Origin of the sequence: Nocardia sp. NPDC049526, from assembly GCF_044465765.1 — a bacterium.
In the GTDB taxonomy this organism is placed as follows: domain Bacteria; phylum Actinomycetota; class Actinomycetes; order Mycobacteriales; family Mycobacteriaceae; genus Nocardia.
Window position 1 is genome coordinate 81,665 of sequence record NZ_JBITMA010000012.1, and the last position, 57,671, is coordinate 139,335.

General features: G+C 66.7%; 46 protein-coding genes and 1 tRNA gene (1 of these 47 cut by a window edge). 21 read left to right on the plus strand and 26 right to left on the minus strand.

Features of this window, described 5'->3' with window-relative positions; all coding sequences use genetic code 11:
* Positions 1-446: 446 nt before the first annotated feature.
* From ACIBW7_RS32360 to ACIBW7_RS32370, 3 genes are all read left to right on the plus strand, one after another.
* Positions 447-1,151 carry an enoyl-CoA hydratase-related protein gene (locus ACIBW7_RS32360; RefSeq protein WP_397052992.1) on the plus strand — a complete coding sequence of 235 codons (705 nt, stop codon included), beginning with the start codon at positions 447-449 and terminating at the stop codon, positions 1,149-1,151.
* 93 nt (positions 1,152-1,244) lie between these two features.
* Positions 1,245-2,474 carry a M20 family metallopeptidase gene (locus ACIBW7_RS32365; protein WP_397052994.1) on the plus strand — a complete coding sequence of 410 codons (1,230 nt, stop codon included), beginning with the start codon at positions 1,245-1,247 and terminating at the stop codon, positions 2,472-2,474.
* Between the two features lie 92 nt (positions 2,475-2,566).
* Positions 2,567-3,733: a M20 family metallopeptidase gene (locus tag ACIBW7_RS32370; protein ID WP_397053225.1), complete on the plus strand. Its 1,167-nt coding sequence runs from the start codon at positions 2,567-2,569 to the stop codon at positions 3,731-3,733.
* A 55-nt stretch (positions 3,734-3,788) separates the two neighbouring features.
* On the opposite strand, the gene ACIBW7_RS32375 is transcribed toward ACIBW7_RS32370, so the two are convergent.
* Positions 3,789-4,268 carry a gamma-glutamylcyclotransferase gene (locus ACIBW7_RS32375; protein ID WP_364507981.1) on the minus strand — a complete coding sequence of 160 codons (480 nt, stop codon included), beginning with the start codon at positions 4,266-4,268 and terminating at the stop codon, positions 3,789-3,791.
* Positions 4,269-4,393: 125 nt separating this feature from the next.
* Between ACIBW7_RS32375 and ACIBW7_RS32380 the strand changes: the two genes are divergently transcribed.
* The 4 genes from ACIBW7_RS32380 to ACIBW7_RS32395 all read left to right on the plus strand — a co-directional run bounded on the left by ACIBW7_RS32380 (position 4,394) and on the right by ACIBW7_RS32395 (position 9,481).
* The gene (locus ACIBW7_RS32380) at positions 4,394-5,797 is read left to right on the plus strand and encodes an NAD(P)H-quinone dehydrogenase (protein ID WP_397052997.1); all 1,404 of its coding nucleotides are present in this window, start codon (positions 4,394-4,396) and stop codon (positions 5,795-5,797) included.
* Between the two features lie 302 nt (positions 5,798-6,099).
* Positions 6,100-7,086, plus strand: a complete 987-nt coding sequence (locus tag ACIBW7_RS32385; protein WP_397052999.1) for a hypothetical protein — start codon at positions 6,100-6,102, stop codon at positions 7,084-7,086.
* Positions 7,087-7,159: 73 nt separating this feature from the next.
* Positions 7,160-8,224, plus strand: coding sequence for a hypothetical protein (locus ACIBW7_RS32390; protein ID WP_397053001.1), 1,065 nt, complete (start codon positions 7,160-7,162; stop codon positions 8,222-8,224).
* An 81-nt stretch (positions 8,225-8,305) separates the two neighbouring features.
* Positions 8,306-9,481: a PLP-dependent aminotransferase family protein gene (locus tag ACIBW7_RS32395; RefSeq protein WP_397053003.1), complete on the plus strand. Its 1,176-nt coding sequence runs from the start codon at positions 8,306-8,308 to the stop codon at positions 9,479-9,481.
* Positions 9,482-9,484: 3 nt separating this feature from the next.
* On the opposite strand, the gene glpK is transcribed toward ACIBW7_RS32395, so the two are convergent.
* A complete protein-coding gene (glpK, locus tag ACIBW7_RS32400) occupies positions 9,485-10,984 on the minus strand; it encodes a glycerol kinase GlpK (protein ID WP_397053005.1) in 1,500 nt (499 codons plus the stop codon).
* A gap of 289 nt (positions 10,985-11,273) precedes the next feature.
* Between glpK and ACIBW7_RS32405 the strand changes: the two genes are divergently transcribed.
* Positions 11,274-13,007, plus strand: coding sequence for a glycerol-3-phosphate dehydrogenase/oxidase (locus tag ACIBW7_RS32405; protein ID WP_397053007.1), 1,734 nt, complete (start codon positions 11,274-11,276; stop codon positions 13,005-13,007).
* 3 nt (positions 13,008-13,010) lie between these two features.
* Here ACIBW7_RS32405 and ACIBW7_RS32410 read toward each other — a convergent pair whose 3' ends face one another.
* The 9 genes from ACIBW7_RS32410 to ACIBW7_RS32450 all read right to left on the minus strand — a co-directional run bounded on the left by ACIBW7_RS32410 (position 13,011) and on the right by ACIBW7_RS32450 (position 25,070).
* The gene (locus ACIBW7_RS32410) at positions 13,011-14,279 is read right to left on the minus strand and encodes a sensor histidine kinase (protein ID WP_397053009.1); all 1,269 of its coding nucleotides are present in this window, start codon (positions 14,277-14,279) and stop codon (positions 13,011-13,013) included.
* Positions 14,276-14,950, minus strand: a complete 675-nt coding sequence (locus tag ACIBW7_RS32415) for a response regulator transcription factor (protein WP_327095657.1) — start codon at positions 14,948-14,950, stop codon at positions 14,276-14,278. The genes ACIBW7_RS32410 and ACIBW7_RS32415 overlap by 4 nt, the downstream gene beginning before the upstream one ends.
* A gap of 54 nt (positions 14,951-15,004) precedes the next feature.
* Positions 15,005-15,223: a hypothetical protein gene (locus ACIBW7_RS32420; RefSeq protein ID WP_327095658.1), complete on the minus strand. Its 219-nt coding sequence runs from the start codon at positions 15,221-15,223 to the stop codon at positions 15,005-15,007.
* Positions 15,224-15,315: 92 nt separating this feature from the next.
* A complete protein-coding gene (locus tag ACIBW7_RS32425) occupies positions 15,316-15,897 on the minus strand; it encodes a TetR/AcrR family transcriptional regulator (RefSeq protein WP_397053226.1) in 582 nt (193 codons plus the stop codon).
* A 62-nt stretch (positions 15,898-15,959) separates the two neighbouring features.
* Positions 15,960-17,321: an FAD-dependent oxidoreductase gene (locus ACIBW7_RS32430; RefSeq protein ID WP_397053012.1), complete on the minus strand. Its 1,362-nt coding sequence runs from the start codon at positions 17,319-17,321 to the stop codon at positions 15,960-15,962.
* Positions 17,322-17,377: 56 nt separating this feature from the next.
* Positions 17,378-18,223 carry an MBL fold metallo-hydrolase gene (locus ACIBW7_RS32435; RefSeq protein ID WP_397053014.1) on the minus strand — a complete coding sequence of 282 codons (846 nt, stop codon included), beginning with the start codon at positions 18,221-18,223 and terminating at the stop codon, positions 17,378-17,380.
* Entirely contained in the window at positions 18,223-18,789 is a 567-nt protein-coding gene (locus ACIBW7_RS32440; protein WP_397053016.1) for a TetR/AcrR family transcriptional regulator, read from the minus strand. The genes ACIBW7_RS32435 and ACIBW7_RS32440 overlap by 1 nt, the downstream gene beginning before the upstream one ends.
* A gap of 320 nt (positions 18,790-19,109) precedes the next feature.
* Positions 19,110-19,916 carry a DNA-formamidopyrimidine glycosylase family protein gene (locus tag ACIBW7_RS32445; RefSeq protein ID WP_397053018.1) on the minus strand — a complete coding sequence of 269 codons (807 nt, stop codon included), beginning with the start codon at positions 19,914-19,916 and terminating at the stop codon, positions 19,110-19,112.
* A 306-nt stretch (positions 19,917-20,222) separates the two neighbouring features.
* Positions 20,223-25,070, minus strand: coding sequence for an ATP-dependent helicase (locus ACIBW7_RS32450; RefSeq protein WP_397053020.1), 4,848 nt, complete (start codon positions 25,068-25,070; stop codon positions 20,223-20,225).
* A gap of 137 nt (positions 25,071-25,207) precedes the next feature.
* Between ACIBW7_RS32450 and ACIBW7_RS32455 the strand changes: the two genes are divergently transcribed.
* Positions 25,208-25,753, plus strand: coding sequence for a histidine phosphatase family protein (locus ACIBW7_RS32455; RefSeq protein WP_397053022.1), 546 nt, complete (start codon positions 25,208-25,210; stop codon positions 25,751-25,753).
* Here ACIBW7_RS32455 and ACIBW7_RS32460 read toward each other — a convergent pair.
* Positions 25,743-26,372 (minus strand): TetR/AcrR family transcriptional regulator, encoded by a 630-nt coding sequence (locus tag ACIBW7_RS32460; RefSeq protein ID WP_397053024.1) that lies wholly within the window; start codon positions 26,370-26,372, stop codon positions 25,743-25,745. The two genes, ACIBW7_RS32455 and ACIBW7_RS32460, sit on opposite strands and share 11 nt — an antisense overlap.
* Before the next feature lie 69 nt (positions 26,373-26,441).
* Here ACIBW7_RS32460 and ACIBW7_RS32465 point away from each other — a divergent pair, with 69 nt between their 5' ends.
* Positions 26,442-27,389, plus strand: a complete 948-nt coding sequence (locus ACIBW7_RS32465) for a patatin-like phospholipase family protein (RefSeq protein WP_397053026.1) — start codon at positions 26,442-26,444, stop codon at positions 27,387-27,389.
* Entirely contained in the window at positions 27,386-28,225 is an 840-nt protein-coding gene (locus tag ACIBW7_RS32470; protein ID WP_397053028.1) for an SDR family oxidoreductase, read from the plus strand. The genes ACIBW7_RS32465 and ACIBW7_RS32470 overlap by 4 nt, the downstream gene beginning before the upstream one ends.
* Before the next feature lie 191 nt (positions 28,226-28,416).
* On the opposite strand, the gene ACIBW7_RS32475 is transcribed toward ACIBW7_RS32470, so the two are convergent.
* Together ACIBW7_RS32475 and ACIBW7_RS32480 are read right to left on the minus strand one after the other, a co-directional pair.
* Entirely contained in the window at positions 28,417-31,884 is a 3,468-nt protein-coding gene (locus ACIBW7_RS32475) for an indolepyruvate ferredoxin oxidoreductase family protein (protein ID WP_397053030.1), read from the minus strand.
* 354 nt (positions 31,885-32,238) lie between these two features.
* Entirely contained in the window at positions 32,239-32,481 is a 243-nt protein-coding gene (locus ACIBW7_RS32480; RefSeq protein ID WP_397053227.1) for a DUF3761 domain-containing protein, read from the minus strand.
* Between ACIBW7_RS32480 and ACIBW7_RS32485 the strand changes: the two genes are divergently transcribed.
* On the plus strand, positions 32,378-32,755 hold the full coding sequence (locus ACIBW7_RS32485; protein WP_397053239.1) for a hypothetical protein: 378 nt from the start codon (positions 32,378-32,380) through the stop codon (positions 32,753-32,755). The two genes, ACIBW7_RS32480 and ACIBW7_RS32485, sit on opposite strands and share 104 nt — an antisense overlap.
* A gap of 163 nt (positions 32,756-32,918) precedes the next feature.
* On the opposite strand, the gene ACIBW7_RS32490 is transcribed toward ACIBW7_RS32485, so the two are convergent.
* From ACIBW7_RS32490 to ACIBW7_RS32500, 3 genes are all read right to left on the minus strand, one after another.
* Positions 32,919-32,989: transfer RNA gene (locus ACIBW7_RS32490), tRNA-Met, on the minus strand.
* A gap of 229 nt (positions 32,990-33,218) precedes the next feature.
* Complete coding sequence (locus ACIBW7_RS32495; RefSeq protein ID WP_397053032.1) at positions 33,219-36,449, minus strand: protein kinase; 3,231 nt, start codon at positions 36,447-36,449, stop codon at positions 33,219-33,221.
* A gap of 451 nt (positions 36,450-36,900) precedes the next feature.
* Entirely contained in the window at positions 36,901-38,430 is a 1,530-nt protein-coding gene (locus ACIBW7_RS32500; RefSeq protein WP_397053034.1) for an aldehyde dehydrogenase family protein, read from the minus strand.
* Between the two features lie 109 nt (positions 38,431-38,539).
* Between ACIBW7_RS32500 and ACIBW7_RS32505 the strand changes: the two genes are divergently transcribed.
* The 3 genes from ACIBW7_RS32505 to ACIBW7_RS32515 all read left to right on the plus strand — a co-directional run bounded on the left by ACIBW7_RS32505 (position 38,540) and on the right by ACIBW7_RS32515 (position 41,782).
* Complete coding sequence (locus tag ACIBW7_RS32505; RefSeq protein WP_040686931.1) at positions 38,540-38,992, plus strand: Lrp/AsnC family transcriptional regulator; 453 nt, start codon at positions 38,540-38,542, stop codon at positions 38,990-38,992.
* A gap of 64 nt (positions 38,993-39,056) precedes the next feature.
* Positions 39,057-40,406 carry an L-lysine 6-transaminase gene (lat, locus tag ACIBW7_RS32510; RefSeq protein ID WP_397053036.1) on the plus strand — a complete coding sequence of 450 codons (1,350 nt, stop codon included), beginning with the start codon at positions 39,057-39,059 and terminating at the stop codon, positions 40,404-40,406.
* A 164-nt stretch (positions 40,407-40,570) separates the two neighbouring features.
* Positions 40,571-41,782, plus strand: coding sequence for a hypothetical protein (locus ACIBW7_RS32515; RefSeq protein WP_397053038.1), 1,212 nt, complete (start codon positions 40,571-40,573; stop codon positions 41,780-41,782).
* A 13-nt stretch (positions 41,783-41,795) separates the two neighbouring features.
* Here ACIBW7_RS32515 and ACIBW7_RS32520 read toward each other — a convergent pair whose 3' ends face one another.
* The gene (locus tag ACIBW7_RS32520; RefSeq protein WP_397053040.1) at positions 41,796-42,134 is read right to left on the minus strand and encodes a hypothetical protein; all 339 of its coding nucleotides are present in this window, start codon (positions 42,132-42,134) and stop codon (positions 41,796-41,798) included.
* Positions 42,134-42,547: a DUF1707 domain-containing protein gene (locus ACIBW7_RS32525; protein WP_397053042.1), complete on the minus strand. Its 414-nt coding sequence runs from the start codon at positions 42,545-42,547 to the stop codon at positions 42,134-42,136. The genes ACIBW7_RS32520 and ACIBW7_RS32525 overlap by 1 nt, the downstream gene beginning before the upstream one ends.
* A 195-nt stretch (positions 42,548-42,742) precedes the next feature.
* On the opposite strand from ACIBW7_RS32525, the gene ACIBW7_RS32530 reads away from it, so the two are divergent.
* Together ACIBW7_RS32530 and ACIBW7_RS32535 are read left to right on the plus strand one after the other, a co-directional pair.
* A complete protein-coding gene (locus ACIBW7_RS32530) occupies positions 42,743-44,821 on the plus strand; it encodes a protein kinase (RefSeq protein ID WP_397053044.1) in 2,079 nt (692 codons plus the stop codon).
* Between the two features lie 188 nt (positions 44,822-45,009).
* Positions 45,010-47,163, plus strand: coding sequence for a protein kinase (locus ACIBW7_RS32535; protein WP_397053046.1), 2,154 nt, complete (start codon positions 45,010-45,012; stop codon positions 47,161-47,163).
* On the opposite strand, the gene ACIBW7_RS32540 is transcribed toward ACIBW7_RS32535, so the two are convergent.
* The 3 genes from ACIBW7_RS32540 to ACIBW7_RS32550 all read right to left on the minus strand — a co-directional run bounded on the left by ACIBW7_RS32540 (position 47,116) and on the right by ACIBW7_RS32550 (position 51,042).
* Positions 47,116-48,084, minus strand: coding sequence for a patatin family protein (locus tag ACIBW7_RS32540; RefSeq protein ID WP_397053048.1), 969 nt, complete (start codon positions 48,082-48,084; stop codon positions 47,116-47,118). The genes ACIBW7_RS32535 and ACIBW7_RS32540 overlap by 48 nt on opposite strands.
* Positions 48,085-48,158: 74 nt before the next feature.
* Positions 48,159-49,964 (minus strand): acetyl/propionyl/methylcrotonyl-CoA carboxylase subunit alpha, encoded by a 1,806-nt coding sequence (locus ACIBW7_RS32545; protein ID WP_397053050.1) that lies wholly within the window; start codon positions 49,962-49,964, stop codon positions 48,159-48,161.
* Between the two features lie 163 nt (positions 49,965-50,127).
* Positions 50,128-51,042 carry a sulfurtransferase gene (locus tag ACIBW7_RS32550; RefSeq protein WP_397053052.1) on the minus strand — a complete coding sequence of 305 codons (915 nt, stop codon included), beginning with the start codon at positions 51,040-51,042 and terminating at the stop codon, positions 50,128-50,130.
* A 167-nt stretch (positions 51,043-51,209) separates the two neighbouring features.
* Between ACIBW7_RS32550 and ACIBW7_RS32555 the strand changes: the two genes are divergently transcribed.
* The gene (locus ACIBW7_RS32555; protein ID WP_397053054.1) at positions 51,210-51,995 is read left to right on the plus strand and encodes a helix-turn-helix transcriptional regulator; all 786 of its coding nucleotides are present in this window, start codon (positions 51,210-51,212) and stop codon (positions 51,993-51,995) included.
* Here the strand turns inward: ACIBW7_RS32555 and ACIBW7_RS32560 are convergent.
* From ACIBW7_RS32560 to ACIBW7_RS32570, 3 genes are all read right to left on the minus strand, one after another.
* Positions 51,921-52,556 carry a Maf family protein gene (locus ACIBW7_RS32560; RefSeq protein ID WP_397053056.1) on the minus strand — a complete coding sequence of 212 codons (636 nt, stop codon included), beginning with the start codon at positions 52,554-52,556 and terminating at the stop codon, positions 51,921-51,923. The two genes, ACIBW7_RS32555 and ACIBW7_RS32560, sit on opposite strands and share 75 nt — an antisense overlap.
* A gap of 4 nt (positions 52,557-52,560) precedes the next feature.
* The gene (locus tag ACIBW7_RS32565; RefSeq protein WP_397053058.1) at positions 52,561-52,881 is read right to left on the minus strand and encodes an acyl-CoA carboxylase subunit epsilon; all 321 of its coding nucleotides are present in this window, start codon (positions 52,879-52,881) and stop codon (positions 52,561-52,563) included.
* A 146-nt stretch (positions 52,882-53,027) separates the two neighbouring features.
* On the minus strand, positions 53,028-54,668 hold the full coding sequence (locus ACIBW7_RS32570) for an acyl-CoA carboxylase subunit beta (RefSeq protein ID WP_040686987.1): 1,641 nt from the start codon (positions 54,666-54,668) through the stop codon (positions 53,028-53,030).
* A gap of 271 nt (positions 54,669-54,939) precedes the next feature.
* Here ACIBW7_RS32570 and ACIBW7_RS32575 point away from each other — a divergent pair, with 271 nt between their 5' ends.
* Together ACIBW7_RS32575 and ACIBW7_RS32580 are read left to right on the plus strand one after the other, a co-directional pair.
* Positions 54,940-55,119, plus strand: coding sequence for a hypothetical protein (locus tag ACIBW7_RS32575; RefSeq protein WP_397053060.1), 180 nt, complete (start codon positions 54,940-54,942; stop codon positions 55,117-55,119).
* Positions 55,120-55,128: 9 nt separating this feature from the next.
* Positions 55,129-55,929 (plus strand): biotin--[acetyl-CoA-carboxylase] ligase, encoded by an 801-nt coding sequence (locus ACIBW7_RS32580; protein ID WP_397053062.1) that lies wholly within the window; start codon positions 55,129-55,131, stop codon positions 55,927-55,929.
* 50 nt (positions 55,930-55,979) lie between these two features.
* Here the strand turns inward: ACIBW7_RS32580 and ACIBW7_RS32585 are convergent, their stop codons facing one another.
* A complete protein-coding gene (locus ACIBW7_RS32585) occupies positions 55,980-56,933 on the minus strand; it encodes an acyl-ACP desaturase (protein ID WP_397053064.1) in 954 nt (317 codons plus the stop codon).
* Positions 56,934-57,205: 272 nt separating this feature from the next.
* On the opposite strand from ACIBW7_RS32585, the gene ACIBW7_RS32590 reads away from it, so the two are divergent.
* On the plus strand, positions 57,206-57,671 hold the 5' portion of the coding sequence (locus tag ACIBW7_RS32590) for a PH domain-containing protein (protein WP_397053066.1). 47 nt of this gene lie beyond the right edge of the window; the window shows 466 of its 513 coding nt (coding positions 1-466); its start codon is at positions 57,206-57,208; its stop codon lies beyond the right edge, outside the window.

Here is a 57,671-nt window from a genome sequence, read left to right on the forward strand (position 1 = left end):
GGCGCATGCGCTTGGACGGCTCGGACGCGAGACGGGCCGCGAATGGTTGCTCGTAAGACTCGCTTCGTGGTGGTCGCTGATGGTGGATCGCTTGGCGCCTGATGGGTACGTGCCGGGTGGGCGGGGCCCGTGCCTGTTGCATGCACTTCGACGGTTTGAACGCGAGACGAGGAGCGGCCTCCTCGCTCATGGGACTCGCTCCGTTGTGAACGTATGAGCGGGTCGTTCGGCCTCGTATGTTCGCGCGCTCAGCGGTGGGGGCGCGCTGTGGGACGACTTGGCCGCGTCGAGGGCCGCCCCCTGCGCGGACGCGAGACGGGCCGCGAACGTCGCTTGTGCGGCTCGTTTCGTCGTGTGGTGGAGCGGCGACGCTCACGGCTGCTGACCTGCCGATAATTTGCTACCCGCGAGTAGGTATTCCGGCGTGCGCCCGTTACGCTGCACGCATGCCGTATCTCGAACGTGAAGGGGATGTGTTCGTCGTCTACCTCGGGAGCGAGGGGCAGACGGACAGCGAGAACCGTTTCCATCCGGATTGGATCGATGCGTTCCACGGGCTGTTGGACCAGGTCGAGGCGTCCGAGGGACCGGCGGCGCTGGTGACCACGGCGAGTGGGAAGTTCTACAGCAACGGGCTCGATACCGATTGGCTGTTCGGCAACCTGGACAAGATGCACGGCTACCTCGATCGCGTGCACAGTATCTACACCCGGCTGCTGACCTTCCCGCTGCCCACGGTCGCAGCCGTCAACGGTCATGCCTTCGGCGCCGGCGCCATGCTCGCCACCTCGCACGATTTCCGGGTGATGCGCGCCGACCGCGGCTTCTGGTGTCTGCCCGAGGTGCACCTCGGCATGCCGTTCACGGTCGGCATGAACGCGCTGCTCACCGAGCGTCTCGCCAATCAGGTCTGCGTACAGGCCATGACCGCCGGGCACCGCTTCGCCGCCGACGAGGCCATTACCGCGGGAATTGTCGACACGAAGGCGGATGCTGATGTGTTGCTGAAGTCCGCGATCGAGCGCGCGGGCGCCCTCGCGGCAAATCGCAAGCCCAATCTGCCGGTGATCAAGCGGTCGCTGCACGCCAAGGCGCTGGCCGGGCTCGCGACCCCCACCACCCCGGAGAATCTGGCGTTCGCCCCGGGATAACCGCAAGCTGATCACAAACCTTGCGCCACGCGGCGGCATCGCCCCGTGACGCAGGGTGCGCCCGATCGTCGGCGCAGTGCCAGACTGTGTGCCATGCCACCACCGCGCAGCGGGCACCCCGAATCACGCACGGACCACCACGCGCACCCGGGTGCGGCGGCGGATGCCGCGATCCTGGCCGCCGCGCCCGAACTGATCGCGTTATCGCATTCGATCCACGACGAACCGGAGTTGGCGTTCGAGGAAACCCGCAGCGTCGCCAAGACCATCGCGCCCCTGGCTGAGCGGGGTTTCGCGATCGAGAGCGGCATCGCCGACCTGCCCACCGCATTCCGTGCGACCTACGGATCCGGCGAGCTCACGGTGGGTATCTGCGCCGAATACGACGCGCTGCCCGAGATCGGGCACGCCTGCGGGCACAACATCATCGCGGCTTCCGCGGTCGGCGCCGGGCTCGGCCTCGCCGAGGTGGCCGACGCGCTCGGCATCACCGTCGTCGTCTTCGGAACGCCCGCCGAGGAGAGCGGCGGCGGCAAGGTGCTGATGGTCGAGCGCGGTGTCTTCGACGGTGTCGCGATGGCGATGATGGTGCACCCCGGACCCATCGATATCGTCGACGCGCGCTCGCTGGCGCTGGCGGATTTGTCGGTGGTCTTCCACGGCCGCGAGGCGCATGCCAGCGCCGCCCCGGAATTGGGCCGAAATGCGGGCGACGCGGTGACCGTCACGCAGGTTGCTCTGGGATTGCTGCGGCAACATCTCCGACCCGGACAGCAACTGCACGGTATAGTCAGCGACGGTGGCGTAGCCCCCAACATCGTTCCCGGACGTGCGGAACTGCTGTATTACCTACGCGCAGTCGACTCCGCATCCCTCGACGATCTGATGCGACGAGCGTCGGCTTGTTTCGAGGCGGGTGCGCTGGCGACCGGCTGCACTCACGAAATCCGGACGGTTGCGCCGACATATACCGAGCTGACGCCCGATTCAGGATTACTGTTTGCCTATCGCGAGCAGATCGTGGACTTGGGCCGGGTGCCGATCGCACCGGAACTCGAGGCGCAGCGACCGCTCGGGAGTACGGATATGGGCAACGTCACCAACGTCGTACCGGGCATACATCCGGTCATCGGCATAGATGCCGGTGGGGCGGTGACGCATCAGCCCGGCTTCGCCGCGGCGAGTGTCAACGCCTCGGCCGATCGTGCGGTAACCGACGGTGCGATCGCGCTCGCGCGTACCGCTATCGCCGTAGCCCGCGATCAAACACATAGGGACAGGTTGTTGCAACGGCTCGTTCAACGACAGGAGGACATTCGGTGAGCACTACCGGCCGCTCCGCGGCGCGCGCGACACACACGAGTAGGACGGTGCGCGTGACCACGGGGGGCCCAGGGGGCATCGCTGCATCGGATATCGCGGAAACCGGACCGGATGCGGTCGATTCCTGGCTGGCAGAGCACACGGTCGATCTCGTCCAGTGGCGTCGGCACATCCACGCGAACCCGGAGCTCTCCCGCACCGAATTCGCCACCACCGAGTTCGTCTCGGCCTGGCTGACCAAGGCGGGGATGACGCCGCAGAAGATGCCCAACGGCACCGGAGTGCTCTGTGACATCGGTCCGGTGGACGCACCGCGCATCGGACTGCGCGCCGATATGGACGCGCTCCCACTGCAGGAATTCACCGGACTCAGCTTCGCCTCGACCGTGCCCGGCGTATCGCATGCCTGTGGGCACGACGCGCACACCACGATCCTGCTCGGCACCGCGCTCGCGCTGGCCGATCAGGAACTGCCGGTCGGCGTGCGATTCGTCTTCCAGCCCGCCGAAGAGGTGATGCCGGGCGGTGCCATCGATATGGTCGCCGCCGGGGCGATGGAGGGCGTCGACCGGATCTTCGCACTGCATTGCGATCCGCGCCTCGAGGTCGGTCGGGTCGGCATCCGGGTCGGTGCGATCACCTCGGCGGCCGACACCATCGAATTGGTCCTCGATTCGCCGGGCGGGCACACCTCGCGTCCGCATCTGACCAGCGACCTGGTCTACGCCATCGGCACCGTGATCACCGGCCTGCCCGGTCTGCTCAGCCGCCGCATCGACCCGCGCACCAGCACGGTGATGGTCTGGGGCGCGGTCAGCGCGGGGAAGGCGCCCAATGCGATACCGCAGACCGGCATGCTCACCGGCACCGTCCGCACCGGCGATCACGCGACCTGGTCGCTGCTGGAGCCGATGGTGCGCGAGATCGTGGACGGCCTGCTCGCACCGACCGGGGTGCGCTACCAGTTGAACTACCGCCGCGGCGTACCGCCGGTGGTCAATGACGAGCACTCGACCAGGATGTTCGAGGACGCGATCCGCATGCTCGGCCCGGACGCGCTCGCCGACACCTTGCAGTCCGGTGGCGGTGAGGACTTCTCCTGGTACCAGGAGGAAGTGCCGGGCGCGATGGCCCGCCTCGGCGTTTGGTCCGGGCACGGCGAACAGCTGGATCTGCACCAGCCGACCTTCGATCTCGATGAGCGCGCGCTCGCCGTCGGTGTCCGGGTGCTCAGCAACATCGTGTTGAACGCGAGCTGACGAAGCCAAGGAAGCGGCCGACCTCGAAAAGGGGGTCGGCCGCTTCCGCGTTTGTTCAGCTACCGAAGAATCCGGGACCGACGTTCTTGCTGTTGCGAGTGCGCAGCGCGTGCACGTATTCCGCCGGCGCGCCGGCCTTTTCGGCCGCGTCGGCCATCACGCCGATATAGCGCGCCGACGGTAGCCCGCCCTCGTACGCATCGAGTACGTACAGCCACGCCAGGATGGGTTCGGAACCGCTGCCCGCGCTCGGCGTCACGCGCAGCCGGATCTTGCGGTGGATACCGAAATCGGAACCCTCCCAGCGGTCGAGGCGCTGCTCGTCCTCGGGGGATACGTCGTAGAGCACCACGAATACCCGCGAGCCCGGCTCCTCGACGACGGTGGCCAGCGGGCCCTCCCAGCCGATGTCGTCACCGCTGAAGGTGAGGCGCCAGCCCTCCAACCAGCCCGTCCCGTACATGGGGGAGTGCGGACAGCGCTCGAGCATCTGGGACGAGTCCATGTTGGACCCGTAGGCGGCGTAGATCGGCACGACGCAAGGGTATCCAATAACCTGCGCGCATCGTCTCTATCCCGGCGAGATGACCGTGTGTTCGCCAGCTAACGTTGTTTACCGGCACCGGAGATCCCGGTCGAACAGCTCCAGCGGAGGTATCCATGACCCGCATAGCGATCATCGGTGGCGGACCGGCCGGTTATGAAGCGGCACTGGTGGCGGCCCAACACGGGGCCACGGTCACCCTGATCGATAGCGACGGCATCGGCGGGGCGTGCGTCCTGTGGGACTGCGTGCCGTCGAAGACTTTTATTGCCTCGACGGGCGTGCGCACCGATCTGCGTCGCGCCCGTGACCTGGGCATTACCCTCGATCCGAGCCAGGCCCAGATCGAATTGGGCGAAGTGAACGCGCGTGTGAAGGCGCTGGCGCTGGCGCAGTCCTCCGATATCCGATCCAAGGTGCAGGCCGCGGGCGTGACGGTGCTCGCCGGACGCGGACAGCTCAGCGATCCGGCCACCGGGATGGCCGCGCACCGGGTGCGCGCGCTGTTGGCCGATGGCACCGAGGAGGCCGTCGAGGCCGAAGTGGTGTTGATCGCCACGGGTGCGAGCCCGCGCGTGTTGCCCGGCGCCGAGCCCGACGGCGAACGCATCCTGAACTGGCGTCAGCTCTACGACCTGGAGGAACTCCCGGAGACCCTGGTCGTGGTCGGCTCCGGTGTGACCGGCGCCGAATTCGTCTCCGCGTATACCGAAATGGGTGTGCGGGTGAAGTTGGTCTCGAGCCGCGACCGGGTGCTGCCGGGTGAGGATGCCGATGCCGCGCTCGTGCTCGAGGACGCGCTCGCCGAACGCGGTGTCGAACTGGTCAAGCACGCGCGCGCCGATGCGGTGGAGCGCACCGCCGCGGGAATCGTGGTCAAGCTCTCGGACGGCCGCACCGTCACGGGTACGCATGCGCTGATGACCGTCGGCTCGACCCCCAATACCGACGACCTCGGCCTGGAGCGGGTCGGCATCGAACTCGACCGAGGTGGCTACCTGCGGGTGGACCGGGTGTCGCGCACCTCGGCGCCCGGTATCTACGCGGCGGGCGATTGCACCGGTCTGCTGCCGCTGGCCTCGGTGGCCGCCATGCAGGGCCGCATCGCGATGTACCACGCGCTGGGTGAGGGCGTCATCCCGATCCGGCTGAAGACGGTCGCGTCGGCCATTTTCACCCGTCCGGAAATCGCGACCGTCGGCGTGAGCCAGACCGCCATCGATAACGGCGAGGTGCCCGCGCGCACGGTGATGCTGCCGCTGAATACCAACCCGCGCGCCAAGATGTCGGGTCTGCGCAGGGGTTTCGTCAAGATCTTCTGTCGGCCCGCGACCGGTGTGGTCATCGGCGGTGTGGTCGTTGCCCCGATCGCCTCGGAGCTCATCCTGCCGATCGCGCTCGCGGTCCAGAACAATCTGACCGTCAACGATCTCGCCCAGACCTTCTCGGTGTACCCGTCGCTCACCGGCTCGGTCACCGAGGCCGCCCGGCTGCTGATGCGTCACGACGACCTGGATTAACCGCCACTGAACCCAGCGCCCCGAGACTTACTGTCTTGTGGCGATTTTCATCGCGTTGCCAGTAAGGCGCGCATGTGGTTCACTTCCCGCAGAGATGCGATCGGCGGGCGATCGCGAGGGTTCTGTGTGGGGGGATCGATCCTTTCCAGCGGGAACGGCGAACGGCCGCTTGGTCGTTCGGCGGTCCTCATTCGTGGACCAAGCGTCTCACCAGGGATAACTGGGTGCGACCCACTCGGTCGCACACGGGAAAGGGATTGCGAAAAGTGAAACATCGTAAGCCGAGTCGGGCGCAGCGAGCGATGGCGAGCACATCGTTGCCACTGGCTACTGCGGCGGCCGTGGCCACGCTCTTCGCGGCGCCGGCGGGGGCAGTTCCGGATCAGCCGAGTACACCGACCACGCCGGCGCCGGCGCCCGCCGATCCGGGCAGCACCGCACCGACGGATCAGGGCCAGCCGGAGACCACCAAGCCGGATCCGGGTAAGCCGGACACCAAGCCGTCGCCGACGCCGAGCCAGCCGGGTGTCACCACGCCGGATCCGAACCAGGTCATGCCGAATCAGCCCAGGGATCCGAAGCTGTCGACGCCGACCCAGCCGGGTGTCACCACCCCGCGCGTCGCGCCGCTGCCGGTTCCGGGGCAGACCGGACCCGCGATCCCGGCCGTGGTGCCGGAGACGGCCCCCGGCGCGGAGGCTCCGAAGCCCGCGCAGCCCGGTACCACCGCGCCGGGTGCGAACACCCCGAGCGGTCCGAACGCCCGGACCCCGCAGCAGCCGGATACCGACACGCTGGTGCAGCAGCCGCGCTGGGAGGCTCCACGCTTCCAGCAGGCGCCGGCCGCGCCGGTCGTCGAGATGGACGGGCCGCACCAGGAGATCGGCGCCAATATCGACGGTGGCTCGCTGGCGCCCGGCTACGTGGCCAACACCCACCACTTCAACAATGCCGCGGGCTACGTCGGCACCATCGGGTACCGCACCCCGACCGGTCAGGGCGAGGCCGGTGTGTCGGTCGAATACATCGGCGCCAACACCGTCAAGGTCACCTCCTACACCGGTGGTGAGGGTCTGGCCGACAACAAGACCGAGGTCATCCTCGACACCACCCAGGCCAACATGGCCAAGGCCGCTGTCGAGCACTGGATTCGGGAACAGCCGGGCGGCGCGGCTGCCCTCGAGGCCGCCGCGCAAGTTAAACTTCCGGTGCCGCCAGGCGAACTGGCTCCGCAGACGGTCAACGTTGCCGGGGTCACCACCCAATGGGGTGGGTCACTCCAGTACTGACACGAGCTGATTCGACGGGTGGGGCGGTCGTTCTCGACCGCCCCACACGTGTGTCCTGGGGAAAGGATTTGGTGTGGGCTCCGAGGGTGATGGCAGGGACAACGAATCCGACCGGACCCGGTCGGAATTCGGACCCCCGTTGGACGATTTCGGCCCGCCGGTCTCCGAATTCGGACCGCCGGTCGGCGAATTCGGGCCGCCGACGGGTGAGCAGGTTCGACCACAGTGGTCGGTGCCCGAGCCCGGCACCGATCATCCCGAGCTGATCTGGCGTCCCGCCGACGAACCGCCGACGGTGCCGCCGCCACCCCCGCAGTACCGCGCGCCGGATACGACGGTGTTCGGCGACGCGCCGCCACCGCCGCCCCGGCGACCGGAGCCGCCTACGCGCCGACCCGAGCCTCCGGTCGAACCGGACCCCAACGAGGCCACCGTCCGGCATGCGACCCCCGCGACAGGCCAGCGCGATACCTGGTGGAACAGCCCCACCGAATCCGGCGGGATACCGACGCCGCCGTCCGAGCCGCCGGGCCTGTCCTGGGTTGACGATCCGATCGCCAAACGCCTTGCGCCGAAGCTGATCTCGGACACCATCACCGCGACCCCGACCCGGCACAGTTCGCGCGGTCGATGGATAGCGCTCGGTGTGCTCGCCGCGATCGTGGTGGTCTTGGCGCTGGTTGTGACCTTCGTCGCGGTCCGCCGCGACGACAACGGCAGTCCGAAGGCGGCGCCACCAGCACCGCCGAGCACTTCGGCCGCGCTGAGCTGCCCCGCGAGTAAAGACGGCAAGGTGACCCGCGGCAACGGGCAGGGCGACACCTCGACCGGCCCCGGTGCGATCCTCGGCTTCCAGTACGAGTTCTACGTCGACCGCAATGGTGAGCGGGCGCGCAGATTCGTCGCGCCGGATGCCGAGAATGTGTCGACGGCCGAGGTCATCCAGCAGGCCATCAATGAACAGATTCCGGTCGGCACCACGCATTGCCTGCGGATTGCCGAGTCGGCGGCCGACACGTTCGAGGTGGACCTGACCGAACATCGCCCCGACGGCACGACCAATGTCTACCGGCAGACCATCATCACGGTGGTCCGGGACGGCAAGACCGTGATCTTCGCCATCCGGGAGCGCGCCTGAGCTCTCAGATCATGGGATGAATATTTCACAATTTGGTAGCGATATGGGACAGTGGGGTTTCGCGTCCCCTCGGAGGTTTCCATGTCGCCGATCAATCCACCGCTCGCAACCAAACTGGGCGGACTGAAGAGTTCGGCGATTCGTGACCTGCTCGAGCTGACCACGCGCGAAGAGGTGATCAGCCTCGCGGGCGGTTTGCCGGATTCGGAGTTGATGCCCCGGGAGCGGCTCGTCGCAGCGGCCGATGCGGCGCTGAGCGGTTCCGCGGTATTGCAGTACACCGGGTCGCGCGGGTGGCCTCCGCTGCGCGATGTGCTGCGCCAACGGGAGTCGGCAAAGCTCGGCCGCACGGTCGGGCTCGACGAGGTGTTCGTGACTCATGGTTCGCAGCAGGCGCTTTCGCTGCTCGCCGAGGTGCTGCTGGATCCGGGTGCGCTGGTGGTCGTCGAGGATCCGGCGTATGTCGGTGCGCTGCAAGTGTTCCGGGCCGCCGGTGCGCGAATTGTGGCGGTGCCCTTGGATTCCGAAGGCATGCGGCTCGATGTGCTGAAGGAACTGCTGGCACGCGGTGAGCGTCCGACGGTCGTGCACACGGTGAGCAATTTCCATAATCCGGGTGGCGTCACGATGAGTCCGCCGCGTCGTCGTGAGTTGGCCGAACTCGCCGATACCTACGGCTTCTGGGTGATCGAGGACGATCCGTACGGTGAGCTCTGGTTCGACCGGCCCTCGCCCGATCCCGTGGCAACGTACTCCCGCAACGTGATTCGGCTGTCCAGTGCCTCGAAGATCCTCGCGCCCGCGCTGCGGGTCGGCTGGATGGTGGCGCAGGAGCGGATCTGTCGCGCGGTCGAATTGCTGAAACAGGGCGCGGACCTCTGCGGTTCGGCGCTGACCCACCAGATCGCCGCCGACCTGCTCACCGACGAAACCTGGCTGACCGGCCATGTCGACACCGTCCGCAGCGCCTACGGCGACCGCGCCAAAGCGCTCGTGCACGCCGTGCGAACTCGCTTCGGCGACCGCGTCACCTGCACCGATGCCGCCGGTGGCATGTTCGTGTGGGCCGATTTCACCGACGGGACCGATACTGATCGGCTGCTGCCCCGAGCCCTGGAGCGCGGCGTCGCCTTCGTCCCCGGCTCGGCCTTCGCCGTCGACACCGACTACCGCCACTCCATGCGCATGTGCTTCACCACTTCGGACGCGGCGACATTGGCGGAAGCGATCGACCGGCTGGCTCGCGCGGCCGAATAGTCGTCAATCCGCCCAGTTGTAGGTGCGCTCCACGGCCTTGTTCCACGCGGCGAGGTGGGTTTCGCGGTCCCTCGCCGACATCGCGGGCTGCCAGGTCTTGTCCGCGGTCCAGTTGGCGCGGATGTCATCGGTGCTCTTCCATAGCCCGACGGCGAGCCCGGCCGCATAAGCCGCACCCAGCGCGGTGGTTTCATTGACGACCGGGCGGACCACCGGCACATCGAGGATGTCGGACTGGAACTGCATGAGCAGATCGTTGCCGACCATGCCGCCGTCGACCTTGAGGGTGGTCAGTTCCAGTCGCAGCTGCTGGGATTCGGCGTCGGCGCGCATCGCGTCCATGACCTCGCGCGTCTGAAATGCGGTGGACTCCAATACCGCTCGCGCCAGATGCGCCTTGTTGACGAAGCGGGTCAGGCCCGCGATCACGCCGCGCGCATCCGGGCGCCAGCGCGGCGCGAAGAGACCGGAGAACGCGGGGACGATGTAAGCGCCGCCATTGTCCGCGACGCTGCGCGCCAGCGGTTCGATCTCGTCGGCGGCGGAAATGATGCCGAGATTGTCCCGGAACCATTGCACCAGTGAGCCGGTCACCGCGATGGAGCCCTCCAGCGCGTAGACCGGCGCCTCGCCGCCGAGTTGGTAGCAGACCGTGGTGAGCAGACCGTGTTTGCTGAATACCGGTGTGGTTCCGGTATTGAGCAGCATGAAATTGCCTGTGCCATAGGTGTTCTTGGCCTCGCCAGGGGACAGACAGGCCTGGCCGAAGGTCGCCGCCTGCTGGTCGCCGAGAATGCCCGCTACGGGTATGCCCGCCAACGGACCGGAGCCGATCTCCGCGTAGATCTCCGAGGAGCTGCGGATCTCGGGCAGCATCGACTGCGGTACCCCGAATTCCGCGCAGATCCGCGAATCCCATTGCAGCGTACGCAGATCCATCAGCATGGTGCGCGACGCATTGGTCACATCGGTGATGTGCTGACCGGTGAGCTTCCACAGCACCCAGCTGTCGATGGTGCCGAAACACAGCTCACCGGCCTCGGCCCTGGCTCGCGCGCCCTCGACATTGTCCAGAATCCAGCGCAGTTTCGGACCGGCGAAGTAGGTGGACAGCGGCAGACCGGTGCGGTCCTGATAGCGCGTCGCGCCGAATTCCCCGCTCAGTTCGGTGACCAGACGGTCGGTGCGGGTGTCCTGCCAGACGATCGCGTTATGAATCGGCTGGCCGCTGGCGCGATCCCACACCACGGTCGTCTCGCGCTGATTGGTGACGCCGACCGCGTTGATCTCCTCGGCGGCGATACCGGTGTTCCGCAGCACCTCGCCGAGGACGAATTCGGTATCGCGCCAAATGGTTTCCGGATCGTGCTCGACCCAGCCCGGCCGCGGGAACATCTGCTCGTGCTCGCGCTGCGCGACACCGACGACGCGGCCCTGCCGGTCGAAGATGATGCACCGACTCGAGGTCGTGCCCTGATCAATGGCGGCCACATAGCGACGCATTTGTGCAGGCTACTAAAACCGACGTGGCCGGCGGGGAAAACGACGGAGTGCGCCGCGCACAACATCGCGACCAGCAGGTTATCGGACTAGTGTTGGGTTCGGTTACCGGCGAGTAGTGCTGATTATCGGCCGCGGGCGACACGGCTTCGGCCCCGACACGGGATCGTCGCCGATTCCCTTAGCCTGTACAACAGAAGACCGCCCCCCGACTGAGCAGCTCGATCGTGTGCCCGAAAGACCACAAACGTCGTCTGAACCCCGACGCCGGGGTCGGCTGGAGGAGTCGAGCATGACCAAGCAACCGCAATCGCAGTTCCTCGGACCAGAGCAGCGCGCGACGGCATGGGAGCGCTTCGGCAAGGACCACTTCGACGTGGTCGTCGTCGGGGGCGGTGTGGTCGGCTCGGGCATCGCCCTCGACGCGGCCACGCGCGGTCTGAAGGTTGCGCTGGTCGAGGCGCGCGATCTCGCCTCCGGCACCTCCAGCCGGTCCTCGAAGATGTTCCACGGCGGACTGCGCTACCTGGAGCAACTGGAATTCGGGCTGGTGCGCGAGGCGCTGCGGGAACGCGAACTCGCACTCGCCAGGCTCGCACCGCATCTGGTGAAGCCGCTGCGCTTCCTCTACCCGCTGACCCGCCGCGGCTGGGAACGCCCGTATGTCGCCGCCGGACTGGTGCTCTACGACACCATGGGCGGCGCGAAATCCGTTCCCGGCCAACATCATCTATCCCGGGCCGGCGCACTGCGACTGGCTCCGGGTTTGCGCCCCGACTCGCTGATCGGCGGCGTCAGCTACTACGACACGGTCGTCGACGATGCCCGTCACACCATGACCGTCGCCCGTACCGCCGCGCACTACGGCGCGGTGATCCGCACCTCCACGCAGGTCGTCGGCTTTCTGCGCGAGGCGGACCGGGTCGTCGGGGTGAAGGTGCGCGACAGCGAGGACGGTCGCACCGGCGAAATCCGCGCTCACGTGGTGATCAATGCGACAGGCGTGTGGACCGACGAGGTCCAGGCGCTTTCGCATAATCGCGGCCGCTTCCACGTGCGTGCGTCCAAGGGCGTGCACATCGTGGTGCCGCGCGACCGCGTAGTCAGCGATGCCGCGATCATCCTGCGCACCGCGAGCTCGGTGCTGTTCGTCGTCCCGTGGGGCGCACACTGGATCATCGGCACCACCGATACCGATTGGAATCTGGATCTCGCTCATCCGGCGGCGACCAAGGCCGATATCGATTATCTGTTGGATCGGGTCAACCAGGTGCTGGTCACCCCGCTCACGCCCGCCGATATCGACGGTGTCTACGCGGGTCTGCGGCCTTTGCTTGCGGGAGAAAGCGATTCGACGTCCAAGCTTTCGCGAGAACACGCCGTCGCCCGGGTTGCGCCGGGGTTGGTCGGCATCGCGGGTGGCAAATACACCACCTACCGGGTGATGGCCTATGACGCGGTCGACGAAGCGGCACAGGATATTCCGGCGCGCGTCTCACCGTCCATCACCGAGAAGGTTCCGCTGCTCGGCGCCGACGGGTACTTCGCGCTGATCAATCAGACGGTGCAACTCGCCGAGGCCTATGGCGTGCATCCGTACCGGATCAAGCACCTGCTCGATCGCTACGGTTCGCTCATCGACGAGGTCATGGCCATGGCCGACGGCAAACCCGAACTGCTGCAACCGATTATGGACGCGCCGTCGTATCTGCAGGTGGAGGCCGTCTACGCGGCCGCCGCGGAGGGCGCGCTGCATCTGGACGACATTCTGGCCCGCCGGACCAGGATCTCCATCGAATACTCGCACCGCGGCACGAACTGCGCCGAACAGGTGGCCCACCTGGTCGCACCGATACTCGGTTGGGACGACGACGAAATCGACCGGGAGGTAAGCACTTACCAGGCCCGCGTCGAGGCGGAGATCCGCTCCCAGACCCAGCCGGACGATCCCTCCGCCGATGCTCTGCGCATCGCGGCCCCGGAACCGCGGCCGGAGATCCTGGAACCGGTCCCGTCGGACACCTGAGAACTAGACAGCCGGCGGCGGCAGCACGATCGAGGTGATGGTGCCGCCACCCGCAGCCGGTTCCATTGTCGCAGTGCCGCCATGCAATTCGGCGATCCAAGCCACCAAGGCCAGCCCGATTCCGCTGCCACGCCCACCGCTCACCCCGCGCGCGAACGGACTGCTCGACAATTGCGGAGTCAAACCCGCACCATGGTCACGCACACTGACCCGGCCATCGGCCACATGCACCTCCACGGGCGCACCGCGATTGACCGCCCCGTGCGTGATCGCATTCTCGATGAGATTGCGTACTGCAAGGCTCAGCAGGTTCGGATCACCGATCACCACACTGGGATTCGCCTGCAGCACGATATTGCCCTGCGGGAATTCCTCGACCACCGATTCGGTGAGCTGATCAAGCAAAAGCTGCACCTTCTCCATGGTGGTGACGCCCGCCTGCATCCGGGCACGCGCCAACAATCCCGAGACGATCCGCTCCATCCGACCGCCCAATGCCCTGGCATCGATCAATGCCCGCTCGACCTCGTGCGGATTGCGGCGGCGCGGCGCGGTGACCAAACCGAGAGTCGTGAGCGGCGTGCGCAATTCGTGTGCGGCGTCGCCGAGAAAACGTTCCTGCTCTTCGAGCAGCACAATGGCCTGCCGCATGCTCCGGCCCGAGAGCAGATGTCCGGCCACCGCGGACAGCGCGACCAACGTGAGCCCGCCGACGACGAGTCCCCAGATCAGCAGCGCCCGATCACGGTCGAACGCACCGGGATTCGTGCCCGCGATGACCACCGCTTTGGTCTCGGAGTCCTCCCAGGTGATCGGTGTCGCCGCGATGCGGACCGGGCGGCCCGCACCGTCGTATCCGTCGCGGAAGACGGTCTCCCCGGCCAGATCGGCGTCATCGGCGAGTCCCGCGACGCCGTCGTCCTTGGGCAGCCAGGAGCGCAGGTGCGCGAAATTCTCCTGCCACCTGCCATTCCCGGGCGCGCTGAGCACCACCACTGCGACTTCGCCGTTGGCCAGGGCGTCGTTCTCGAGCTGGCTCACGTCGATGGTTTCCTCGCCCTCGGGCAGGTCGACGGTGCGGAACAACCCGCTCACCACTCGATCGAGGGAATCGTCGAGGGCCGCCTCCCGCGAGCGGGTATCGATGGTCGCCGCGACGATGCCGAGAACGATCAGACAGGTCGCGGTGATGGCGGTGATCAGTGCGGTGAGCAGCCAGCGGGTGCGGCGCAGACGGGCCACGGCGGGGCGGGCATCCGCCGTGGAAATCAAGGTGCGAATGAGTCACTTCCGATCATGAAACCGGTGCCGCGCACAGTCTCGATCACCGGCGGTGCGCCGAGTTTGCGCCGCAGCTGCGCTATGACGGCGTCGACGACATTCGATGCGGGTTCGGCCATTTCGTCCCAGCAGCATTCGATGAGTTCCGAACGCGACACGACGCTGCCCGCGCGAGTGGCGAGCAGTTCGAGTACGGCGAATTCCTTCGGAGTCAGCGAGCGCAGAATGCCCGCGCGCTGCACCCGGCGACGCGGTAGGTCGATATCGATATCGCCGAGCACGATCCGGGCCGGCGCCGGATGTTCGCGCCGCCGCGACAGCGCGCGCACGCGCGCGGCGAGTTCCGGTAGTGCGAACGGTTTGACCAGGTAGTCGTCGGCGCCGTGCTCGAATCCGGCTATGCGATCGGCCAATGCGTCGCGGGCGGTGAGCATCAGGACCGGCACCCGCTGACCCCGCGCGCGGTGCGCCGCGACCAACTGCAGACCGTCGCCGTCGGGCAGGCCGCGATCCACGACGAGCACGTCGTAGCCATTGACGGAGATCTTGAAATCGGCATCCGCGAGGTTGGGGGCAAGGTCAACCGCGAAACCGGCCGAGCGCAGTCCCGCGGCGACTTCCATGCCGAGACCTTCGTCGTCCTCGATCACCAGCACTCGCACGAGGTCAGAGAATAAGGCATTTCACACCTGGTGCGCAGACTGGTGTCCGAGTGCTCAGTAGGTGTACAGATCCCAGCCGTCGGCGACCTCGCGGCACTCCCACTGCGTGCCACCGGTCTTCGGGGAGTTGCCGTCGGCGGCGCAGGCGTCGTAGGTCGCGTAGTTGCCGATGAAGGGGGTGTGCATCGGGGTGGGCGCGGCCGAGGCGGCACCGGCTGCGGCGACGGCGCCGAGGGTGAATATTCCGGCGGCGATCGCGGAGCGGATCTTCATGGTTTTCCTCTCTTTCGCGCGGGTTGTTCCCGCGTCGGGACAAGAAAACCAATGCGTCCGTGAGAATTTCGTGATGACGCTGAAACCGCTGTTCAGTGCTCCTTTTTCGGGGTTTCGACATGGGTGGCCCAGGCCAGGATCGACCGAATGTAGCGCAGTACCAGCTCATCCGGGTACCGCTGTGGGTCGCCTAGATGCAGTCGGGCCAATTCCTCCAATGCCGCGAGCATGATTCGCTCGGTCGCGCCATCCGGATCGACGGTGACTCCGGCATGGCGCGACAGATGTCGCGCGCCGATCGCCCGCGCGTAGGCCCGGCCGAGTTCGAGCCGGTCGCGTAGATCCGGCGGTCCGCCGTCGGGTGGGCTGAGGATGATCCGCCAACTGGTCGGCGCGGCATGCAGATAGGCGAGGATGCCGCGGCCGATCCGATCCGCATCGTCATCGGTGTCGGACCAGTCGAGGGTGCCGATGCCGGCCAGTGCGATGGCCGATTCGCGATCCACCAGCGCGGTCATCAGTCCGGACAGATCGGTGAACTGCTGATACACCAGTGCCCGTGCGACCTCGCCCTCGCGTGCGACCCGGTCGATGCTCACCGCGCCGAAGCCGTCGACGGCGACGATGTCGCGCGCCACATCGAGTAGTTGTGTGCGCCGCTCGGCCGCGGACATGCGGCGCTTGGGCGTGGGACAGGGCTTCGCGGTGGGGTGCTCGGACGTCGAGCGCTCCGTGGTCACGGCAACGACGGTAGCGCAAGTAACAGCTCCACCGCCTTGGCAGCGCTCTGCACCGCGCTCTCCATGGTGGCCGACCAGTCGGTCGCGGTCCAATCGCCGGCCAGCACCAGCGTCGGCACCGAGGTGCGCTGATCCGGGCGCAGGCCGTGCGTGCCGAGCACCTGGGAGAAGGTCGCCTTCGGCATCCGAACCACGTGTCCCTGAACGACTTTCGCGTTTTCGGCGGCTGGATAGTAGCGGCGCAGCAGGTGCATCTGCTCGTCGATGATCTGCTCGTTGGTCTTGTGGATCTGCTCGTACGCGCCGCTGGTGGTCAGGCAGTACAGCCAGGCTTGATCGGTGCTCCGCCCGGTCATCCGCTGCCGGTCGAAGACCTCGTCGATGACGCCGGTGCCGCCGATCAGCGCCTCGAACTCGGCCTCGGTGCCGAGTGGGCGGTCCAGGTACAGGTTGGTGCTGACGATCGGTGTAACGCCCAATTTATCTGCGGCGGCGTAGATTTCGGAATGTTCGGGCAGGTCGTCGAGCAGTCCGCCGATGTTCGAATTCGGTACCGCGCAGACGACGGCATCGGCCGGGACGACCGAACCGTCGGCGAGCACCACCTCGGTCACCGCGCCGTTCTCGATATTGATCCGGCGAGCCACCGCGCGGTGCCGGACCTCGACACCGTATTTCTCGAAAACCTTTTGGGCCCCGGTGATGTAGAGCGTATCGAGGTCGGTGGTCGGATAGCCGATGGTGACCGCCCGACGGTGTTTGATCCCGAGTCGAATGCCGGTGGCCAGCAAATCGGCGAGGATCTTGGCCGATTCCTGCTGCACCGGCTCGGCCGCGAGTCCGAGAGCGAGCCAGTCCCACAACGCTTCTCGCGCCGGAGCGGGCATGCCGACCCGGTTGAACCACTGTTCGGTGGTGAGGTCGGCGAGGTCGGCGGGCTGGTGCAGGCTCTGCCAGCCGAGGCGCACCGTGGCGCGGGCCGCGCGCAGCCGATCGAGCAGGCTCGCGTCGGGATGTGCGCCGAACAGGGTGCGCCGAGCACCCCAGCCCTTCGTCACTATGGGGGTGCTGCTTCCGCCCGGCCAGCGCAATGTGCCGCCCTGTGGAAAGGCGACGTACTGGCGAGTGCCGACGCTGGTCAGGTAGCGGAACAGGTGGTCGTAACCGCTGGCGATCACATGCTGGCCGTTATCGGGAAGGTCGTCGGCCGCTTCGACTTTCATCGCATGCGTCCGGCCGCCGAGTCGGCCGCGGCGTTCCAGCAGGGTCACCCGCTTACCCGCCTCGGCCAACCAGACCGCGGACGCGAGCCCGGCCAGTCCGCCCCCGATGACCACGTACCGCCGCGGATCGTTCACGTTGCACTCCCTATGTTAACTTACATTCTGCAAGTTAATCGGAAGTGCCTGAGCCGTCAAGGGTTTGGTCGAACGCCGATCTGCTTCATGGCATGGAATTCGATCGAACTGTGCGCGGAGAACACCGTGACCTCGTCACCGTGGTCGCGCACCAGTTCGCGCAGCCGCCGCTGATTCTCGATGCGCGCGGCCGGAAGTGTCTGCACCTTCTTCTCGAACATGGCTGTTCCGAGCGGTTGTCGCGGACGAATCGGGTCGAGGACACCGGGGTGGTAATAGGAGTCGCCCGCGGACAGTAGCCAGCCGTTCCCGGTATCGACGGCGACGCCCGCATGACCGCGGGTATGTCCGGCGAGCGGGATGATCAGGATTTCCGGTGGCAGACCGGTCAATTCGCGCACAGCGTCGAAACCGAACCAGCTGTCACCGGTATCCGTGTACGACTCCCAGCGCGGGCCGTGCCGGAACTGAGGTTCCTTGTAGCGCAAGCGTTCTTCCCGCGTATGCCCGCCCTGTAGGGCACGCAGTTCCTCGGCGTATACGTGCACCCGCGCGTGCGGAAAGTCGGCGAGCCCGCCCGCATGGTCGAGATCGAGATGGGTGAGCACGATATCGCGGACATCCTCGCGCCGGTAACCCAGCGCCTCGATCTGGCTCACCGCGGTCTGAGCGAGATCGAGTACCGGATTGGTCAGCCGGAGGAAGCGGCGGCCGAGCCATTCCTCGGGTCGTTGCACCGCCTGCTCGCCGACGCCGGTCTCCACCAGGACGAGTCCGGAGTCGAGTTCGAGAAGTAGGCAGTGGCAGACCATTTCGGCGCGGCGGAAAATGCTGCCGGTGCCGTCCAGGAGTCGGCCGCCGAGTGGGCGCATGGTGCCGCAATCGAGGTGGTGCACGCGCATCAGGAGAGCTCCCGTTCGAAAGTGGTACGCAGATGGGTGGCGACCGCGCGCAGTGGCGCGACATCACGTTTGGTCTTGGCGAGCATGAGGGCACCCTCGATCGTGGCGAGGGCGACAGTCGAAAGTTCGGTGGCGCGCTCCTGGTCGATTCCCTTGTCCCGCAGGTACTTTTCAATCGACTCGCGCCAGGATTCGAAACCGGTGACGCAAGCCTGCCTGATCGTTTCGCTCTCGCGCCCCGCGTCGAGCGCGATGGTCGCGATGGGGCAGCCGCGTTCGAAATCGGAATCGACGAGCAGTGCGGTGAGGACGTCGAAGACGGTGGCGATATCGCCGCCATCGGCCAGGATGGCGTCCAGTTGGTCGCGCAGTTGCCTGCTCGATTGGGTGAGGGCCTCGGCAGCGAGTTGCTCTTTGCCGCCGGGGAAGTGGAAGTAGAGCGAGCCCTTGGGTGCGCCGCCGGCGCCGACGAGTTGATTCAGGCCGGTGGCGTGATAGCCCTGGGTGTGGAACAGGTCGGCCGCGGCGTCGATGAAGCGTTGGCGGGAGTCGGTGCGAGGTGCCACGCTTTTACGGTACGTGAACTATGACGACCGGTCTAGTTAGTTTCGGAAAACTGGCGAATATTCGAGGTGGATGGTGGTGGATTCGGGACGCTTGGGTCGCCAGTGGTGGAAAGAGTGTGCAGGAGTAGATAACTGAAGACCGCCGTGGCGATGAGGGCGAGGAGGGCGGCGAGTAGTCGGCTGGCTATCGCAATCGGACGTCGCGTTACTGTGTCCAGTGCCATCACTCTTGCCAGCTCCTACCTGCTCATCCATGCTCACGGAAGCTAGTCGTGCAAAAGTGCGCAAGTGTTAGCAACTGAACGGCAATCAGCCTGTGATCAGGCGGGTTCTGGCTGGCAGCGTGGGCAGAAGTAGATGCCGCGTTCGCGCTGGATGATGCGGTCGGACTGGGGGTTTCGGGCCGTTCGGCCGGGATTGGGTTCGGTCTCGCCGAGTAGATGGACGACCATGCGGGTGCCGCAACGCTGACACGGGCGACGGGCGCGGCCATAGGCAAGTGGCCGCCACGGTGGTTCGGTCGCGGCCTTGGTGAGTACGCGATGCGCCTCGTGCACGAGGGCGAGCAGGTCGGGGACGCCGCCGACCGGTGTGGCCGGATGGACGCGGCGCAGGAAGCAGATTTCGCTGCGGTAGATATTGCCGATACCGGCCAGGTTGCGCTGGTCGAGTAGCGCGAGGCCGATCGGTTGGGCCGGATGCCGTGCCAGTCGTCGCACCGCCTCGGTCACATCCCAGTTCGCGCCGAGCAGGTCCGGCCCGAGATGGTCGGTGGCGGTGTGCTCGTCCGCGCGTCGCAGCACCTCGACGGTGCCGAGCGAAAAGCCCACCGCCTCGGTGTCATCGGTGCCGAGCACCAGCCGGGCGGTCACCGGCGGTCGCGTCCACCGTTCACCGGCGCAGTAGGTCCGCCATTCGCCCTCCATCTTCAAATGCGTGTGGACGCTGACCTCGTCGGTTCGGACGAACAGATGCTTGCCATAGCTGGCGACCCCCTCGACCCGCTGCCCGACCAGATCGACCGTGGCATAGCGCGGCACCCGGAAATCGCTGCGGATCAGCGTCTTTCCCTCCAGTGCGAGCCGCAGCCTGGCCGCGGTCAAGAATACGGTGTCGCCTTCAGGCATGGCTCGACCATAGGTTGAATGGGAGCGGGGTCACTATTGGCTCCGCAGTGTGGGTCCGCTTTTCCCCGCGCAATTCCCTGCCTTGCAGAGTGCGAGTGGCCGTCGCTGCCCAGTTCTTGCGCTGCAGAGTGCGAGTGGCCGACGCCGCGCTTGCCGGAGCGGTGTCGCCGTGCGCGGGTTCGTCCGGCTTGCTCCGTAGTCGGGGCCGCGTGGTGTTGCGGAGAATCCGGCCTCGCTTTGCGGTGTGCGAGTCGCTGTCGCCGCGCTTGCCGGAGCGGTGTCGTGATGCGCGGCTTCGTCGTCGGATCACGGCTTGCTCCGCAATCGGAGGCCGCGTGGGGTCGCGGAGAATCCGGCCTCGGTGAGGAAACCGGCGAAGGTGTTGCCGTGCACGGTTTCTCCGTCGACCCGGTCGATCACGAGTGAGTCGACGCGACGGTCGCGCACCAGATCGGCCAGGGCGGTGGCCGCGGCCTGGCGGACGTTCGGATCCTCTGTGAAGGTGAGCAGCGTTTTACCGCCGCGCTCCAGATACAGCGCGAGTTCGCCGTCGACCAGCACGACGATGGCGCCGGCCTTGCGTCCGGGACGGTGGCCCGCGCCCTCGGACGGTCCCTTCGGCCAGGGCAGAGCCGCACCGTAGGGGTTTGCGGGATCGCTTGCCGCCAAAGCGAGTGCGGTGCTCCGGCGTTGTCCACCGGTGCCGGGGCGGGTGCGCTCGGTGTCGAAGGAGCGCAGTCGGTCCACCACATCGGTGGTGGAGAATTGTGCGCCGCCCAGCGAATCGATGAAATAGCCACGGCGGCAACGGCCGCGATCCTCGAATTCGGTGAGCACGCGGTACATGAGCGCGAATCCGCCCGGCACGCCCTCGTTCTGCACCGAGCCGCGGGTCAGCACGCCGTACCGCTCCAGCAGGGTGTCCGCCGTTGCGTGGGCGCGCAGGGTGTTGTCGGCCACCCGTTCCGGCAGCAGCGACCAGCGGCCGGCGACGGCGGGCGGTCCGGATCTGGTGGGCATATTCGGTCGTGGGAGGTAGGCCCGCCCACGCGGTGCGCGCCGTGGTGTGCGATGGGCGGTGGAGGTCCGTGCGGTACCCGAGAGCAGGGCGCGAACGGGAGCGAAGGTGTCACCTGAGACCACGCCTGCCCAGACGAGCTCCCACAACGCATTCGCGACTTTGGTGTCGTCGAGTAGTCCGGTGGCGTCGGAGAGTTGCCGGAAGAAGTACGCGCCGCCGCCGTGCAGGACCGGGGGAAGTCGCAGCGGCGACCCGTCTCGCCCCGCTGAGCCGTTGGTGCTCACCGAGCTGCCTGGAGTCGCCGAATTGCCCCACATCGCTGAAATATCCTGTGCTGCATCATCGTCCAGTGATACGACCTGGCCTGATCCCGCGCTGGACTCCGCATCGGCGTCGATGGGCGTCCACGGGGTGATCGATGCGCCCAACGCGTTGAGCAGGCGCAGGTGTACCTCGGACAGTTCGATCTCGTCGGCGGGCGTCAGAGTGAACGGGGCCTGATCGGCCAGGTGCAGGGCAATCCAGCCGTCCTTCGCGGTGATTGCGCCGTGCCCGGACCAGATGACCTCACCGGTGGCCGTCAACTCGTCCAGCATGGCAGGTGAGTAGTCGCGCACCCGCGCGGGCAAAACCAGCGATTCCCATGCGGAAGCGGGAATCGGCACTCCCGCAAGCTGTTCCACCACCGCCGCGACCCCGTCGACGCCGCGCAATTCACCGGTGTCGATGTGCTGCCAGGACGGCAGGAACCGGCCGAACGCGGCGGTGGCGACCGGCTCGACCTCGTGCCGGGCCGCCGCGAGCGACCGACGGCGCAAGCGGCGCAGCACCTGGCTGTCGCACCACTCCGAGCCGCTGGCCGCAGGTGTGAATTCGCCCTCTACCACGCGTTTTTCCGCGACCAGCCGATGCAGTGCCGTCGCGGCGACCGCGGCGCCCAGTCCGAAACGGGCGGCGACGGCCTCGGTGGTGAACGGTCCGTGCGTGCGGGCATAGCGCCCGACCAGGTCTCCGAGCGGATCGGCGACCGGTTCGATGAACGCGGCCGGGGTGCCGATCGGGAGCGGTACGCCGAGCGCGTCGCGCAGGCGCGCGGCATCCTCCACCGCGACCCACCAGGTTCGTCCGGCGAAGGTGACCTCGAGTGCGCGCTTGGATTTCAGCAAGCCGGCGAACCATTCCGCCGGATCACCGGTGGGCTCTGTATCGTCGAGTTGAACGCCGACGCACCGCTGCGCGGCTTCCTCGGCAGTGAGCGGTCCGAGCAGCCGCAACAGATCGGCCAACCCCTCCGCATCCCGCGCCAGCCGTTCGGGTGTGAGCCGCTGCAATTCCCGCTCGGTCTGCTCGATAACGGTGGCATCCAACAGTTCCCGCAGTTCCACCCGTCCGAGCAGTTCGGCGAGCAGACTCGAATCGAGTGACAGTGCGGCGGCCCGACGTTCGGCCAGCGGACTGTCCCCGTCGTACATGAACTGTCCGATGTAATCGAACAGCAGCGAATTCGCGAACGGTGACGGCGTCGCGGTCTCGACTTCGACCAGTCGCACCTGGCGACGCGCTACCCGTCCGAGCAGATCCCGCAGCGACGGTAGATCGTAAACGTCACGCAGACATTCGCGGACCGTCTCCAACAGGATCGGAAAGTCCGGAAACTTCCGCGCCACATCGAGCAATTGCGCCGACCGCTGCCGCTGCTGCCACAGCGGCGCACGCTTACCCGGATCGCGTCGGGGCAGGAGCAGTGCCCGTGCCGCGCACTCCCGGAATCGCGATGCGAACAGCGCCGATCCACCGACCTGCTCGGTGACGATGTCGTCGATCTCATCGGGCTCGAACACGAAAAGCTCGGCGCCGGGCGGATCGTCGGTGGTATCGGGCAGTCGCACGACAATTCCGTCGTCGGAGGCGTTCGGCGCGACGTCCACGCCGAACCGCTCCCGCAGCCGCGCACCGATCGCCAATGCCCACGGCGCGTGCACCGGCAAGCCGTACGGCGAATGCAGCACCAGCCGCCAATCGCCGAGCTCGTCGCGGAAGCGCTCGACGATCAGGGTCTTGTCGGTGGGCAATTGTCCGGTGGCAGTGCGTTGTTCATCGAGCAGCGTCACCAGATTCGTGGTGGCATTGTCGTCGAGGCCCGCGCCACGTAGGAGTGTGTCGACTGCCGGATCCGTTGGGGAGCTTTTCTTTCCATCGGTTCCGGGGTCCGTACCCTTCGGTGCGTGCGCGCCGGCCTTGCGAATGAATTCGCCGAGCGCCGCACCGAGTTCGGCGGGGCGACCGAGTCCGTCACCATGCCAGAACGGCAACCGCCCCGGCTGCCCGAATGCGGGTGTGACCAGCACCCGGTCGAAGGTGATCTCCTCGATGCGCCAGCTGGTCGCGCCGAGGGCGAATACATCGCCGACCCGCGACTCGTACACCATCTCCTCATCGAGTTCGCCTACCCGCGAGGCCTTTTCACCGACCATGTAGACCGCGAACAGGCCACGATCCGGGATCGCGCCACCCGAGGTCACGGCCAGGCGCTGTGCCCCTGGCCGACCGGTGAGTGTGCCCGCGTCGCGGTCCCACACGAGCCGGGGCCGCAATTCGGCGAACTCGTCCGACGGATAGCGACCGGCGAGCAGATCGAGCACCGATTCATACGCCGACCTGGGCAGCGAGGCGTAATTGCCGGTGCCGCGCACGGTTTCGAACCACGCGTCGACATCGATGGGTTCGAGCGCGCAGGCCGCGACGGTCTGCTGGGCCAGGATGTCCAAGGGGTGCGCGGGAACTTGCAGCGCCTCGATCTGGCCCGCCGTCATCCGTTGTGACGCGACCGCGCAGTGGATGACATCGGTGCGGTGCTTCGGGAACAGCACTCCGCGCGAGATCTCACCGACCTGGTGCCCGGCCCGCCCGACCCGCTGCAACCCACTCGCCACCGACGGTGGCGCCTCCACCTGCACCACCAAATCGACTGCGCCCATATCGATTCCGAGTTCGAGACTGCTGGTGGCGACAACGCAACGCAGCCGTCCGCTCTTGAGATCGTCCTCGATCAGCGCCCGCTGCTCCTTGCTCACCGAACCGTGGTGCGCCCGGGCCAGCAGCGGATCCGCGCCGTGGGTTACTTCGGTGGACGCACCGAGTTGGGCGGGCGGTTTGTGCCCGCCGCGCGCGTCAGGCCCGGAGGAGGCAGCTCGGGTAACCACGGAGGGCCCCGCGCGCGGCGTATCGGACACGGCCGCGACGGATTCTCCCAGCCGCGCGGCGTAGGCCTCATTGAGCCGCGCGGTCAACCGCTCGGCCAACCTGCGCGAATTCGCGAAGACGATCGAAGACCGGTGGTCCAGCACCAGATCCACGATCGCCTCGTCCACATGCGGCCAGATCGACCCTGGCTGATCGGAGTCGCCCGGCTCGGTCATATCCGCGATCGGCACACGCACGGACAGATCGAAGGTTTTCGGCGCGGGCGGCGAAACGATCGTGATCGCCGCATTTCCGACCAGGAACCGCCCGACTTCTTCGGGTGGCCGCACCGTCGCCGAGAGCCCGATCCGCTGCGCGGGCCGCTCGGTCAGCAGATCCAATCGGGCCAGCGACAGCGCCAGATGCGCACCGCGCTTACCACCCGCGATGGCGTGCACCTCGTCCACGATCACCGTGCCGACATCGCTCAGCGTCTCCCTGGCCGCGGAGGTGAGCATCAGGAACAGCGATTCGGGCGTGGTGATCAGAATGTCGGGCGGTGTCCGCTGCATCGATCGCCGGTCCGCCGGACTGGTGTCGCCGGACCGAACGCCGACGGTGATCGTCGGCGGGTCCAGGCCGAGCCGCTTCGCGGTCTGGGTGACCCCGACCAGCGGTGCGCGCAGATTCCGCTCGACGTCCACCGCCAATGCCTTCAGCGGTGACACATAGAGCACCGAGGTGCCGACCTTGCCCTCGGGCTTCGGCCGGGTCGCGAGTTGATCGATGGCCCACAGAAAGGCCGACAGCGTCTTACCCGAACCGGTCGGCGCGACGACCAAGGTGTGCTCACCTGCGGCAATGGCCTGCCACGCGCCCAGCTGAGCGGCCGTGGGCGCGGGAAATGCGCCGTCGAACCACTCCTGGGTCGCGGTGGAGAACTGGGCCATGGCATCAGTGTGCACCCGGGCACCGACAACCGGCAGGTGCGGCCGGAATCCCCCGAGTCCGGCAAATGGCTCGCGGCCCGAGCGAAGGGGTGGCAATCGAAGTACGGCCGCCAGCGTCGCGCCGTACGCTTCCAACCGTGCAAAAGGTGCTCAGACTCGACCTGGTCAGCCATGGCATGACCGAGGCGATGCGAAAGGCACGTTTTCCAGTAGACGAATCGCTGACCGAGGCCGGTCGCCGAGCAATCGCGGCGTGTGGCCGCCTGACCGCGGCGCGCGTGCTCACCGGACCCGAACGCCGGACCGTGGAAACGGCTGCGCTGATGGGACTTCCGGGCGCGGAGGACGCCCGGCTGCGCGATCTGGATGCCGGCGCGTGGCGCGGCGGCGAACTGATGTCGGTGCCGCAGGATGAGCTGTATGCCTGGCTGACGGACCCGCAGTTCCGTGGTCACGGTGGCGAATCCGTGACCGATGTGGTCGAGCGGACCAGGTACTGGATGGCCGAAATCGCATCCGAGGGCATGTCCACCATCGCGGTCACCCATCCGGCGGTGATCCGCGCGGCGCTGCTGGTGACCCTGGACGCGCCGCCGAAATCGTTCTGGCGGATCGACATTCCGCCGGGCAGCGTCACCCGGCTGCACTACCGCGGCGAATGGACGTTGCACTTCACGGCGTGAGACCCGGGCTCATTGCGCGCAGCGGTCCATCGCCCATCGTCACGAGCAGTCGTACGGCATCGGTGATCAGCCGTACCGGAATCGACGGATCGACGGCCCGCTGCATGCCGAGCCCGATGCCCATACTCAGGATTGCCGTCGCGGCATCCTCTGCGGGCATCGGCAGTGGGATTCCGATCGTGTCCGAAAGCGTCTGCACCTGCGCCGCGACGGCGCCGCGCATCATGGCGAGGCCGGAGACCAGCGCGGCCTGCAGTTCCGGATCGTCGCGGGCGACCGTGGCGAATTCGAATTCGAGCATGGTCCAGCCGACATCGCCGATGGTGTGCTCGGCCCATTCGTGGAATCGCGCCAGCTGATCGTCGAGCGTCTCGCCCGCCGCGATCAGATCGGCCACCTCGCCGAACTTCGTCGCGTGGATCAGCCCGAGTACCTCCAGGCAGAGCTCCTTCTTGGTACGGAAGTTCGAGTAGACCGCGCCCTTCGAGTAGCCCGCCTCCTCGGCGACCCGCTCCAGGCTGGTTTTCGCATAGCCCTCGGTCAGGAAGAGATCGCGTGCGGTCGCGATCAGGTCGGCCCTGGTACGGGCCTGACTCTCGGACCGGGTCAGACGTGCCATACCGCCGATTCTACGTACCGTTGGATTTCAGATACCGGAGGTATTTGAATTCTGCTAGTGTTTGAAACCATGGGTAACAAAAACCGGTCGCAACGGTGCGGCTTGGCCATCGGCTGCGGCGGCACGCTCGGGTTCGCCTGGATCGTCGCCGCGCTGGCCGCCACCCGCGAGGTGCTCGACTGGGATCCGCGCGAGGCGGATGTGCTGCTCGGCACGTCGGCGGGTGCCGAGACGGTCACCCTGCTCGGCAGCGGTATCGGCGTAGATGAACTCGTTGCAATGCAGCGCGGCACTTCGACGAATCCGATTCTGTTGGCGCATATGCGTTCCGAACCCGGACGCTTCCCGCCGTTGCCTCGCCCGCGGCTGGGTGAGTTGGCATTGAGTCTGCGTGCGCCCGCGACCGGACAGCGGTTGCTCACCGCGGGCAGCGGCCTACTGCCGATCGGCGGTGGTGATGCGAGCTGGTTGCAACATCTGGCCGATCGCCTGAATCCCGGCCGCTCCTGGGTATCTCATCCCGCCACCTGGCTGGTCGGCATGGATTACGCGACGGGAGAACGGGTTCCGTTCGGTGCGCCCGACGCGCCGTCGGCGAGCTTGGGTGCGGCGCTGCGCGCATCGTGGGCGGTACCCGGCTGGTTCCCGCCCGTTTCTATTGGCGGACGCCGCTTCATCGATGGCGGTGCGGGCTCGACCGCATCGGTGGATCTGCTTGCCGCACAACAACTCGACCAGGTGCTGGTGCTCGCGCCGATGGCCTCCGTCGAAGAAGTCCCCGCGACCGGTCCCGGTCATTTCCTGGAGCGGCAGCTGCGCAGTCGCATGAGCACCCAGCTCGCCGCCGAGGTCGGGGTGTTGCGTGCGGCGGGTACGCGCGTCCTCGTGATCGGTGCCACCGCAGCCGATCTCGCGGTGATGGGCCCGAATTTCATGGACGGTCGCCGCCGTCTCGAAACCTTCGAACACAGTCTGCGCAGCACTCGCCGAGCGCTGGAACAAGGAGTCTTCGCATGAATATTCTCGGTCACGGTTATCCGGATATCGACCTGAAGGGCGCGCGGGTGCTGATCACCGGCGCGGGCCGCGGCATCGGACAGTCGACCGCGGAACTGTTCGCGGCCAAGGGCGCTGAAATCGCCATTGCCGATGTCGATACTGCCGCAGCCGAATCCGCCGCTGCCGCGATAGGTGCTCGTCCCTATGAGCTCGACGTCCGTGCCCGCGACCAATGGGACAAGGTCGTCGCCGACTTCGGCACGGTGGATATCCTCGTCAACAACGCGGGTGTCATGCCCGCGGGCGCGTTCCTCGACGAACCCGACGCGGTCGGCCGCGCCACCATCGATATCAACCTCTGGGGCCTCATCCATGGCATGCGCGCCGTGGTGCCCGGCATGATCGAGCGCCGCCGCGGCCACGTCGTCAATGTCGCCTCGCTCGCGGGCAAGATCCCGGTCGCGGGCCTCGCCGTCTACAACGCGAGCAAATTCGCCGCTGTAGGGTTGTCCGCCGCAACACGTTTGGAGTTCGCACCGCAGGGCGTCAGCGTCAGCTGCGTCATGCCCTCGGCCGTCCGCACCCGCCTGTCCTCCGGCCTGACCCTCGGCAAGGGCATGCCCACCGTTGAACCCGAAGACGTCGCCGCCGCCATCCTGCAAACCTGCGAAACCCGCAAGGCCGAGGTAGCCGTCCCGAACTACCTGGGCCCCATCGACATAGCCCTGGCCGCCGCCCCGGAACGCGCGGTCCGCCTCGTTCGCCGGCTCCTCGACGGCAACCGCGCCCTCCACCCCGACGACTCCGAAACCCGCGCGAAGTACGAACAGCAGGTCCGTTCGATCACCGAATAGCCGGATTTCATCTGGCGAGACCTTGACCAGCCCGCCCCTTGGTTGCGCCGCCTGCGCTCCGCAGCCGAAATCGCCTGCACCCTACGCCTCGGCACCTGGGCTCCACGTATCTGAATCGACCGGGCCCCGTCCCACGACCGGGCATCCCGCATACGGGGTGCGGCCGGTGCCGAGACGGGGCCCCTCTCTGTTCAGAGCTGCGGTGGTTCGATGCCGAGGTCGTGGAGACCGTTTCGGTAGAGCTCGACATTGGCCAGTTTGATGTCCTCGTAGCCGCGGACCATGTCGGGGAGTGCGGCGGCCCGGGTGGCGCGGTCGTAGTCGGCCGGGGCGAGGTCGGTGGCCAGGGTGGTCACCATTTCCGTGTAGTGGGCGAGCAAGGCGCGTTCGACGCGGCGGACGCGGGCGTAGCCGAAGGGGTCGAATTTGGTGCCGCGCAAGCGCTTTCCCTTGGCGAGGATACGCAGGGCGAGGTGACTGCGGGGGCCGAGGCCGATCTTCTTCTTGCGGCCCATAGCGCGCAGGATCGGCGGGTGCAGGCGGTAGGTGAGGTTGGCGCCGTCGGGGAGTTGCTCGCTGACCTGGTCGAGGAAGGCCGGGTCGGTCAAGCGGCGGGCAACTTCGTACTCGTCCTTGTAGGCGGTGAACTTATAGAGGCCGCGGGCCACCTGCTCGCTGAACTCGGTGCGATCGGTGACGCGTTGCTCTGCCTCCCAAATGCGTTGCACGGTGCGGATATAGTCGCGCGCGACGCGTACGCCCTGGAAACCGATCAGCTCGACGGCACGCAGTTCGAGCAGCCGCCTGGTCTCACCTGTCGCGGTCACGCCGTCGAAAAGGTCTGCCGGAATGGCGATCTCGGCGCGCTTGTGCGTCTTTCGCGCGGTGACACCGGCGAATTCGTCCGGCCGCGCAATCGCCACCCGACCCCATCGGAATGCCGCGATATTGGCATGCACCGCAACACCGTTGATTTCGATGGCCTCCTCGATCGCCGACGCGGGTATGCGCAGGCCGCCGATCTGGTAGGCGGCGCCGACGAGCAGGAAGTTGGCGGCCGCGGTATTCCCGAACAGCACCTCGGCTGCGGCCAGCGCGTCGAACGATCGCACCGAACGCGACACCCGCTCGAGCCGGGAAAGCAGTTCGCGCTCTTCGGGATACGCGACGGACTTGTCGTAGACCATTTCTCCGGTCGCGGTTTTGCTGGTCGATGCGACGGACAAGGTGGTCTGCTTCGACCCGTAGGCCAGATTCTTGTTATCGGTGGCGGCGAGCAGGTCGAACGCGACGATGCAGTCGGCCGAACCCGGCGTCAGGCGGTTCGCCGGTTCCAGTTCGCCGGTCGCGAACCGCAGGTGCGATACCACCGGTCCGGCCTTCTGACTCAGGCCGATCTGATCCAGGCTCGCCACCTCGTACCCGGCGCGCAACGCCGCGGTCGCAAGCACCTGGTTGACCGTCACGATTCCGGTGCCGCCGATACCGGCCAGGAATACGTTCTGGGTCGTCGCCGGAGCGCCGTTCGGCAGGTCGGGCAGTACCGGCGGCTCGGGGCGTCGAGTTGCCTTGCGCTTCTCGGCTTTCGCAGGAAGCTCGACCGTTACGAACGAGGGGCAATCGCCGTCCATACAGCTGTAATCGGTATTGCACGAGGTCTGATCGATACGGGTTTTGCGGCCGAATTCGGTATCGACCGGCTGTACCGAGAGGCAGTTGCTCTTGACACCGCAGTCGCCGCAGCCCTCGCAGACCGCCTCGTTGATGACCACCCGGGTCCGCCGGACCGGCAGCGTGCCCCGCTTGCGCTGACGGCGCGCGTCGGCGGCGCAGTGCTGGTCATAGATGAGCACGGTCACGCCCGGAATCTCGCGCAGGGTGCGCTGGGCTTCGTCGAGCCGATCCCGGTGCCAGAGCAGGGTGCCGGCGGCGAGCTCGCGCTTGCGGTACTTCTTGGGTTCATCGGCGCAGATGATGATCTGTCGCACGCCCTCGGTGGTGAGTTTGTGGGTCAGCATGGGTACCGCGAGTGCGCCCTCGGCGTCCTGCGCACCGGTCATCGCGACGACATCGTTGTAGAGCAGCTTGTAGGTGATATTCACGCCCGCGGCGATACACGCCTGCACCGCGAGTTGTCCGGAGTGGAAATACGTTCCGTCGCCGATGTTCTGGAACAGATGCGGTACCGAGGTGAACGGGGCCTGACCGATCCACTGTGCACCCTCGCCGCCCATCTGGGTCAGCCCGGTCACCTTGCTGTCTTCGCGGCCGGACAGAGTCACCATGGTGTGGCAGCCGATGCCGCCACCGGCGATCGACCCTTCCGGCACGGCGGTGGACCGGTTGTGCGGGCAGCCGCTACAGAAGTAGGCGGCCCGCTTCGCAGGCAGAACCGCAAGCGACAGTGGTTGCGGCAACTGACGTTTCATCTCCAGCCGACCCTGCAGCGCGCGGCGCAGCGGAGCCACGATCCGACCTGAAGTGAGCTCGCCGTCCTGCGCGAACAGTGGCCGGTTCTCCGCATCACGTTTGCCGATTATCTGCGGCGCATCGGCAGTGCCGTACAGGATTTCGCGGATCTGTGTTTCGATGAACGCGGTCTTGTCCTCGACGACAACGATCCGCTCGAGCCCGTCGGCGAACTGTCGGACCCGCTCGGGTGCAATGGGATACGGCATGCCGATGCGCAGCAGTCGAACCCCGGCGCGATGCAGTGCGTCATCGTCGACGCCGAGATCGATCAGGGCCTGGCGCACGGCATCGAATGTGGTTCCGGTGGCGGCGATGCCGATGTGGGCGCGCGCCGGATTCACCTCGATGACGTCGAGTTCATTGAGTGCGCTGTAGGCCTGCACCATTTTCCAGCGCGGCCCGTACAGATCGGCCTCGGCCAGCACGCTGTCCGTCGGCGCGGCCATCGGGCGCTGGAGGTAGGTGAACGGGCTTCCCTCCCATTCGATCTCGGGGACGGTGATATCGATATCGCCGACCGAGCCGTCGACTGTCCACGCGCCGTCGGCGACATCGGCGACGATCTTCAACGCGACCAGGCATCCCGATGCCCGCGAGAGCGCGACACCGTGCAGCCCCATCGTGATGACCTCGCGGGCGTTACGCGGAAACAGCACCGGAATGCCCATCGCGGCCAGCGAACGCTCACTCACCGCAGGCACCGTCGAGGACTTGGAGGCGGGATCATCGCCGACCAGCAGCAGGACACCGCCACGGGCATTCGCGCCGTACATATTGGCGTGCCGCAACGCGTCCGTCGCGCGATCGAGACCGGGGCCCTTGCCGTACCAGACTCCGACAACGCCGTCATGCGTCGCCTCGCCCGCGGGCAGATCCGCTTGGCTGCCCCACACCGAGGTCGCCGCGAGTTCCTCGTTCAACCCGGGGACGAACGAAATATCGTGCTCGGCCAATACATTCGGCATCCCGTTGAGCATCTTGTCGACACCGCCCAGCGGACTGCCTTGATATCCGGATACGAAGGTGCCGACCCGGCGTCCGGCGCGCAGATCACGAACATGCTGCTCGACCAGCTGTCGAGCGATCGCCTGGACGCCGGTGAGGACAACGGTGCCCGCGCCGACGCGGTAGCGGTCGGCCAGGTCATAGGGGGCTGGGATCAGTTCGCGGTCCGCGAGCTCGGTCATGTAGTCCACCCGTCCGCGAGGCGCCGATCGGGCGCTTCGCTTCGTTGAGCATTTCTTGCCGCCATCCTGTACTTGAAGAGCTGAACGCACAACTGATACGCGACACGCTGAGCAGACTGCTCAAACTGAAGCTCGCTTGGTGGGCACGTGCTGTGCAGGATGCGAGGTGGAATGTGACCCCGGCCACGCAAGCCCGGAATGAGCTGCGTCATGCCACCGGAAACCTCGGGCCCCGTGTCGGAACTGGGCACCCCTTATACGGGGTGCTCAGTTACAAGATCGAGGTTTCCGATACGCCCATCTTGGTGTGCGGAAGTGCCGCATCTGCAGGGGCGCCGCAGTGGTGGCCGGGAGTTACAACCAGGCGGCGACGCCACCGTGGTGGGAGCAGGTGCCCGAGCGGTGCTGGCTATAGCTGTAGGTGCCGTCGGTGCAGCGGGCGGTGGCTCCTGGCGGGGCGGCGGGAGCGGACTGGGGGCGATGGACACATTGGTTGTCCGAGTTGAGGTATGAGTCGTTGCCGCAGGTCTGCTGGGATTGTGCCAGTGGGGCGGCTGCTACGGGTGGCTGGTATGTGGTGGGCGGTGCCGAGGCGATCGGTGCGGGCGGTGCGGGGGCCGCCGCGGGTGGTGCCACCGAGGTGGTCGGCGGTGTGGTCGTCGGAGCTGCGGTGGTCGTGGTCGGCTGCGGCGACGTTGTCGCAACCGGTGTCGAGGTGACCTTGGACGTGGTGATCGACGCCGTCGCGGCGCTGAGCCCGGGGCCGCTCGATTGCGGCGCGCAGCCGCTGAGCAACAGTGTGAGCGCACCCGCGAATGCGAGCCCGGTGCCGACGAAGGTGTTGAAGCGGTTACTCATGTTCCCCTACTGAGACGCTGCCAGGCCGGTCTAAAGGTTTGGGTGCCTGGACTACTCGCTCAATCGGCCTGGCATACATCCCGTTACCGACACTCCCGGCGACTCGCCGGAGAGCGCTCATCGACGAAAAAAGGTCCAGGCCAGTCGGTTTGGAACTGACCGGCCTGGACCATCAGTGGCAGGGGCAGGATTCGAACCTGCGACCTCTGGATTATGAGCCCAGCGAGCTACCCGGCTGCTCCACCCGCGTCGTAGGAGCAACGTTACGTCGATGCCGGTGGTCCGCGCGAGCGATTATTCGCGCTGCCGCACATGCGTGAGCGGTGCGCAAAGCCCGCGCCTCGCGCTATTCGGTGCGGTCACCGTTCGCTGCGACGGCATCCCGAGGCACGCGCCGGAAGGCAGGACAGGTTGTGGCTCAGCCGAATTGGATGCGCTGCGCCAGTGGCAGCTGATCGGAGTAGTTGACGAAGGGATCAGAGTTCGGGCTGCTCGGCGGCCCATGCCGCAATCTGTGCGCGCGAAGTGAACCCCAGTTTGCTCAGGATGTGTTCCACGTGTCCCTCGGCGGTGCGCTGTGAAATCACCAGCCGTGTCGCGATCGCCTTGTTGGGCAGGCCGCGCGCAACGAGATCCGCGACCTGGCGCTCACGCTTGGTCAGGTGTCCCGCTGCACCGGCAGTCGGTGCGGTGTCTTCGGTTTGCTCGCCGAGCGCGAAGCTCATCGCGGCATCGACACTCATCGCGGCGCCTTGCTGGTGGGCCTGCTCGAATGCTCTTGCGCCGAGTATCTTGCGGCTGTCGCGGGTGAATTCCTCGTGGTTGCCGATGAGAATCGGAAACATGAAGGTGACGCCGCCGACGATGCGGTTCAGCGCATCGGCGGCGCCCAGCAGGGTAGCGGCGCGGCGGGCATGATGCTGCCCGGCCGCGATCCAGGCCAGTATCTCCACACAGGCCGTAGGGACGAGCGGATCGGATACCAGCCGGGCCGCTCGAATTCCCTCCTGCAACAGGTGTGCGGCGCGGTCGGGCGCACCGCTTCGCCACTCGGCAAATCCCATCCCCCATAGACCCCACGCCCGCAGCATCGTTTCACCTGCGGATTCGGTGATTGCTACGTTTCTTTCGTGACAAGCGAGGGCGCGCGGCGTATCGCCCTGCAGTGCGTAAGCCCATCCGAGCGAAATCCGGGCGTCCACCTGCGATCTGAGGTCACCGGATGCCTCGTAGGTGTCGAGGGCACCGGCCAGGAGGGTGGCCGCGCGAGCCAGATCGTCATCGCCGCCCGCGAGGCAATAGTTTCCTTTGGCGTGGGCGAGCAGGGCTGCGACCAGTGGGTCGGCCGTCTGCTCGGCCAGGGTCTCTAGCTGTGCCACATTTTCGGCGGCGCCCGGTGGGTCACCCTGCATGGCGGCTATCGTGCAGGCCGAGTAGCGGGCTTTGGCCCGATCCAGGGGCTGGGCATCGGTCGATCGGGCCGCGCGCTCGCACCAGCGGCGTCCCTCGCTGAGCCGCCCACGCAATGTCCAGAACATGTACAGGTCGGTGGCGATCCGCAACGCGGCCTCGCCCGACTCGGACAGGCTCGATTCCAGCGCTTTTCGTAGATTCGGCAGCTCCCGCTCCAACCGGGCAACCCACTGCAACTGGTGCGGACCGATCCATTCCGCGTGTGCGTCGAATGCCAACCGCACGCACCAATCGCGATGCCGCCGAACGTATTCCGGGTATCGACCGCCTACCGTGGCGCTATCCCTGCCGTATTCCTGAACGGTCTCGAGCATCCGGAAGCGGACCGGGCCATCGGTTTCCTCGCGGATCAGGATCGACTTGTCGACCAGCGCACCCAATGCATCGAGCAATTCCGCCTCGGTCAGGTCGGTGCCGCACACCTGCTCGGCGGCATCGAGCTCGAAACCGCCGGCGAACACCGACAGCTGGTCCCACAACCGTTGCTCGACCGGCGTGCACAGGTCATAGCTCCAGCCGATGCACCACCGTAGGGTCTGCTGCCGCATCGGAGCACCACGACTTCCGCGAGTCAGCAGGGCGTACCGGTCGTCCAGCCGGGTCAGGATCTGTGCGGGCGACATTGTCCGCAGCCGGGCCGCGGCCAGTTCGATCGCCAATGGCAGCCCGTCCAGTCGAGCGCAGATCCCGGCCATGGCGAGTTTGTTGTCCTCGGTCGGCGCGAAACCCGGCACCGCCGCAGCGGCCCGTTCCGTGAACAGAGCCACCGCGTCATAGCGGGCCAGATTCCGCACCGACAGATCGCTGTCCGGAGCGGGAATCCCCAGTGGGGGCACCGCGAACACTGATTCCCCGCCGACGCCGAGAGACTCGCGACTGGTCGCCAGAATTCGCACCTCCGGGCAGGCCCGCAGCAGCGATTCGGCCAAGTCCGCGACTGTTTCGATCATGTGTTCGCAGTTGTCCAGCATCAGCAGCAGGTTGTGCGTGGACAAGAATTCCACCAGCGCCTCGAGCATCGGTCGGGCACTCTGGTTCCGTAGACCGAGGGTGGCGGCCACGACGTCGACCACCAATGTCGGATCCCGCAGATCGCTCAACTCGACCAGCCACACACCGTCGGTGAAATCCTGCTTCAGCTTGTGTGCGACTCGCAGCGCGAGCCGTGACTTGCCGACCCCGCCGATACCGGTCAGCGTCACCAGACGCGACCCCGCCAGCAGATTCTTGACCTCGGCCACCTGGGTCCGCCGGTCGACAAAGCTGGTCAGCTCGAGCGGCAGGTTTGGAACGGCACTCCGCGCCGAGGTCACGACCGATGCATGTTCGGCACGCGGTTCGGCCCGCAACGCCATCTCGTCGACCGCGAAACCATGATTGCGCTCCACCTGCCGCAGTTGCTCGCCCAATGCCACGGCGGTGGGGCGGTCTTGTGGCTCGCGTGACATCGCCGCCTCGATCACCGCGCACACGTCTTCGGGGATGCCCCGCTCACGCAGATCCGGTATCGGTTGCTGCGTGATCCGCAGGAACTGAGCGACCACCTGCTCGCCGCTGCGGCGCTCGAAGGCCGCATGCCCGGTCAGAGCACAGAATAATGTGGCTCCCAGCCCATACAGGTCCGAGGCCCGGCTCGGGGCGTCGCCACCGAGTACCTCCGGTGCGGTGAATGCCGGTGATCCGGTGATCGTGCCGGTCGCTGTTTCGAATCCACCAGTGATATGGGCGATTCCGAAGTCCGTCAGTGCGGGCTCGCCGTAGTCGGTGAGCAGGATATTTCCCGGCTTGATATCGCGGTGCAGCACCTGCGCCTGGTGTGAGGTTTCCAGCGCCCCCGCGATCTTCACCCCCAGATGCAGCACTTCTGCCAGCGACAACGGACCGTCGCGGCGCAGGCGCGCATCGAGGGAGCCACGAGCGTAATAAGGCATGACCAGATACGGATGACCGCTTCCGGTCTCACCGACCTCCAGCATGTCGACGATATTCGGGTGCCCGGTCAGTCGCCCCATCGCATGTTGCTCGCGAAAGAAACGCTTCCGATTCTCGTGGAGTTCGCCGGTCAGCACCTTCACCGCCACCGTGCGACCCACGGCCGGTTGGGTACACCGGAACACCTCCGCGAAACCGCCTCGCTCGATCTCCTCGGCGTCCTCGAAACCGGCAGCTCGCAACTCCGTGACGACATCAACGCTGACGTCACGCTGCGTCTTGAACGGATCGCTCTCGACCATCGGCTACTCGTGATCTGCCCAGCGGGCACCAGCCAGAGTATCCCGTCCGGTCCATTCGAACCATGCCGTCCGCGTTCTTGCGGCCTGATGCGGCGCTCCGACCGCAGACCATTGTTCGCGGATGTCGGCGGTCGTCTTCGGCATCGCGAAGTTCGATCTATGCGATGTGCTGCGCGAGGGCGCACACTCCGCGTGGTCCGGCGAGAACGCAGATTATCGGCTGTGCAGTCGGACGCAGCCGGGATAGCCGACATCGTCGATCAGATTCAGGCGATTGTGGCGACCGGGCAGCAGGATCTGAGGGTCGGCGGCGAGTAACTCCGTGTAGGGCCGAACCGGTTGCCGATAGCCGCGTTTCGTACCTGCTATGGGCGCCGAGCGACTTGGAAATCGATCCGTTGCTACATGCAGCAGCTACGGGGCATGCAGTGGCAACGGGGCATGTTGTGGCTCAGCCGAATTGGATGCCCTGCGCCAGTGGCAGCTGATCGGAGTAGTTGACGGTGTTGGTCGCCCGCCGCATGTATGCCTTCCAGGAGTCCGACCCGGATTCCCGCCCGCCGCCGGTCTGTTTCTCCCCGCCGAACGCGCCGCCGATCTCCGCGCCGGAGGTGCCGATATTGACGTTGGCGATGCCGCAGTCGGAGCCGTCGGCGGCGAGGAAGCGTTCGGCCTCGCGCTGGTCGGCGGTGAAGACGGCCGAGGAAAGGCCTTGCGGAACACCGTTGTGCAGGTCGATGGCGGCGTCGAAGTCGCGGTAGGTGAGCACATACAGGATCGGTGCGAAGGTTTCCTCGCGGACCACGGCGGTCTGGGCGGGCATGCGCACGATCGCGGGGCGCACGTAAAAGGCGTCGTCGCCGAAGCCGTCGACTCGCTCACCGCCGCAGACCAATTCGCCGCCGTCGGCCAACGCGCGCTCGATCGCCGCACGCATTCCTTGGTAGGCGCGGCCGTTGATCAGCGGGCCGACGAGCACACCGTCATCGAGCGGATTGCCGACGCGCAGTTGTCGATACGCCCCGGCCACGCGATCCAGCAGCGGCCCGACGACATCGGCGTGCACGATCAACCGACGCAAGGTCGTACAGCGCTGCCCGGCCGTACCCGCCGCCGCGAATACGATGCCGCGCGCCGCCAGCTCCAGATCCGCTGTGGGCGTGACGATCGCGCCGTTGTTACCGCCCAACTCCAGCAGACATCGCCCGAACCGAGCGGCCACCCGCGGCGCTACCGTACGGCCCATCCGCACCGAACCTGTCGCGCTCACCAGCGCCACCCGCTCGTCCTCGACCAGCCGGGCCCCGACCTCCGCGCCACCTTGAATCAGTTGATGCACTTCGGGATCCGCGCCCATATCGGCCACCGCGCGGCGCAGCAGCGTATGGCAGGCCAGCGCCGTCAGCGGTGTCGTCTCCGACGGCTTCCACACCACCGTGTCACCACAGACCAGCGCGAGGGCGGTATTCCACGCCCACACCGCGACCGGGAAGTTGAATGCCGAGATAACCCCGACCACACCGAGCGGATGCCAGGTCTCCATCAGCCGATGTCCGGGCCGCTCCGAGGGCATGGTCTTGCCGTAGAGCTGGCGCGACAGCCCGATCGCGAATTCGCAGATATCGATCATCTCCTGCACCTCGCCGACGGCCTCCGCGCCGATCTTCCCTGCCTCCAGGGTGACCAACTCGCCGAGTTCGGCCTTGTGCGCGGTGAGTAGTTCGGCCAGTCGCCGCACCACTCCCGCCCGCACCGGCGCGGGTACGGTGCGCCAGCCGCGGAAGGCTGCCGCCGCCCGCCCGATCGCCGCGTCCGCATCGTCGAGGGAATCGGCGGGCAGGGTCATCAGCGTGCCACCGGTGATCGGCGTCCGTGCGGGCAGCTCGCCCGCGACCGGTGTCGGCGCGCCAAGTGTGTGCAGCAGTTCGGCCGCGCGGGTTGCCAGGTCCTTGGTCAGGTGGTCGTCGAGTATGTCTGTCATCGGTTGCTCCGCTTTAGCTTTGGGTCGGCGAACAATATCGGATGGGTACGGTGCGTTGACGAGCAAAAGTTTTCGCCACGAGTAGCCTCCGCTGGGTTAGCCTTCGCTGATGGCGGATACACCGGCAAGACCCGTACTCGATGACATCGATCGCCTGCTGATTCGTGAACTGATGGCCGATGGTCGCGCCACCCTGTCGAATCTGGCCGAAAAGGCGAGCTTATCGGTCTCGGCCGTGCAATCGCGGGTCCGCAGACTAGAGGCGCGCGGGGTGATCCGTGGCTACACCGCACATGTCGATCCAGAGGCGCTCGGGCAACTGTTGTCGGCATTCGTCGCCATCACTCCTCTCGACCCCTCGCAACCCGATGACGCGCCTGCCGTGCTGCAACATATCCCGGGAATCGAGGCATGCCACTCGGTGGCTGGTGACGAGAGTTACGTGTTGCTGGTGCGGGTGGCCTCTCCTCGGCACCTCGAGCAGTTGCTACAGGAGATCAGGGCGACCGCCAACGTGCGAACTCGAAGCACCATCATCTTGCAGACATTCTACGACAGGTAGCCTCTGACCGTAATTACTCCGTTATTCCGTAGAACTTTCGTAAAGATTTACGTACCCTACGGGTGTGACCATCGAACTGGAGCGCACCCGCGCGGGGAGTGGCACTGCACCGGTCACCCCCGCCTCCCGGGTACACGAGATCCTGTCGGCGCACATCCTCGCCGACGGATTCGAGCTGGTGCTGGATCTACGGAAATCCCGTGGCTGCCTGATCGTCGATGAACGAGACGGCAGCTCCTACCTCGACATGTTCGGCTTCTTCGCCTCCAATGCCCTCGGCATGAACCATCCCGCCCTGGCCGAGGACGAAGAGTTCCGCGCCGAACTGAGCGTCGCGGCGCTCAACAAGCCGAGCAACTCCGACATGTACACCGTCGAGATGGCCCGCTTCGTCGACACTTTCGTGCGGGTGCTGGGCGATCCCCGGCTACCACACCTGTTCTTCATCGACGGCGGCGGACTGGCGGTGGAGAACGCGCTCAAGGTCGCGTTCGACTGGAAGAGCAGGCATAACGAATCCCACGGGCGCGCACCGGAACTCGGCACCAAGGTGCTGCATCTGACCGGAGCGTTCCACGGCCGCACCGGTTACACCATGTCGCTGACCAACACCGACCCGGTGAAGACGGCCCGCTTCCCCAAATTCGATTGGCCGCGCATCGATGCGCCGTTCCTGGCCAGCGGTGTCGATATCGACGCCGCAGAAGCGCACGCACTCGACCAGGCGCGCCGCGCCTTCGCCGAAAACCCGCACGACATTGCGTGTTTCATCGCCGAGCCGATCCAGGGCGAGGGCGGTGACCGGCATCTGCGTCCGGAGTTTCTGCAGGCCGTACAGCGACTCTGTCACGAGAACGACGCGCTGTTCATTCTCGACGAGGTACAAACCGGTGTCGGCATGACCGGAACCACTTGGGCCTACCAACAACTCGGGCTCGAGCCCGATATTGTCGCGTTCGGCAAGAAGACCCAGGTCTGCGGCGTCATGGCGGGCGGGCGCGTGGACGAGGTGCCCGACAACGTCTTCGTGGTCAGCTCTCGGCTCAATTCCACCTGGGGCGGCAATCTCACCGATATGGTGCGGACCCGGCGCATCCTCGAGGTGTTCGAGCGCGATGAGCTGATCGAGCGGTCACGGCCGCTCGGCGCGCATCTGCTGCGGCGTCTGGAACAGCTTGCGGCCGACCACCCTCGGGTTACCGAACCGCGCGGACGCGGGCTGATGTGTGCCATCACGCTGGCCTCGGCCGAACTGCGGGACGAGGTGCTGACCACGCTGCGGGAACGCGAGCATGTGCTGATTCTCGGCACCGGCGAACGCGGCATCCGGTTCCGGCCGCCGCTCACCGTTACCGAATCGGAGCTGGACACCGTGGTCGACGCGCTCGATCGGGTACTCGACGACGCCGGATAGTTATCCGACCGCAAACGGAAATTTGACTGTCCGAGTACGTATCTCCGGATGATTCGGGCAATCCGTTGCGCCGTGGCGGGGATTGCTGTGGAATCCGGGCGGCAGCGCCTAGGCTTCGCACCCATGTCATCTCGTCTTCACCACCTCCTGGCACGGTGCAGCGCGTGAACCGACAGCGCAAGCACCGAACCTGCGCACCACTGCTCGCCTCGCTGACCGTCCTCGTGACGGTCGCGGGGTGCGTCCCGAGTGAGGCCGGATCGGTGGGTGTGACGACTCCGCCGCCCACCACCGTCGCCGCCCCGACCAGCGCGGCATCGCCGCATCTAGAGAATTTGCTACCAGGTATGCCGCCGCCGTTGTCGCCGACCGACGTCTATGCCGCGAACCGGGAGTTGAGTCCGGCGGTGGCCGATCACCGGCCCCTGGTCTACGTACCGAACAGCGAATCGCATTCGGTTTCGGTGATCGACCCGGCAACCTTTCAGGTGATCGACAATTTCCCGGCCGGTGGTCGGGAGCCCCAGCATGTGGTGCCGTCCTATGACATGCAGACGCTGTATGTCACCAATGATCTCCCGATCGGCGGGGGCACCTTGCTGCCGATCGATCCGCGCACCGGCAAACCCGGCGAGCCGTTCCCGGTGCGCGACCCGTACAACATGTACTACACGCCGGATGGCCGATACGCGCTGGTCGTCGCCGAGGCGGATAAGTCGCTGGACTTCTACGATCCGCACACCTGGCAGAAGGTGCACGCCCTCGCGGTGCCCGACTGCGCCGGTGTCGACCATATGGACTTCACCGCCGACGGTCGATTCGCCCTGGCCAGTTGTGAATTCATCGGCCGGATGCTGGTTTTCGATGTGGCCGAGCGCAAGGTGGTCAAGATGATCGACCTGCCGGGCGGTCGGGGTGGCAAGCCGCAGGACGTCAAGCTGTCCCCGGACGGGCGCACCTTCTTCATCGCCGATATGGTCGCGGACGGCATCTACACCATTGACGCATCATCTTGGGAGAACACCGGTTTCGTGCCGACCGGCAAAGGTACGCACGGCCTGTATGTCACTCGCGACTCCAAACAGATGCTCATCACCAACCGGCACGAGGGCAGCATCTCCGTCTGGGATTTCGCCGCGAATGCACTGGTGCGCAAGTGGTTCATACCGGGCGGCGGCAGTCCGGATATGGGCAACATCTCCGCGGACGGGCGCGTTTTCTGGGTATCGGGCCGACACCACGGTGAGGTGTACGCCATCGATATCGAGAACTGGAACCTGTTGGCGCGCATACCCGTTGGGCGTGGGGCGCACGGACTCACCATCTGGCCGCAGCCGGGCCGCTACTCCACCGGACACACCGGTGTGATGCGCTGAGTCGGCTGCCGGCTCAAGGGAGCCGGAGGCCGAGGCCGCCTTCTACGAAGCGGCGGACCGCGGTGGTGCCGGTTTCGAGGGCGGGCTCGTAACCGGGCCGGGCCCAGCCGGTGAGTTCGGCGGTGTTGCCGGCCCCGGGCGTCACGACGATTTCGGCGACCAGTTCGGCAGTGGTCGGTTCGCAGACGGCCCAGGAGAAGTGGGATTCGTCATCCCACTGCTCGGTGCGGAGGGTGACGTAGTTCGGATCGGTGATACCGCCGTCGGCGAGGGCGGGGCGGTCATCGATGCGGTCGTCGGCGCGCAGGGCACGCAGGTACCAGCTGCCCGCATTGATTTCGACGGGCTCCATCAGTCCTCCAGCTGCCGGCGGCGGCGACGGTCGCGCGGGCGGCGGCGTTGGTGCTCGTGCCGACCACCGAACAGCAGTGCGCCCGCGAGCGGGATGGCGAGGAACCAGAGCCAGCTGCCGGTGACGAAGAAGAGGATGACGGCGAGGATCGGGATCACCGCCATCGCCCGCTCCGGCCACTCGGCGATGAACCCGGAGTCGCGCTTGGCGGGCGCTGCGGCGACGGGCGCGGGTTCGGGCAGGTCGACGAAGACTTTCTCGAGGTCGCCGCGGGTCAGCGCGGCCGCGACCACGGCACTGCGCTCGTCGAACTCCGCAACGCTGAGCCGCCCGGCGGCGAAATGATCGGACAGGCGCTGCATCGCTTGCTCGCGCTCCGCGGTGCCGATGCGAATCTCGGGCAGGTCACTCATAACAGCAAGGCTAGCGGCTTTTACCGAAGGCTCCCGCGCTACCGCATCGACGTCGTGCTCGTCGAATTTCGCGACGCCGAGCGGGCCGGTTGCGTCATGATCGCCTCTGCCGCGGAAACCGATTCGCGGATTCTGTGATGCCGGTGTGGATTTCGGGTAGCTAAGAGACGAACGGAAGGTAGTAGGAGGTTCGACATGGGCAAGACGTGGTTCGGCCACTACCGCCTCGATCGGTTGCTCGGCACCGGTGGAACCGGGCAGGTCTGGCTCGCCCGGGACACCGTCGCCGACCGTGCCGTCGCCCTGAAGGTACTGGCCTGCTCGCACGCCGCCGATCCGACCTGCCGACTGCGGTTCACCAGGGAGGCCCGCCTGGCGGCCCAGGCCCCGGGACCGCACCGGGTTCCGATCCACACCTTCGGCGAACTCGACGGCCGCCTCTATATCGATATGGAGTTCATCGAGGGCACCGATGTCAGCGCATTACTGCGGGACACCGGGCCGCTGGATCCGGCGCGGGCCGTCGCGATCATCGCGCAGACCGCGATGGCGCTCGATGCCATGCACCGGGTCGGCCTGGTGCACCGCGACGTCAAACCGTCCAACATCATGGTGGGCCCGACCGGTTTCGTCCATCTGATCGACTTCGGTATCGCACATCGCATCGATCAGCCCGCGATCACGGCCCACGGCAATGTGGTCGGCACCCTGGCATATATGGCGCCGGAACGCTTCGACGGCATCGCCGACGCGCGCGCCGACCAATACTCGCTGGCCTGCGTCCTGTACGAATGCCTCACCGGCCAAAGACCTTTCGGCAATGTCGACTCCCCACAGCAACTGCGCGCCCACCTGCTGACCGCCCCACCCAGCGCCGCTACCCAGAACCCCGCTGTACCAGCGACCCTGGACGCCGTCATCACCCGCGCCATGGCCAAGGATCCCCGCCAACGCTATTCCAGCGCAGGCGAATTCGCCTGCGCAGCATATGTCGCGGTGACCGGCCGCGAGGCCTCGACAGTCGAGATCGCCGCGTCGACAGTGCCGACAGGCGTGCCCGAGCCATGGCGCGCGGCCGAGTCGGTCGGCGTCGGTGCCGGGCCATGCGTCGCCGGGTCTGCCGGTGAGCCGATGCGGGCAGGCGGAGTCGAGCAGATGCAGGTCGCTGAGTCTGCGGCTGCCTCGATGTTGGCCCTCGGGGCCGCAGGGGAGCAGGTGCGAGACGCTGGGTCTGCGTGTGCTGCGATGCAGGGCGGCCCGTCCGAGGGCGCGGAGATTCGGGCCGCTCGACCTGCCGATGAGCTGATGCGAGGCGGCTCGTCTGAAGGCGAGAGGGTGCGGCCTGTTCAACCTGTGCCGGAGACGATGTGGGCCGGTGGGGTGGAAGTTGCCGGTATGGGGGATGCCGGGGCTGTGCCGGAGTCGGCGTGGGGCGGTGCGGTTGTGGGTGCGGGGATGCGAGGCGGCTCGTCTGAAGGCGCGAGGGTGCGGCCTGTTCAACCTGTGCCGGAGACGATGTGGGCCGGTGGGGTGGAAGTTGCCGGTATGGGGGATGCCGGGGCTGTGCCTGAGCCGACGAGGGGCGCAGGGGCTGCGGGCGGGTCGATGCGGGCCGGTGCGGCCACGGGGCAGGGAATGCGTGATGTCGGTGGTGTGCGTGATTCGATGCGGGGCGGCCGGTCTGAGGGTCAGCCGGTGCTGGGCGGGGCGGCCGTAGCTGAGCGGACGCGGGATGTTGGGACTTCGGGTGAGTCGACGTGGGTTGGTGGGGGTGCGTGGGAGTCGGGGCGAGATGTCGAGTTGCGGGGGGAGGGTGAGAGTTGGTGGGGAGTTGGGCCGGGGCATGCGGCTGTTGCTATTGCTGCGTTGGTTGCTGTGATCGGGTTGGCGCTGTGGTTGGGGCGGCCCGGAGGCGAAACGAGTTCTGCGGCGCCGTCGGCTGCTCGGACGACGCCCGCTGTCCCCGGCTCGCTGGTGCCGACCGAATCAGCGCAGGCTGCTTCGCCGAATGTGCTGATTCCGGGTCTCGGGCAGCTGTGCAATCCGGATGTCGACGGCGATACCGTTGCGGCGGACGGCACCCCGCTCGTATGCCGCACCGTAGATGGCGGCATCGCAAATTGGGTACCTGCGCAGACTTTGGGGGAGATGCCCGACGACCCCACGGTCGTCGGCAACGGAAATCCGCATGTGAACAGCTCGGCTAATGGCAACGATAAGCCGAACAAGGGCAAGCCCGGCCATGGCGGCGGCCGCGCCAAGCCGGGCAAGTAAGCAGCGCCGAGTGGTACACCTCGGTGTTTGCGGCGGTCGTGTGTCGCCGATTGAGTAGGAATACGTAGGGGAGCTCACACTGTTCGAGGATGGGTGGCCGGGCTAGGGTCGGGGATAGGTTCGGGCGATGCGGTTTCGATCGGGTTGCCGCCCCACTCCGCAATGGCGCGGCCACCGGGAGGTAAGTGATGGGGGAACAGTTCGGGAAGTACCGGCTCGACCGTTTGCTCGGGCGGGGCGGTATGGGGGCGGTATGGCTGGCGCATGACAGCGAAACCGGGCGCACGGTCGCGCTGAAGGTGTTGGCGGAGCAGGTGGCCGCCGATGCGGACTATCGAAAGCGGTTCCAGCGGGAGGCGCGGCTCGGATCGAGTCTGCGACATCCGCATATCGTGCCGATTCACGGTTTCGGGGAACTCGACGGCCGGTTGTACATCGATATGGAGTACATCGATGGCATCGATCTGGCCGAAATGCTGACCAGGGTGGGCACTTTGACACCCACCGCGGCCGTCGACTTCGTGACGCAGGCGGCCTCGGGTCTGGATGCGGCGCATCGAGCCGGGCTGATCCACCGTGACGTCAAACCGTCGAACATCCTGGTCGGCACCGGCGGGCACGCATATCTCATCGATTTCGGCATCGCGCAGAGCCTGGGCCAGACAGCCGTCACCGCCACCGGCATGGCCATCGGCAGCTGGGCCTATATGGCGCCGGAACGTTTCAACGGCACCGTCGACGCCCGCTCCGACGTCTACTCCCTGGCCTGCGTCCTCTACGAATGCCTGACCGGCCGCCGTCCCTACGGCGACACCGACCCGGCCCGCCAGATGCACGGCCACCTGATGACCGACCCGCCCCGCGTATCAACCGTGAACCCCGCTGTCCCACCGGAATTGGACGCGGTAATCGCCCGCGGCATGGCCAAGGACCAGACCCACCGCTATCCCACCGCCCGCGAATTCGCCGCCGCCGCCTACACAGCCACCGCCTTCGCGCGCCTCCCACACGCCGTCCCGCAATCATCTACTCCCGGCGCGGCCGCATCCTCGGCCCAGCACTCGACACCCAAGTCGCCGCCTGCATCAGCCCGGCCACCAGCCGAGCCGGCCGCACGGCCTCCGCTCCCGGCTGTACCGCAGCTGCCCGCGTCACAGCCGCAGTCTTCGCTCTCGGCCGCGGCGCAGCCGCACACGTTATTACCGCAGCGACGTCCGGTAGCAGATGAGCAGCCGACACCGACACGGTTGCAGACGCACGCCCGGACGCGAGTGGAGACCCACGTGCCGCTACCGCGGACGGCACCACCGCTGCCCCCGCTCCCGGATGCGCCGCAGCCGAACACGCAGTTACCGGGGACGCGACGGCTGGCAGCGGATGAGCAGCCGACACCAACGCGAGTGGAAACGCGCCCGCCAACGCGAGCAGAGACACCCGCGCCGACCCCATCGGCAGAATCCCCAGAGCCGCTGGTCAAGTCGCCGAAGCCACTCGATCCCACCAAGGTCCTGCCCGAGCCAGGCCCAACGCCGACACTCGTGGCAACCCGACTGGCACCGCCTACCGTCGACCCACAACAGCATTCACCATGGTCACCGAATCGTGCTGCGGTCCAACCGACACCGGTCATCGGTCAACTCACTCCAGTCAAACGAGCTGCACCACAACCGAAGCGGGCTCCGCTCGCCCCTCGCTGGTCGGTCTCACAGCGCCGCCCATGGATCGCACCACCCCCACGCAAGTATCAGCGCCGGCGCCGTAAGTCCTTCCTGTCCAGGCTGATCGGCGCACTCGTCGTCATATTCCTGACCCCGTTCATGCTGGCTGCGGGCTGTGCCGCACTGATCGCCTTCGGTAATACCGGCAGCGGCGGCGGCACGCGCACGGCCGATCCATCGGTTGCGGTGCGCGACGGCGATACCGCGCAATCAGCCGAGCCGCCGGCGCCGGTATCTGCCGGCTTGAACAGCCCAGTACGCGACGGCAAGTTCGAATTCGTGGTCACCTCGGTGGATTCCGGTGTCCCGCGGATCGGATTGCAGAATGCGAGCGGCTCCTACTCTGTCGTTACGGTCGCCGTTCGCAATATCTCCGATGAGCCGAAGTGGTTCCTGCCCGTCGGTCAACGTCTCGTAGACACCCAGGGCCGCCAGGTCGACCACAACGCGATCGCGACAATGTGGCAGACCACCCAGCGCCGCTACGGCTACTCGTTCGAACTCCAGCCCGGCCAATCGGCCACCACCCAGTTGGTTTTCGACGTCGGGCCGGACGCCACCCCGAGTCGGCTCGAACTACACGACTTCATGCTCTCCAACGGCGCCACCGTCGAGCTGAACTAGCGCGGCAAGGGCCGCATGCACGGCTTGCCGTCCGATCGTCAACGCCTCGGAGAGCAGCGCGGTGTCACGCGCGGCGCTGTCCACATTCGGGGAGCCGAGGGGCGGGTGGATCTGCAGAGCCGCGTCCCCGAGACCCGCCAGGAAGTTGTCCTCGACGGCTTGCTGATGCGGCCGCTGCAGCCAGGCACGGTAAGCCCCCGGTGCCCTGACCCGCAGATAGCTACCCCCGACGACCTGGTGCAATCGCGGCGCGGGTGGGCGGTTTTCATCGGTGCGTCGAGTGCGCAGCACCAAGGCGTGCGTCGCGCCGTCGCGCACCGCGGTGCGGATCGGCACCGTTTCGGACAGCCCGCCGTCCAGATATTCGGCACCCCCGAGCGGCACCGGCGGACCCGCGAGTATCGGCAGCCCCGCCGAGGCCCGCAGCGCGGTCATCAGCGTGGGCTTGTCGACGATGTGCCGGCGCAGATCGACCGCGTGCCCGGTGCGGATATCGGTGCCGATCGGATGAAAGGTGGTGGTATTGGCCAGAATTGCCGGAAAATCCATCGGCTCGATGCCGTCGTACACCTGGTTCACCAGATAGTCCAGGTCGAAGGCGGGCCGCCCGCGCAGCAGCCGGGCCGGATCGACCGCACGCCGCATGATCACCGGATCGGTCCAGGACCGCATGCCCGACAGTGCCCGCCCGCACAAGAACCACGCCGCGTTGATCGCACCCGCCGAAGTGCCGTATACGGCATCGAAGATCGAGGCGAGCCCGAGTTCCTCGAGCGCCTGCACCATCCCACTGGAGTAGACGCCGCGGCTGCCACCACCCTCGACGACCAAGGCGAGGCGATATCCGTCGGCGCGGCTGGCTGATTCACGTCGGCCGCGGATGACCTCCGCGGCGGTGGGCACGACGGCAGAGCTGGTCACCGATCCACGATACGACAGAGCGGGCGCGGACGTCGTTGTCCAGCGCCCGCTCCGAGACTGTCTTCGCCAGCTGTTTACTTGATCTCTGCCAGCACGGTGCCCTGGGTGATGGCCGCTCCCGCCTCCACGGACAGTCCGGTGACCACACCGGCCTTGTGCGCGTTGACCGGGTTCTCCATCTTCATGGCCTCGAGGACCACGATCAGATCGCCCGCCTCGACCGACTGGCCCTCTTCGACCGCGACCTTGACCACGGTGCCCTGCATCGGCGCGGTGACCGCGTCACCGGAGGCCGCACCGCCGCCTGCGCCGCCACGCTTACGAGGCTTGGGCTTCTTGCGGATCACCCCGGCGCCATTGCTGCCCGCACCCGCGGCGCCCGCGCCGACGGTGAAGTTGCCCGGCAGCGACACCTCGACCCGACGCCCACCGACCTCGACGACGACCTTCTGCCGCGGCAGATCCTCGTCCTCGTCAGCGGCGGCACCGGCCGGGCTGTACGGCTCGACGGTGTTGGCCCACTCGGTCTCGATCCACTTGGTGTAGACGTCGAACTTCTCGCCGTCACCGATGAACGCCGGATCCTCGACGATCGCGCGGTGGAACGGGATGACCGTCGCCAGCCCCTCGACGTGGAATTCGGCCAGCGCGCGCCGGGCCCGCTGCAGCGCCTGCTCCCGGTTCTCGCCGGTGACGATCAGCTTGGCCAGCATCGAGTCGAACTGGCCGCCGATCACACTGCCCTGCACCACACCGGAGTCGACGCGCACACCGGGGCCGCTGGGCTCCTGGTACACCGCCACCGGACCCGGCGCGGGCAGGAAGCCGCGGCCGGCGTCCTCACCGTTGATCCGGAACTCGAAGGCGTGCCCGCGCGGCGTCGGATCCTCTTTGATCGCCAGCTCGTGGCCCTCGGCGATGCGGAACTGCTGACGCACCAGGTCGATTCCGGCGGTCTCCTCGGTGACCGGGTGCTCGACCTGCAGGCGGGTGTTGACCTCGAGGAACGACACGGTGTCGCCCTGCACCAGGTACTCCACCGTGCCCGCACCGTAGTAACCGGCCTCCTTGCAGATGGCCTTGGCCGAAGCGTGGATTCGGGCGCGCTGATCATCGGTCAGGAACGGCGCGGGCGCCTCCTCGACCAGCTTCTGGAACCGGCGCTGCAGCGAGCAGTCGCGGGTACCGGCGACCACCACGTTGCCGTGCTTGTCGGCGATGACCTGCGCCTCGACGTGGCGGGCCTTGTCCAGGTACTGCTCGACGAAGCATTCGCCGCGACCGAACGCCGCGGTGGCTTCGCGGACGGCGGAGTCGAACAGCTCCGGAATCTCCTCGATAGTGTGCGCGACCTTCATACCGCGACCGCCACCACCGAAGGCGGCCTTGATCGCGACGGGCACGCCGTACTCCTTGGCGAACTCCACCACCTCGCCCGCGTTCTTGACCGGATCCTTGGTGCCCGCCGCCATCGGTGCCTTCGCGCGCTCGGCGATGTGGCGCGCGGTGACCTTGTCACCGAGGTCGCGGATGGACTGCGGGGAGGGGCCGATCCAGATCAGCCCGGCGTCGATGACGGCCTGGGCGAAGTCGGCGTTCTCGGAAAGGAAACCGTAGCCGGGGTGGATTGCGTCGGCGCCGGACTTGGCCGCGGCGTCGAGGATCTTGTCGAAGACGAGGTAGGACTCGGCCGAGGTCTGCCCGCCGAGGGCGAACGCCTCGTCGGCGAGTTTCACGAAGGGGGCATCGGCATCCGGCTCCGCGTACACCGCGACACTGCCGATACCGGCATCCTTGGCCGCCCGGATCACGCGAACGGCGATCTCGCCTCGGTTAGCTACGAGTACCTTCGATATCCGCGCGCTGGCATGGCTGGGCACTGAGCCTCCTGTTAGCAATCTTCTTGGTCGCCCCGTGGTCGACATACTTCCGTCTCGGGCGAGTGTAGGCAGTCTGCCAACAACCGCCGCACTCGGATAGGCCTACTCCACAGTAGGTCGCACATCACAATGGGCCGTCGGCTGTGATGCGCCCAGATCACGGCTATCGGGCGCGCGCCTTGCGGGTAGCGGCCGTCGGTGCGTCACCCGGTTCATACCCCTTGGCAATCGGCATCCGAACCGAATTGCCCCATTCGGTCCAGGACCCGTCGTAATTGCGCACGCTTTCGAACCCCAGCAGATAGGTCAGCACGAACCAGGTGTGGCTGGACCGCTCGCCGACCCGGCTGTAGACGACCAGATCGTCCGCGGCCGCCAGCGCGCCATAGATATCGTCCAATTCGGCGCGGGAACGCAAGCGGCCGTCGCTGTGGAAGGCCTCGGTCCATGGAATGTTCACTGCGGTCGGAATATGTCCGCCGCGCAGCGCCGCGTCCTCTGGATTGGCCGGCGGCTGGATCAGCTCGCCGGAGTACTCCTCGGGGGAGCGCACGTCGATCAGCGGCTTGCCGAGGTGGGCGAGTACATCCTCGCGGAACGCGCGCACCGAACTGTCGTCGCGCTGGACCGTCGGATACTCGCTGCGCCGCAGGTACGGCGGGTCGAAGGTGGTGTCGCGCGCCTCGGAGATCCACGCGTCCCGTCCGCCGTCGAGCAGCCGCACATCCGGATGCCCGAACAGGGTGAAGACCCAGAACGTATGCGCGGCCTGCGCGTTGCCGCGATCGCCGTAGATCACCACGGTATCGTCGCGCTCGATTCCTTTGGTGCGCATCAACTCGGTGAACCGGGCACCGTCGATATAGTCACGCGTAACCGGGTCGTTGAGGTCGCCCCGCCAATCGACCTTGGTGGCGCCGGGAACGTGACCGATGTCATAGAGCAGGATGTCCTCGTTGGATTCGATGATCTTCAGCCCCGGTGTGCCGATGTTTGCCGATAGCCACTCTGTGGTTACTAGTCGGTGAGGATGTGCGTACGAACCGAAGGCAGGATGAGAGTCCGGGGCAACGGGCACGATATGGGTCCTTCACACGAGGTAGACGGGTGGTTACAGCGGTTCGGGTCTCACGCCGATGTTAGGTGTGAGGCGTTAGTGAAACTCGTTTCAGATCACAAATCGGCTGATTGGGCGAATAAATCGCACCCTCATCCGATAAAGTCTCCCGGGAGGAGGGGTGAGCTATGTCCGATTCTTGGCCGAGGCGTCGACTGCTCGCGATCCTACGTGGCGCCAGCGAACCTCTCGACGCCCAAGAACTGGCCAGAATCACCGGACAGCACGTCACCACTGTTCGGTTCCATCTGGATGTGCTTACCAGGGAATCGCTGGTGCGGCAGTTCCAACAACCGCCGCGCGGCCGTGGGCGCCCGCGCATCGGCTACAGCGCGGTCCAGCGATCGGTTGGCTATCAGGAACTGGCTCAGGTCCTAGCCGATCAGCTCGGCCCCGATCCGCGGCGTCGCTCCGAGGCGGCCATTGCCGCCGGACGCGCCTGGGGCGCCAAACTCGACGCGGGTGACCATGCGGTCGAATCGCTGGAGGACGCCAGGGACGTCACCATGACGCTGATGTCCGAACTGGGTTTCGCGCCGGAGCGTGACGCGGCCGCCGAAACCGATGAGCAGGTCCTGATCCGGCTCACCGCCTGCCCGCTGCGCGAACTCGCGCGCACCCATTCCGAGGTGGTGTGCGGCGTGCACCTGGGCTTGATCAAAGAGGTGCTCGACCGGAACGGCGTGCGCGGCGAGGTGAATGTCCGGCTGCAACCGTTCGTCGAGCCGGAGCTCTGCGTGGTTCGATTGGAACTCATGGCACGGCGGGAGCCGGAGCGCGACGCGACACCGGTGCCGATCGGCGCGGAGGCCGGGGCGGAGCCACGGATCGCGCCGCCGTCAGCTGGGCGAGTGGCGCCACAGCTGCGCAATGCCGACCCCAATGTCGCCAAGCAGTCGGCGCAGCAGTGGTAGTCCGATCCCGATGACGCTCGACGGATCGCCATCGATGCGATCGACGAACCAACCGCCCATGCCATCGAGGGTGAAAGCACCGGCGACCTGCAACGGCTCACCGGTCGCGATGTAGGCGTCCAGCTCCTCGGGCTCGGGCTTGGCGAAATGCACTGTGGTGGAACTGCAGTCGACGGATTGGGCGACGATTTCACCGTCGCGCATGCGCAGGACGCAGTGGCCGGTAATGAGATCCGCACTGCGCCCGGCCATTTCGGACCACCGGGCCCGCGCGACCTCGGGCGTGTGCGGCTTGCCCTGTAGTTCGCCGTCGACGAGCAGCATCGAATCACAGCCGACCACAATGCAATCCGCGGCGAATTCCGGAATTGTGGCGGCCACCGACCGTGCCTTGGCCCGCGCGAGCTCTACCACGACGACGTCGGGGGCCGTGCCGGGCGGCAGTGCCGCGGCAACGGCGTCCTCGTCGACATCGGAGATCCGGACGACGGGTTCGATGCCCGCCGAGCGCAATACCGCGCGGCGGGCGGGCGACGCGGAGGCGAGAACGAGTCTCGTCATCCGATCAGTCGCGCAGGTGTGACAGTTGCGGGAACGAGTACGGAGAGAACGGCGAGGTGCCGCGGTGCATCAGGGTCGGGCGACCCCAGGAGTCGGACGGACCGACCGGTCCGTTACTCGCGGCCCCGTTCGCGGCCGCCGACAGCACACATACCAGCGCCGCGACTTCCTCGTCGGACGGCGCACCCTTGATGACTCGGATGAACGGCTGCTCGGCCACCACGTGGGCCGGTGCTGCCGCCGGTGTGGCCGCCTCGACCGCGTCCGCGATCGGGTCGACTGTGAGATCCAGTTCGACGGCGGTCAACACATCTTCATCTGCCACGGTCGTCACAGTGCCAGATCCTCTCTCTATTTCGATCGAGCCCATGCCCAACTCGAAGGACATATGGATCAAGCGATCATCATCCTCGAATCGACTCATTGCGTCTCTGCAACCAGTGTGCGCGGCCCATCGAGGTTATCGCTTGATCACAGCGGAATGTTGCCGTGCTTCTTCGGCGGCAGGGTGACCATTTTGCGCTCGAGCAAACGCAGTGCCGAGACGATCTGGCCGCGGGTGTGCGAGGGCGGGATGACCGCGTCGACGTACCCGCGCTCGGCGGCCACGTAGGGGTTCACGAGGGTGTCCTCGTACTCGTTCTGCAGCTCGAGACGCAGCGCATCGACATCGTTTCCGCTCTTCGCGGCCTCTTGCAGCTGTTTGCGATAGACGAAACCGACGGCGCCCGAGGCGCCCATCACCGCGATCTGAGCACTCGGCCACGCGAGGTTCACATCGGCGCCCATGTGCTTGGAACCCATGACGTCGTAGGCGCCGCCGTAGGCCTTGCGAGTGATGATCGTGATTTTGCCCACAGTGGCCTCACCGTAGGCGTAGAGCAGCTTCGCACCGCGCCGGATGATGCCGTTGTACTCCTGGCCGGTGCCGGGCAGGAAGCCAGGAACATCGACGAGGGTGATGATCGGGATATTGAAGGCGTCGCAGGTGCGCACGAAGCGCGCGGCCTTCTCCGAGGCGTCGATATCGAGGCAGCCCGCGAACTGGGTCGGCTGGTTGGCGACGATGCCGACGCTGCGGCCGTCGATCCGGCCGAAGCCGACGATGATGTTCATCGCGCGCTCGGCCTGCACCTCGAGGAATTCGTCGTCGTCGAGCAGGCGACGGATGACCTCGTGCATGTCATAGGGCTGGTTCGGCGAATCCGGGATGATCGTGTCCAGCTCGAGGTCCTCGTCGGTGAGCGAATCCTCGATGGCGCCGGTGATCGGGTCGGTGGCCGGGAAGCGCGGGGCCTCGGCGCGGTTGTTGCTCGGCAGGTAGCTCAGCAGATCCTTGACGTAGTCCAGCGCGTCCTGCTCGCCGGAGGCGACGTAGTGCGCGACACCGGATTTCGTCATGTGGGTGTGCGCGCCGCCGAGGTCTTCCATGGTGACGTCCTCACCGGTGACCGTCTTGATGACATCCGGTCCGGTGACGAACATCTGGCTGGTGCCGTCGACCATGACGACGAAGTCGGTCAGCGCGGGCGAGTAGACGTGCCCACCGGCGGCCGGACCCATGATCAGCGAGATCTGCGGGATCACGCCGGAGGCCTGGATATTGCGGTGGAAGATCTCGCCGTAGAGGCCCAGCGAGACGACGCCTTCCTGGATGCGCGCGCCCGCGCCCTCGTTGATGCCGATCAGCGGACGGCCGGTCTTGAGCGCCAGATCCATCACCTTGACGATCTTCTCGCCGTAGACCTCGCCGAGGCTGCCGCCGAAGACGGTGACGTCCTGGCTGAAGATGCAGACGTCGCGGCCGTCGATGGTGCCGTAGCCGGTCACCACGCCGTCGCCGAGCGGCCGGTTGTTCTCCAGGCCGAAGTTCACGCTGCGGTGGCGGGCCAGCGCGTCCAGTTCCACGAAGGAGCCCTCGTCCAGTAGTGCCAGGATGCGCTCGCGGGCGGTCATCTTGCCCTTGGCGTGCACCTTGTCGACCGCGGCTTCACCCATCGGGTGCTTGGCCTCTTCCAGCCGATTCCGCAGATCAGCCAGCTTCCCAGCAGTGGTGTGGATATCGGGGGCGCCCGCCGATTCCGATGCGGGCTGGTGCTGGACACTCGTCATGGCTCCGGAGTGTAACCAGTGCCAGTGCCTCTCGGTAACCGAGTGTCGCTTACCGGTCAGTAGAAAACCGCAGCTAGATCATGTTCCAACATGCGAATGGCGGCAAACTTCCTGGTCGATTGCCGACCCGAACTCGGAGCTAGAGGCCGGAAAATCAGTGGAGCGGCGCGACGGTGCCCGGATACCCTGAGGACGTTCGCATTTCAGCTCGAGATAAGGGGGCCAGTGAGGTGCCTGGGAGGACAACGCACACCTAGCTGAGGAGCAAGTCATGTGGGGATGGAGCAGCAGAGTCGCCGAGCACGCCGCGGCGACCTCGTGGACCAGCTGGCAGACCGTGGAAATCGAGCCGACCGTCGTGGATCCGCAGGAGTGGGCCGAGGTCGAAGCGGAATCCGATGACGGCATGTCCGTCGCGGTGCCGATTCGCGAGTACGACCTCGTCGGATAGCCTGCCGGTGTGCACAGGCCACCGTTGGATGCAGAGCAGTTGCGGCGCAGTCTCATCGAGTCGCCCGAGCTGTCGTTCTTCTCCCACATCGCCGTGGTGGAGTCGACCGGGTCGACCAATGCGGACCTGATCGCTCGGGCCGGGGAGGCCGGCGCCGATCGCGCGGTACTGCTCGCCGAAACCCAGGAGCAGGGCCGGGGTCGGCATGCCCGGAGCTGGATCAGCCCGCCGCGCGCACAGATAGCGATGTCGGTGTTGGTGCGGCTGCCCGGCATCGAGCCTGCCGTGCTCGGCTGGCTGCCGCTGCTCACCGGCGTCGCCGTGGTGGACGCACTGCGCGCGACCGCCGGTGTGGACGCGAATCTGAAGTGGCCCAACGATGTGCTGATCGATGGCCGCAAAGTCGCGGGCATCCTGGCCGAAGTCGCCTCCGGTGGTGGGGCGCCCGCCGTCGTCGTCGGGATCGGCCTGAACGTCGGTCTCACCGAGGCGGAACTGCCGGTGCCGCATGCCACTTCGCTCACGCTGGCGGGGGCGAAGGTCACCGACCGCACCGAGCTCGTGCGGTCACTGCTGGCCGAATTCGCCCTCCGCTTCACCGCGTGGCGTGACGCCGGTTGGGCCACCACCGACCTGATCGGCCTCTACCGCGACCGCTGCGCCACCCTCGGCGCACCGGTGCGCGCCGAACTGCCCGGCGGCCAGACCCTCGAGGGCATTGCCACCGATGTCGACAGCGCGGGCCGCCTGCGCATCGGCGAGCACGTCGTTTCCGCCGCCGATGTAACCCACCTGCGCGCCGACTACTGACCTGAAATCCCTTGCGGAGGCACTCGACAAGGGATTCCGGGGTTAGGGGATCAGACCGGTTGCATCACGCCGCGCGCCGCCTCGCGGGCGAGCAAGCGGTCGCGCTGTTCCTCGAACTTGAGCACGTCTTTCCCCAGCTTCTCCAGGAACTCGCCGAGTACCTGCCGCGCCTGTTCGCCGCGCGGGCCGAAGTCGGTGCGGTCGAAGACATTCCACTTCTTCAACACCGGCTGCACCACCTCTTCGAGGTGCTGGCGCAGATCGTAGATGCCGTGCTTGGCCATCAGCGCGCCGTTGCGGCGGAAGTCGGGCATACCGAAGCCGGGCATGATGAAGTTGGTGAGGATCGTGGTGATCGCCGCCATGGCCTGGTCGGGGACCAGATCCAAGCCCGCGCCGCACATGTTGCGATAGAAGATCATGTGCAGGTTCTCGTCGGCGGCGACGCGCTGCAGCATGCGGTCGGCGATGGGGTCGTTGCAGACCCGGCCGGTATTGCGGTGGCTGACCCGGGTGGCCAGCTCCTGGAAGGTCACGTACGCGACGTTGAGCAGGAATCCACCCCAGCCCTCGGGCGAGGGTATGCCGCGGGTCATATGGATCATGCGGGCCTGTTCGAGCGCGACCGGATCGACACCACGGGTGACCACGAGATAGTCACGCATGACGATGCCGTGTCGGTTCTCCTCGGCCGTCCAGCGCCCGACCCAGGTGCCCCACGCGCCGTCCAGGGAGAAGTTCTCGGCGATCAGTCGGTGGTAGGAGGGCAGGTTGTCCTCGGTGAGCAGGTTGGTGATCATCGAGGCTTTGGCGACCTCGTTCAGCTTGGACTGCTCCTGCGCCCAGTCCGTCCCGCCCATCGCGGCGAAGTTGCGACCCTCGTCCCACGGAACGTAGTCGTGCGGGTGCCAGTCCTTGGCCATCGACAGGTGGCGGTTGAGATTCTGTTCGGCCACCGGTTCGAGTTCGGCCAGGATTTCCAGCTGGGTCAGATCCTTGGTCACACACGCCTCCACGGTTCGTTTTCGACGTCTTGTCAAGCCGGACTTGTCTTTTCACAGGCAGAGCGTTGAGCAGAACAAAACGAGAGCTGGTCGAACGGCACAGCCGGGTCGATCGGCTGCCGTCGGATCGAGGCTATGGAGCGATCCTGTGCGGAATCTCGAGGTTACTCGAGAGACTCTCGAGGTGGCGACGGCGCAAGTTGCTGATTGTGCAGCACGGCGCGCGTCGCTGTCCACGCTCTCCCGGCGTGTTCTCGCGGTAGGGTTCCGGCATGGGTTATCCGGAGGAGGTGCTCGCCCCGGACGAGCAGTTGATACTCCATCGTCATCCGCATTGGAAAATGCTGTTCTGGCCGATCGTGACGCTCATCATCGCGACCGCGCTGGCCGGATTCGCCGGGGGACTGATCTGGCGCAGGACCGAGGGCACGACCCGCTCGGTACTGCTGATCGTGGTACTGGTCGTCTGGCTCGGCATCATCGTATGGCGTTGTGTCGCAAGGATTATCAGCTGGCAGTCGACACATTTCATCGTGACCGACCGCCGGGTGCTCATCCGGCAGGGCGTGATCACCCACACCGGCATCGATATTCCGATGAGCCGGATTTCGAGTGTGCAGTTCCGGCACGGGCTGTTCGACCGGATGCTCGGCACCGGCACCCTGATCATCGGATCGTCCTCGGAGGAACCGCTCGAATACGACGACATCCCGCAGGTGCAGAAGGTGCACGCACTGC

Excerpts from the sequence above, each read along its gene's own strand:
- ACIBW7_RS32360 (WP_397052992.1), top strand. The coding sequence starts at position 447 with ATGCCGTATCTCGAACGTGAAGGGGATGTGTTCGTCGTCTACCTCGGG.
- ACIBW7_RS32365 (WP_397052994.1), top strand. The coding sequence starts at position 1,245 with ATGCCACCACCGCGCAGCGGGCACCCCGAATCACGCACGGACCACCAC.
- ACIBW7_RS32380 (WP_397052997.1), top strand. The coding sequence starts at position 4,394 with ATGACCCGCATAGCGATCATCGGTGGCGGACCGGCCGGTTATGAAGCG.
- ACIBW7_RS32385 (WP_397052999.1), top strand. The coding sequence starts at position 6,100 with ATGGCGAGCACATCGTTGCCACTGGCTACTGCGGCGGCCGTGGCCACG.
- ACIBW7_RS32395 (WP_397053003.1), top strand. The coding sequence starts at position 8,306 with ATGTCGCCGATCAATCCACCGCTCGCAACCAAACTGGGCGGACTGAAG.
- glpK (WP_397053005.1), bottom strand. The coding sequence starts at position 10,984 with ATGCGTCGCTATGTGGCCGCCATTGATCAGGGCACGACCTCGAGTCGG.
- ACIBW7_RS32405 (WP_397053007.1), top strand. The coding sequence starts at position 11,274 with ATGACCAAGCAACCGCAATCGCAGTTCCTCGGACCAGAGCAGCGCGCG.
- ACIBW7_RS32420 (WP_327095658.1), bottom strand. The coding sequence starts at position 15,223 with ATGAAGATCCGCTCCGCGATCGCCGCCGGAATATTCACCCTCGGCGCC.
- ACIBW7_RS32425 (WP_397053226.1), bottom strand. The coding sequence starts at position 15,897 with ATGTCCGCGGCCGAGCGGCGCACACAACTACTCGATGTGGCGCGCGAC.
- ACIBW7_RS32435 (WP_397053014.1), bottom strand. The coding sequence starts at position 18,223 with ATGCGCGTGCACCACCTCGATTGCGGCACCATGCGCCCACTCGGCGGC.
- ACIBW7_RS32445 (WP_397053018.1), bottom strand. The coding sequence starts at position 19,916 with ATGCCTGAAGGCGACACCGTATTCTTGACCGCGGCCAGGCTGCGGCTC.
- ACIBW7_RS32450 (WP_397053020.1), bottom strand. The coding sequence starts at position 25,070 with ATGGCCCAGTTCTCCACCGCGACCCAGGAGTGGTTCGACGGCGCATTT.
- ACIBW7_RS32460 (WP_397053024.1), bottom strand. The coding sequence starts at position 26,372 with ATGGCACGTCTGACCCGGTCCGAGAGTCAGGCCCGTACCAGGGCCGAC.
- ACIBW7_RS32465 (WP_397053026.1), top strand. The coding sequence starts at position 26,442 with ATGGGTAACAAAAACCGGTCGCAACGGTGCGGCTTGGCCATCGGCTGC.
- ACIBW7_RS32470 (WP_397053028.1), top strand. The coding sequence starts at position 27,386 with ATGAATATTCTCGGTCACGGTTATCCGGATATCGACCTGAAGGGCGCG.
- ACIBW7_RS32475 (WP_397053030.1), bottom strand. The coding sequence starts at position 31,884 with ATGACCGAGCTCGCGGACCGCGAACTGATCCCAGCCCCCTATGACCTG.
- ACIBW7_RS32495 (WP_397053032.1), bottom strand. The coding sequence starts at position 36,449 with ATGGTCGAGAGCGATCCGTTCAAGACGCAGCGTGACGTCAGCGTTGAT.
- ACIBW7_RS32500 (WP_397053034.1), bottom strand. The coding sequence starts at position 38,430 with ATGACAGACATACTCGACGACCACCTGACCAAGGACCTGGCAACCCGC.
- ACIBW7_RS32505 (WP_040686931.1), top strand. The coding sequence starts at position 38,540 with ATGGCGGATACACCGGCAAGACCCGTACTCGATGACATCGATCGCCTG.
- ACIBW7_RS32520 (WP_397053040.1), bottom strand. The coding sequence starts at position 42,134 with ATGGAGCCCGTCGAAATCAATGCGGGCAGCTGGTACCTGCGTGCCCTG.
- ACIBW7_RS32525 (WP_397053042.1), bottom strand. The coding sequence starts at position 42,547 with ATGAGTGACCTGCCCGAGATTCGCATCGGCACCGCGGAGCGCGAGCAA.
- ACIBW7_RS32530 (WP_397053044.1), top strand. The coding sequence starts at position 42,743 with ATGGGCAAGACGTGGTTCGGCCACTACCGCCTCGATCGGTTGCTCGGC.
- ACIBW7_RS32535 (WP_397053046.1), top strand. The coding sequence starts at position 45,010 with ATGGGGGAACAGTTCGGGAAGTACCGGCTCGACCGTTTGCTCGGGCGG.
- ACIBW7_RS32555 (WP_397053054.1), top strand. The coding sequence starts at position 51,210 with ATGTCCGATTCTTGGCCGAGGCGTCGACTGCTCGCGATCCTACGTGGC.
- ACIBW7_RS32560 (WP_397053056.1), bottom strand. The coding sequence starts at position 52,556 with ATGACGAGACTCGTTCTCGCCTCCGCGTCGCCCGCCCGCCGCGCGGTA.
- ACIBW7_RS32570 (WP_040686987.1), bottom strand. The coding sequence starts at position 54,668 with ATGACGAGTGTCCAGCACCAGCCCGCATCGGAATCGGCGGGCGCCCCC.
- ACIBW7_RS32575 (WP_397053060.1), top strand. The coding sequence starts at position 54,940 with ATGTGGGGATGGAGCAGCAGAGTCGCCGAGCACGCCGCGGCGACCTCG.